The organism is Asaia sp. W19 (assembly GCF_003994335.1).
Lineage (GTDB): Bacteria > Pseudomonadota > Alphaproteobacteria > Acetobacterales > Acetobacteraceae > Asaia.
This window is the reverse complement of sequence record NZ_PNQZ01000019.1, coordinates 169,965-227,635: the sequence shown is the minus strand read 5'-3', so window position 1 is coordinate 227,635 and position 57,671 is coordinate 169,965. Positions and strand designations below refer to the sequence as shown.

The 57,671-nt window shown below is 60.8% G+C and carries 46 protein-coding genes and 1 tRNA gene (2 of these 47 cut by a window edge); 22 read left to right on the top strand and 25 right to left on the bottom strand.

What is annotated here, in order from left to right:
- The 3 genes in view from truA to def are tightly spaced (at most 4 nt apart) and all read right to left on the bottom strand, a layout consistent with a single transcriptional unit that may run on beyond the window.
- On the bottom strand, positions 1–262 hold the beginning of the coding sequence (truA, locus tag C0V97_RS05235; RefSeq protein WP_127101371.1) for a tRNA pseudouridine(38-40) synthase TruA. 530 nt of this gene lie to the left of the window's left edge; 262 of the gene's 792 nt are visible here — the first part of the coding sequence; the start codon lies at positions 260–262; its stop codon lies off the left edge, out of view.
- Positions 252–1,166, bottom strand: coding sequence for a methionyl-tRNA formyltransferase (gene fmt, locus C0V97_RS05230; RefSeq protein WP_127101369.1), 915 nt, complete (start codon positions 1,164–1,166; stop codon positions 252–254). The genes truA and fmt overlap by 11 nt, the downstream gene beginning before the upstream one ends.
- Before the next feature lie 4 nt (positions 1,167–1,170).
- Positions 1,171–1,716, bottom strand: a complete 546-nt coding sequence (def, locus tag C0V97_RS05225) for a peptide deformylase (protein WP_127101367.1) — start codon at positions 1,714–1,716, stop codon at positions 1,171–1,173.
- Positions 1,717–1,903: 187 nt separating this feature from the next.
- Between def and C0V97_RS05220 the strand changes: the two genes are divergently transcribed.
- The 3 genes from C0V97_RS05220 (at position 1,904) to C0V97_RS05210 (ending at position 3,104) form a co-directional block, all read left to right on the top strand.
- Positions 1,904–2,401, top strand: coding sequence for an Hsp20 family protein (locus tag C0V97_RS05220; RefSeq protein ID WP_127101365.1), 498 nt, complete (start codon positions 1,904–1,906; stop codon positions 2,399–2,401).
- Between the two features lie 84 nt (positions 2,402–2,485).
- A complete protein-coding gene (locus C0V97_RS05215) occupies positions 2,486–2,740 on the top strand; it encodes a DUF1150 family protein (RefSeq protein ID WP_233581979.1) in 255 nt (84 codons plus the stop codon).
- A 1-nt stretch (position 2,741) separates the two neighbouring features.
- Complete coding sequence (locus C0V97_RS05210; protein ID WP_127101363.1) at positions 2,742–3,104, top strand: RidA family protein; 363 nt, start codon at positions 2,742–2,744, stop codon at positions 3,102–3,104.
- A gap of 27 nt (positions 3,105–3,131) precedes the next feature.
- Here C0V97_RS05210 and rpoN read toward each other — a convergent pair whose 3' ends face one another.
- The 7 genes from rpoN to C0V97_RS05175 all read right to left on the bottom strand — a co-directional run bounded on the left by rpoN (position 3,132) and on the right by C0V97_RS05175 (position 9,255).
- A complete protein-coding gene (rpoN, locus tag C0V97_RS05205) occupies positions 3,132–4,595 on the bottom strand; it encodes an RNA polymerase factor sigma-54 (protein ID WP_127101361.1) in 1,464 nt (487 codons plus the stop codon).
- A gap of 6 nt (positions 4,596–4,601) precedes the next feature.
- Complete coding sequence (gene lptB / locus C0V97_RS05200; RefSeq protein WP_127101531.1) at positions 4,602–5,330, bottom strand: LPS export ABC transporter ATP-binding protein; 729 nt, start codon at positions 5,328–5,330, stop codon at positions 4,602–4,604.
- A 175-nt stretch (positions 5,331–5,505) separates the two neighbouring features.
- Positions 5,506–6,483, bottom strand: coding sequence for an LptA/OstA family protein (locus C0V97_RS05195; RefSeq protein ID WP_127101529.1), 978 nt, complete (start codon positions 6,481–6,483; stop codon positions 5,506–5,508).
- The gene (gene lptC / locus C0V97_RS05190; RefSeq protein ID WP_127101359.1) at positions 6,483–7,250 is read right to left on the bottom strand and encodes an LPS export ABC transporter periplasmic protein LptC; all 768 of its coding nucleotides are present in this window, start codon (positions 7,248–7,250) and stop codon (positions 6,483–6,485) included. Before lptC ends, C0V97_RS05195 begins: the two co-directional genes overlap by 1 nt.
- Positions 7,247–8,326, bottom strand: coding sequence for an SIS domain-containing protein (locus C0V97_RS05185; protein WP_127101357.1), 1,080 nt, complete (start codon positions 8,324–8,326; stop codon positions 7,247–7,249). The genes lptC and C0V97_RS05185 overlap by 4 nt, the downstream gene beginning before the upstream one ends.
- A gap of 126 nt (positions 8,327–8,452) precedes the next feature.
- Positions 8,453–9,100 carry a ribonuclease D gene (locus tag C0V97_RS05180; protein WP_127101355.1) on the bottom strand — a complete coding sequence of 216 codons (648 nt, stop codon included), beginning with the start codon at positions 9,098–9,100 and terminating at the stop codon, positions 8,453–8,455.
- A 68-nt stretch (positions 9,101–9,168) separates the two neighbouring features.
- Positions 9,169–9,255 (bottom strand) — tRNA-Leu (locus C0V97_RS05175).
- A 114-nt stretch (positions 9,256–9,369) separates the two neighbouring features.
- Here C0V97_RS05175 and C0V97_RS05170 point away from each other — a divergent pair.
- From C0V97_RS05170 to C0V97_RS05140, 7 genes are all read left to right on the top strand, one after another.
- A complete protein-coding gene (locus C0V97_RS05170; RefSeq protein ID WP_158625346.1) occupies positions 9,370–10,299 on the top strand; it encodes a complex I NDUFA9 subunit family protein in 930 nt (309 codons plus the stop codon).
- 178 nt (positions 10,300–10,477) lie between these two features.
- Positions 10,478–11,938, top strand: coding sequence for an NAD(P)-dependent oxidoreductase (locus tag C0V97_RS05165; protein ID WP_127101351.1), 1,461 nt, complete (start codon positions 10,478–10,480; stop codon positions 11,936–11,938).
- Between the two features lie 5 nt (positions 11,939–11,943).
- A complete protein-coding gene (gene gltB / locus C0V97_RS05160; RefSeq protein ID WP_127101349.1) occupies positions 11,944–16,464 on the top strand; it encodes a glutamate synthase large subunit in 4,521 nt (1,506 codons plus the stop codon).
- A gap of 305 nt (positions 16,465–16,769) precedes the next feature.
- On the top strand, positions 16,770–18,071 hold the full coding sequence (locus C0V97_RS05155; RefSeq protein WP_127101347.1) for a sugar MFS transporter: 1,302 nt from the start codon (positions 16,770–16,772) through the stop codon (positions 18,069–18,071).
- Complete coding sequence (locus tag C0V97_RS05150; RefSeq protein ID WP_127101345.1) at positions 18,068–18,982, top strand: Gfo/Idh/MocA family protein; 915 nt, start codon at positions 18,068–18,070, stop codon at positions 18,980–18,982. The genes C0V97_RS05155 and C0V97_RS05150 overlap by 4 nt, the downstream gene beginning before the upstream one ends.
- Before the next feature lie 176 nt (positions 18,983–19,158).
- Entirely contained in the window at positions 19,159–24,159 is a 5,001-nt protein-coding gene (locus tag C0V97_RS05145; RefSeq protein WP_127101343.1) for an alpha-2-macroglobulin, read from the top strand.
- 63 nt (positions 24,160–24,222) lie between these two features.
- On the top strand, positions 24,223–26,256 hold the full coding sequence (locus C0V97_RS05140) for a transglycosylase domain-containing protein (RefSeq protein ID WP_158625345.1): 2,034 nt from the start codon (positions 24,223–24,225) through the stop codon (positions 26,254–26,256).
- Positions 26,257–26,298: 42 nt separating this feature from the next.
- Here C0V97_RS05140 and C0V97_RS05135 read toward each other — a convergent pair whose 3' ends face one another.
- From C0V97_RS05135 to C0V97_RS05120, 4 genes are all read right to left on the bottom strand, one after another.
- Complete coding sequence (locus C0V97_RS05135; protein ID WP_127101339.1) at positions 26,299–27,729, bottom strand: efflux transporter outer membrane subunit; 1,431 nt, start codon at positions 27,727–27,729, stop codon at positions 26,299–26,301.
- Complete coding sequence (locus C0V97_RS05130; protein ID WP_127101337.1) at positions 27,726–28,892, bottom strand: HlyD family secretion protein; 1,167 nt, start codon at positions 28,890–28,892, stop codon at positions 27,726–27,728. Before C0V97_RS05130 ends, C0V97_RS05135 begins: the two co-directional genes overlap by 4 nt.
- Positions 28,889–30,370, bottom strand: a complete 1,482-nt coding sequence (locus C0V97_RS05125) for a hypothetical protein (protein WP_127101335.1) — start codon at positions 30,368–30,370, stop codon at positions 28,889–28,891. The genes C0V97_RS05130 and C0V97_RS05125 overlap by 4 nt, the downstream gene beginning before the upstream one ends.
- 463 nt (positions 30,371–30,833) lie before the next feature.
- A complete protein-coding gene (locus C0V97_RS05120; RefSeq protein WP_127101333.1) occupies positions 30,834–31,181 on the bottom strand; it encodes a DUF6525 family protein in 348 nt (115 codons plus the stop codon).
- 91 nt (positions 31,182–31,272) lie between these two features.
- On the opposite strand from C0V97_RS05120, the gene C0V97_RS05115 reads away from it, so the two are divergent.
- From C0V97_RS05115 to C0V97_RS05100, 4 genes are all read left to right on the top strand, one after another.
- Positions 31,273–32,721 (top strand): AMP nucleosidase, encoded by a 1,449-nt coding sequence (locus tag C0V97_RS05115; protein WP_127101331.1) that lies wholly within the window; start codon positions 31,273–31,275, stop codon positions 32,719–32,721.
- A 123-nt stretch (positions 32,722–32,844) separates the two neighbouring features.
- Positions 32,845–34,656, top strand: a complete 1,812-nt coding sequence (locus C0V97_RS05110; protein WP_127101329.1) for a M3 family oligoendopeptidase — start codon at positions 32,845–32,847, stop codon at positions 34,654–34,656.
- Between the two features lie 3 nt (positions 34,657–34,659).
- Positions 34,660–36,027: an AarF/ABC1/UbiB kinase family protein gene (locus tag C0V97_RS05105; RefSeq protein WP_127101327.1), complete on the top strand. Its 1,368-nt coding sequence runs from the start codon at positions 34,660–34,662 to the stop codon at positions 36,025–36,027.
- A 371-nt stretch (positions 36,028–36,398) separates the two neighbouring features.
- Complete coding sequence (locus C0V97_RS05100) at positions 36,399–37,361, top strand: FkbM family methyltransferase (protein ID WP_199751643.1); 963 nt, start codon at positions 36,399–36,401, stop codon at positions 37,359–37,361.
- A 274-nt stretch (positions 37,362–37,635) separates the two neighbouring features.
- Here the strand turns inward: C0V97_RS05100 and C0V97_RS05095 are convergent, their stop codons facing one another.
- Positions 37,636–39,018 (bottom strand): cytochrome P450, encoded by a 1,383-nt coding sequence (locus C0V97_RS05095; RefSeq protein ID WP_127101325.1) that lies wholly within the window; start codon positions 39,016–39,018, stop codon positions 37,636–37,638.
- Between the two features lie 69 nt (positions 39,019–39,087).
- Between C0V97_RS05095 and C0V97_RS05090 the strand changes: the two genes are divergently transcribed.
- On the top strand, positions 39,088–39,762 hold the full coding sequence (locus tag C0V97_RS05090; protein ID WP_127101323.1) for a TetR/AcrR family transcriptional regulator: 675 nt from the start codon (positions 39,088–39,090) through the stop codon (positions 39,760–39,762).
- Positions 39,763–39,875: 113 nt separating this feature from the next.
- Here the strand turns inward: C0V97_RS05090 and C0V97_RS05085 are convergent, their stop codons facing one another.
- Positions 39,876–41,045 carry a hypothetical protein gene (locus C0V97_RS05085; protein WP_127101321.1) on the bottom strand — a complete coding sequence of 390 codons (1,170 nt, stop codon included), beginning with the start codon at positions 41,043–41,045 and terminating at the stop codon, positions 39,876–39,878.
- Positions 41,046–41,535: 490 nt separating this feature from the next.
- Here C0V97_RS05085 and C0V97_RS18300 point away from each other — a divergent pair, with 490 nt between their 5' ends.
- Both C0V97_RS18300 and C0V97_RS05080 read left to right on the top strand, forming a co-directional pair.
- On the top strand, positions 41,536–41,703 hold the full coding sequence (locus C0V97_RS18300; protein WP_158625344.1) for a hypothetical protein: 168 nt from the start codon (positions 41,536–41,538) through the stop codon (positions 41,701–41,703).
- A gap of 158 nt (positions 41,704–41,861) precedes the next feature.
- Positions 41,862–42,416, top strand: a complete 555-nt coding sequence (locus tag C0V97_RS05080; protein WP_127101319.1) for a 2'-5' RNA ligase family protein — start codon at positions 41,862–41,864, stop codon at positions 42,414–42,416.
- Positions 42,417–42,606: 190 nt separating this feature from the next.
- Here the strand turns inward: C0V97_RS05080 and C0V97_RS05075 are convergent, their stop codons facing one another.
- Positions 42,607–44,229, bottom strand: coding sequence for an ABC-F family ATP-binding cassette domain-containing protein (locus tag C0V97_RS05075; protein WP_127101317.1), 1,623 nt, complete (start codon positions 44,227–44,229; stop codon positions 42,607–42,609).
- Between the two features lie 164 nt (positions 44,230–44,393).
- Here C0V97_RS05075 and C0V97_RS05070 point away from each other — a divergent pair, with 164 nt between their 5' ends.
- Together C0V97_RS05070 and C0V97_RS05065 are read left to right on the top strand one after the other, a co-directional pair.
- Positions 44,394–45,467, top strand: coding sequence for a zinc ribbon domain-containing protein (locus tag C0V97_RS05070; protein WP_127101315.1), 1,074 nt, complete (start codon positions 44,394–44,396; stop codon positions 45,465–45,467).
- 12 nt (positions 45,468–45,479) lie between these two features.
- Complete coding sequence (locus C0V97_RS05065) at positions 45,480–45,899, top strand: GNAT family N-acetyltransferase (protein WP_127101313.1); 420 nt, start codon at positions 45,480–45,482, stop codon at positions 45,897–45,899.
- A gap of 353 nt (positions 45,900–46,252) precedes the next feature.
- Here the strand turns inward: C0V97_RS05065 and C0V97_RS05060 are convergent, their stop codons facing one another.
- A complete protein-coding gene (locus tag C0V97_RS05060; protein WP_127101311.1) occupies positions 46,253–46,558 on the bottom strand; it encodes a hypothetical protein in 306 nt (101 codons plus the stop codon).
- A gap of 270 nt (positions 46,559–46,828) precedes the next feature.
- Between C0V97_RS05060 and purU the strand changes: the two genes are divergently transcribed.
- Positions 46,829–47,707 carry a formyltetrahydrofolate deformylase gene (gene purU / locus C0V97_RS05055; protein ID WP_127101309.1) on the top strand — a complete coding sequence of 293 codons (879 nt, stop codon included), beginning with the start codon at positions 46,829–46,831 and terminating at the stop codon, positions 47,705–47,707.
- A gap of 130 nt (positions 47,708–47,837) precedes the next feature.
- On the opposite strand, the gene C0V97_RS05050 is transcribed toward purU, so the two are convergent.
- From C0V97_RS05050 to C0V97_RS05040, 3 genes are read right to left on the bottom strand one after another with little or no spacing between them, the layout of a single operon-like run.
- Positions 47,838–48,398, bottom strand: coding sequence for a DUF1440 domain-containing protein (locus C0V97_RS05050; RefSeq protein WP_127101307.1), 561 nt, complete (start codon positions 48,396–48,398; stop codon positions 47,838–47,840).
- Positions 48,395–49,558, bottom strand: a complete 1,164-nt coding sequence (locus C0V97_RS05045) for an L-dopachrome tautomerase-related protein (protein WP_127101305.1) — start codon at positions 49,556–49,558, stop codon at positions 48,395–48,397. The genes C0V97_RS05050 and C0V97_RS05045 overlap by 4 nt, the downstream gene beginning before the upstream one ends.
- Positions 49,555–50,808, bottom strand: coding sequence for an SMP-30/gluconolactonase/LRE family protein (locus C0V97_RS05040; RefSeq protein WP_233581978.1), 1,254 nt, complete (start codon positions 50,806–50,808; stop codon positions 49,555–49,557). Before C0V97_RS05040 ends, C0V97_RS05045 begins: the two co-directional genes overlap by 4 nt.
- Before the next feature lie 537 nt (positions 50,809–51,345).
- Between C0V97_RS05040 and C0V97_RS05035 the strand changes: the two genes are divergently transcribed.
- Entirely contained in the window at positions 51,346–51,861 is a 516-nt protein-coding gene (locus tag C0V97_RS05035) for a DUF2938 family protein (protein ID WP_127101303.1), read from the top strand.
- A gap of 42 nt (positions 51,862–51,903) precedes the next feature.
- Here C0V97_RS05035 and glpK read toward each other — a convergent pair whose 3' ends face one another.
- The 4 genes from glpK to C0V97_RS05015 form a co-directional block, all read right to left on the bottom strand.
- Positions 51,904–53,439, bottom strand: coding sequence for a glycerol kinase GlpK (gene glpK / locus C0V97_RS05030; protein WP_127101301.1), 1,536 nt, complete (start codon positions 53,437–53,439; stop codon positions 51,904–51,906).
- An 80-nt stretch (positions 53,440–53,519) separates the two neighbouring features.
- Complete coding sequence (locus C0V97_RS05025; RefSeq protein WP_127101299.1) at positions 53,520–54,416, bottom strand: MIP/aquaporin family protein; 897 nt, start codon at positions 54,414–54,416, stop codon at positions 53,520–53,522.
- A 43-nt stretch (positions 54,417–54,459) separates the two neighbouring features.
- Positions 54,460–56,082: a glycerol-3-phosphate dehydrogenase gene (glpD, locus tag C0V97_RS05020; RefSeq protein ID WP_127101297.1), complete on the bottom strand. Its 1,623-nt coding sequence runs from the start codon at positions 56,080–56,082 to the stop codon at positions 54,460–54,462.
- A gap of 118 nt (positions 56,083–56,200) precedes the next feature.
- Positions 56,201–56,971: a DeoR/GlpR family DNA-binding transcription regulator gene (locus C0V97_RS05015; protein WP_127101295.1), complete on the bottom strand. Its 771-nt coding sequence runs from the start codon at positions 56,969–56,971 to the stop codon at positions 56,201–56,203.
- Between the two features lie 79 nt (positions 56,972–57,050).
- On the opposite strand from C0V97_RS05015, the gene uvrB reads away from it, so the two are divergent.
- Positions 57,051–57,671, top strand: partial view of an excinuclease ABC subunit UvrB gene (gene uvrB / locus C0V97_RS05010; RefSeq protein WP_127101523.1) — the 5' portion only. 1,596 nt of this gene lie beyond the right edge of the window; 621 of the gene's 2,217 nt are visible here — the first part of the coding sequence; the start codon lies at positions 57,051–57,053; its stop codon lies beyond the right edge, outside the window.

The following is a 57,671-nucleotide window of genomic DNA, read 5'->3' as shown; positions in this document are numbered from 1 at the left end:
GGATCTGTCGGGCGTCGAGCCTGTCCTGTTCGGGCAGGTCGAGCTGAACCACCATGGCCGAGGCATGAACCCCCGCATCGGTGCGCCCCGCAGTGGCGCTCATGACAGGCGCATCGCCAACCAGTTTGGAGGCAGCTTCTTCCAGCAATTGCTGAACGGAGAGGCCGTTCTCCTGCCTCTGCCAGCCGACCAGACCGGTCCCGTCATATTCGATCTTCAGCGCCCAGCGGCGATAGCCCGGGGCGGGGCCGTCATGAACCAAGGATCGATCCTCTGGTCACGGGCGTGCCACGCAGATAATCCGTGGCCTTCATCATTGCCTTGCCCGGACGCTGCAGAGTCAGGATCTGCAATGCCCCTTCGCCGCAGGCAATTGTCAGGGCGTCATCGAGCACCGTTCCGGGCGGGAACGGGGACGTGGCAGAAACGAGGCGTGCCTGGCCGATCTTGAGCACCACGCCATCCTGCGTGGTGAAGGCCCCGGGCCAGGGCGTGAGCCCCCGTATCTGACGGTCGATGACCACTGCTGGTTTGGACCAGTCGATGCGCCCGCTTTCGCGCGTCAGGCGCTCGGCATAGGTTACGCCGTCACCCGGCTGGGGCGTGGGGATGAACGGTCGGCGCAGGGTCTCGATCAGTAACTCTGCACCGAGATAGGAGAGACGATCATGGAGAGTGGCAGCGGTTTCATCGGGACCGAGATCGACGGCGGCTTCGGCCAACACGTCGCCCGTATCGAGCCCGGCATCCATCTGCATGATCGCGACACCGCTACGCGCGTCGCCTGCGAGCAGGGCGGACTGAATGGGGGAGGCCCCCCGCCAGCGCGGCAGCAGGCTGGCATGAATGTTCAGGCAGCCTTTTTTGGGGGCGTCGAGCATGCGTTGAGGCAGGATAAGCCCATAGGCGACCACGATGGCGATATCGGCCTCGATCGCCTCGAAAAAGGCCAGCTCTTCCTCATTATTTCTCACGCGCATGGGCGTGCGCACGACGATGTTTGCGCGCTCTGCGGCATTCTGGACCGGAGAGGCACGCAGAGCCTTGCCCCGCCCAGCCGGGCGGGGCGGCTGGGTATAGACTGCCACGATCTCGTGCCCATCGGCCCGAAGCGCCTCGAAGACCGGCACGGAGAAGTCCGGCGTCCCCATGAAGACCACGCGCATGATATCAGCGCCCTTTCTGTTCCTTGGCGAGGCGGCGCATGATCATGTTGCGCTTGAGCTTGGACAGGTGATCGACGAAGAGAATGCCGTCCAGATGATCGATCTCGTGCTGCAGGCAGGTCGCGAGGAGATCGTCCGCTTCCATCTCTTCGATAGCCCCTTCTAGCGTACGATAACGCATCCGCACGCTGACCGGGCGAATCACCTCGGCATATTGATTGGGCAGAGAGAGGCAGCCCTCCTCGCGCGCGGCAAGCTGCTCGGATTCCTCGATGATCTCAGGGTTGATCAGTACCATCGGATTGCGCTCACCCTCATCGGACACGTCGACCAGCGCAAAACGCAGTCCGAGTCCGATTTGCGGGGCGGCAAGCCCGATGCCCGGCGCCTTGTACATGGCAGAAAACATGCCGGGCAGATGGGACTTCACCAGCGCCATGTCATCCGCCGTGACCTCGCGCGCGACCGCACGCAGAACAGGCTGGGGGGCGACCAGGATCGGTGTCGGGGCGATGGACTCGACGTCCGTGAGGAAGGAGAGGGCTGTCATGATGCTGCGGATGTAACGAGTCGGTCCTGAGAAAACCAGTTCTAAAGGCGCTAACCCAGCGAAACTTCATGGGATTGCGGGTGCTCACGCGCTTGCAGCGCGCGCCAAACATGCCCATATCGGGAAAGTGATCCTGCGCCGCATTCGGGCAAGATCTCCCTTATGTCTCGCTCCTAGAGGAGGCTGCATGTCAGGCCGTCTGTTTACGTCACCCATGTTTCTCGGTTTCGACCACCTCGAGCAGATGCTCGAGCGCGCGTCCAAAACTGCTTCCGACGGCTATCCGCCCTATAACATCGAGCAGCTGAACCAGACGACGCTACGCATCACCCTTGCCGTTGCAGGGTTTGTGATGGACGATCTGCATATCACCCAAGAAGACAACCAGCTCGTGATACGCGGCCGTCAGACTGATGACAGCCAGGGTCGGGTTTTCCTTCATCGAGGTATTGCGGCACGTCAATTTCAGAAGGCCTTCGTTCTGGCCGAGAATATCGAGGTCGGGGAAGCCTGGCTGGATAACGGGCTGCTCCATATCGATCTCTTCCGACCTCAGCCGGAGGTGCGCGTCAAACGCATCGAGATCAGTGCCGGACGGCGCGAGCACCCTGTGGCACGAGCGACCCATATCGAGATGCCCAAGCCACGGCGCAGCCGCGCCATTCGCGATCTTGACGATGAATAAACCTGGATCAGGGCCTATAAGTGTTTCGGGCTGTATGGCCCTTTCGGGCGGGTTACCTGTCCGATCTGAAAGAAAGTATGCAGTATGACCAAAACCCTGCGCGATGAAGAGATGGGTGCCAAGCAGGCTCCCTTGTCCGACCTGCGGCGCATGACTCATCAGGATCTCAAGGAATTCGGGATGAGCCGCATGGCCTATGTCAAGCCGGTTGTCTATGAGGGAGAAGCCGCGTTTGCCATTCACGCGGCTGACGGAACGCCCATGGCGCTTGCAGAAGACCGGTCGAGCGCTTTTGAGGCGATCGTCGACCATGAGATGATTCCGGCCTGGGTCCACTGAGATGAGCCATCATTCCGTCGATATCCAGCGCTTTGCAGAAGAGAATCGTCTGAGCGGCGCAGTCCGTCACGGCAACACGCTTTATCTGGCCGGGCAGGTGGCCGATGACGCTTCGCTTGATACGGAGGGTCAGACGGCCGATATCCTGCGCCAGATCGACGCGCTTCTGGCTGAGGCTGGAACGGACAAGACACGCCTGCTTTCGGTTCAGATTTTCCTGACCGACATCACTGACATCGACGGTATGAATCGGGCCTGGGATGCCTGGCTGGACCATAATCACAAGCCAGCCCGCGCCACAGTCGAGGCGCGTCTCGTCAACTCGGCCTGGCTGGTCGAAATCACGGCCATCGCCGCTCTCTGAAGCGGAGTCCTCGCGCGAGGAGGTCCGTCACCCACGGAGTGCGAGAGTAGCCTTGAGTTTCTGATCCCGTCTGCGCTGGGCCGATCCAGCGATGCCAAGGGCTTCGCGATATTTCGCGACCGTGCGCCTCTGGATGGCAATTCCTTCTGACTGAAGGCTCGCCGTTACGGCGTCGTCCGACAATATCGCGTCCGGGCTTTCGGCATTCAGGATCTGGCGAATGCGCACCTTGATGGCATCGGCGCTCGTCTGTTCCGTCTCCTCCCCCAAGGCGGTCGAGAAGAAGCGTCGTAACGGAAGAACGCCCTGAGGCGTCTCGACCAGGCGCGTCGCGGTAACCCGGCTTACTGTGCTTTCATGGAGGCCCGTGGCACTGGCGATCTGTGCAAGGGTGAGGGGGCGCAAGGCGCTTATACCGTCGCCGAGGAATAGGTATTGATGCTGGGCCACGGCCTGACAGATCAGGAGGAGGGATCGGGCTCTCTGCTCCACAGCGCGTAGCAGGGTTCTGGCCTCGCCTTGTTTTTCCTGAGCGTAGGAACGGTCTGAGTCTCTGCCTTCCAGCAGCCGCCTGTAAAGCGCTTCGTCGATGTCCAGGCGGGGCCATGTCGCTGGGTTGAGCGTTACCACCGGTGTATTCCGCACCAGTGTGATCAGAACATCAGGCGCGACCTGCCCGGACGGGTCGAGGGATGTGTCGTCTCCGCCATTGCGGATTTCTGCCAGTCCGGCGCCGGGACGTGGGTCCAGGCCACGCAGTTCGCGAAGCAGATCTGCATAATCGCTTTCGTCCAACCCGCAGGTTTTGCGCAGCCGATCATGCTCGCCCCGCGCCAGCCAGTCGAGATGATCGAGCAGGCGTGCCACTGCCGGGTCATAGCGGTTCTGCGCGCGAAACTGTGCGGCCAGACATTCGGCAAGGGTGAGGGCAAAACAGCCCGCCGGGTCGAATTGCAGCATCTGCCCCCGTACCGCCTCAAGTTCTGCCAAAGTGCAGCCCAGCGTTGCGACGAGGCTCTGCAGCGAACATTCCAGTCGCCCGTTTTCGTCGATCTCTTCCAGAAGAGCCAGGGCGATGGCGCGCTCGGCCGAATTGGGAAAGGCCCGCCTGATCTGTTCGAGTATCAGGGTAAGAGCAGAGGGACCCGAGGCTCTGGGTTCGAGGCCGGTCTGGTCCTCGCTGTCAAATGTGCCATGGCGCGGGAGAGGCTCGTCATCCCACTGGGACAGTTCTGCGGGAGACATCTCCGGGTCCCAGTCGGGAGGGAGATCTCCTGCGCGCGCCTCTTCCGCGTGGGCGAGGGGCGCTTCCCGCATCGGAGCATCGGGTGCGGGAGGAGAGACAATGAGCAGCGGGTTGGATTCGGCCGCCAGAGTGAGCTCTGACAGAAGCTCCTGATTGGAGAGCTGAAGGAGGCCGATCGCCTGCTGCAACTCGGCCGTCATGACGAGCCCGGTCGTTTGGCGCGGCTGGAGAGTAAGCCGCGACATCAACGATCAGAGGGAGAAGTTTTCTCCCAGATAGACGCGACGCACGTCCTCATTCGCAACGATCTCCTCCGGGATGCCTTCCATCAGCACCTGACCGGAATGCATGATATAGGCCCGGTCGATGACCTCAAGGGTTTCGCGAACGTTATGATCGGTAATCAGCACGCCAATCCCGCGATCCTTGAGATGCGAGACGAGGTCACGAATTTCACCCACAGCAATCGGATCAATACCGGCCAGAGGTTCGTCGAGCAGGATGTAGTTGGGCTGGCTTGCAAGCGCGCGGGCAATTTCGAGACGGCGGCGTTCACCACCCGAAAGTGCGAGCGAGGGCGAGTGACGCAGATGCGAGATACCAAACTCTGCCAGAAGCCCGTCCAGCATGGTCTGGCGCCGGTCGTAATCGGGTTCCACCACCTCGAGCGCGGCGAGGATGTTCTGCTCGACATTCAGCCCGCGAAAGATACTGGCCTCCTGCGGCAGGTAGCCAATGCCAAGACGCGCGCGACGATACATGGGTAACTGGGTGATATCAGCACCATCGAGGGTGATGGTGCCCGTATCTGGCTGAACCAGCCCGACGATCATATAGAAGCTGGTGGTTTTGCCGGCTCCGTTGGGACCAAGGAGCCCCACAGCCTCGCCGCGTTGCACCTGAATCGATACATCGCGCACGACCTGACGCTTTTTGTAGCTCTTCCCAATACCATGGGCGATCAGTCCCGTGCGGGTCATCGGATCGTCCCGTACCGTACGCAGCACGACGGTTTCGCTGTTGCTCGTCACGGTATCGCTCATCCCAAATTTCTCACAACCGAATCAGTCAGTGCCCTGTTCATCAGGCACGCGCTTCCCAAGGTCAAGTCACGTGTGGGGGCCGGGATGCGCGCCCGGAGGCATCTGCCTCCCGTCACCGCATATCCCCCGGCTTGCTGCTGGAGGCCTCGTTGGGGATCACAAGCCCCTCGACACGCTGGCCGGGCGCCGGGTTCATGATCGCAACACCGGTCTTCATGTTCACGATGGCCGAGGCGCCGTTATTCTGATTCTGCCCGCTCGTGACATGCACATGGCCGATCAACCGGGCCATCTCCGTGTCGAAGACATAGACGCCGCGATCGCCTGTCGCCGTCTCATTGGGGGTGCGGAGCATTACGTGACCCCATGCGTAGGCGCGATCGAGCTTCGAGGAGCGCGCCGTACCATCCCCGCCGGGAGCTGGAGATTTCGGCGCGTTTGCAGGGGCCGAATCGGGCTTGCTGAAGGCCACGAGCACGTCCGCCTTGATGCGCTTGCCATCATTGGTGGTCACGGTGGCATCGCCACGCCCGACCGACATGCGGGTATTGGCGTGATATTCCATCACGTCACGCGCGGTCATGACATCCTGAGGTGTGGTCAGCTTCAAAGCCTTGCCCGTCATGACGAGCACGGCCTGGTCGATGTCATACAGGGCCTTGTCGCCCCAGGCCTGATCGGTCGTCGTGTAGATATGTACATGGCCGATCGCCTCCATGCGATAAAGCTCCATGGAACCGCCCATGGCACCGTCATCGCCCGGCTTTTTCTCCCCATCCTGGGGTTGGTCATCGGCCGGTTTGGGGGCGTTCGGGTCTGGTGCCTTCTTGCGAAGGAACCCGATGAGCTGGTCGGCATCGATGGTCACGTCGCCACGAATGGCCCGCGCCTGATCCACGAAGGTCACCGTCTGGGCATCATGATCATAGGTCTGCGGTCCGGCTGAGCTGATATGCACCTGCTCGCCATGAGACATGTCCAGCGCCTGGGCAAAGGCATGCTGGGCCGAGAGCCCAAGGATAGAAGCGCCGGGGACCGGCAGTCCCATGAGCAGCGAGCTCAGGGTCAGGGCAGGAAGGAGGCGGCGCATCATGGGGCCTTATGTGCGGGTGAAGTAAGAGACGGCATGGCATCCTGGCGGTCGTCATTGCGGATGACACGCTGGGGCCCGACAAATTGCAGCAGATTGGCGTGCTGGTCGATAAAATAGCCTTGCGCGTCGAGGATGCCAAATGGTCCCTCGGCGTGGACCCAGTCATTCGAGGCAATCACACTGCGATGCAGGTCCATATCGGCCGTGAGCCCGTTGAGGAGCGTGCCGTCATCACGGTACAGAACGACATGACCTGTCAGATTGAGTGTCTGCTCGTGCTGCATGTACACGCCTTTATCCGCCCGGATCTCGGCCCAGCCGCCGCCTGCCATATGCGTATCGGCAACCGGGTCAACCAGATCGATCCGTTCCGGCCCGTTCTGATGGGCAACGCGTGCGGTGATCATATAGGGCCGGTCATGGGCATCAAGGCCGCGATAGATCGCGCCCTCCAGATTGCCGCTTTCGACGCGCATCTGGGCCATTTCCTGCATCACCGCGCGGTTGGCGCTCAGCCAGCGGGCGATTTCAGGCCAGACCGCAATGGAGCCCAGCAACACCGCAGCAAGCAACGGAAGCGCCCATTTGGCGGTGTCGAGCAGGCGACGACGCGATGCGAGATCCGAGGTCGTCGGGATCGCGCGCTGCCGTGACTGGCCCTGTTCACGCATGGCTTCGCGCAGCGCCGCGAGTTTGGCAGCGTCACGCGAGAAATCGTCGCGTTGCGGCTTCTTGCGTTCTTCGGGGGGCGGCGTGTCTGTCATGCGATCCCCGTACGCAGGAGGTCATGGAGGCGGACGATCCCGACAGGACGGCGGTCCTCATCGAGAATGAACAGGCTGTTGATCGCCTTGCGTCGGGCGGTCATGAGATGAATGACCTCCTGAGCGAGCATGTCGCCACGCGTCGTAATGGGATCGCGGTTCATGATCTCGCCTGCCGTCGTGGTGTCGAGGTTGCGCGTCAGGGCCGGGCGTAGATCTCCATCGCTGACCAGCCCGATCAGAGCCCCTGTCTCATCGATGATGCCGATACACCCAAACGCCTTACGCGTCATTTCCATGATGACGTTCGAAAGTGTCATGCTGGCTGTGCCCAGGGGCAGGGCATCACCCTCATGCATCAGCTTGTGCACCGGGCGCAGCAGCGAGCCCAGTTTGCCACCAGGATGAAAGGCGCCGAAATCATTGGCCGTAAAGCCGCGTCTTTCCAGAAGGGCGATGGCGAGCGCATCGCCCAGTGCGAGCTGCATGATCGTGCTGGTGGTGGGGGCGAGCCCCATCGGACAGGCCTCACGCGCAGGAGGTAGGCAGAGCACGACGCTGCTCGCGCGGGCGAGTGTCGAACTCGGCGATGAGGTAACGCCTATGACCGGCAGGGCGTGGCGCGCCGCATGTTCAAGCAATGCCGCAAGTTCGCTCGTCTCGCCCGACTGTGAGAACAGCAGCAGGATATCGTGGCTGTCGATCATGCCCAGATCGCCATGGGCAGCTTCGGCCGGATGGACGAAAAAAGCCGGTGTGCCGGTCGAGGCGAAAGTTGCCTGGATCTTGCGGCCGATATGGCCCGATTTACCTATCCCGGAAACGACGACCCGGCCTGTCATGGCCGAAATGGCCGCTACAGCCCGCTCAAATCCTCGCGCCAGAGTCCCTGGACCAGCGCCCTCGACGGCAGAAGGGGCGCAATCTCGGGATGGGGAAATGCCAAGAGCCGCCTGAAGAGCGGAGAGTCCGGCGATCTCGGCCTGCAGCGTGGCCTGGGCGCTCTCAAGCGCCTGATGCTCTGCCTGCGCGCTATCGGTCACGGTCCGGGAGCCGGAAGGGGAAAGCTCGGTCATGCGTTCTCTTCCCGCTTTGCTGCGCTGAGGTCAATCATCCTGCAGCCCCGCGAGAGGCCATTTTGTGGCACGGCGCACCACGTTGCGGGCGAGAAAAGCCGGCCAAGTACGGTGCCGGCGCGAGATTCAGGCGCGGTGCGAGAAGATATCGGGCTCTTCATAGCCGAGAATGTCCAGCCGGCCCCGCGCGGGCAGGAAGTCGTAACAGGCCTGCGCGAGTTCGCGACGACCTTCACGGATCAGCAATGCCTCGAGCTTGGCCCAGAGCGCATGCAAATGCAGGACGTCCGAGGCAGCGTAGCTCAACTGTTCAGGGGTCAGGATCTGGGAGCCCCAGTCAGACGTCTGCTGCTGCTTTGCCAGATCGACACCCAGAAGCTCCCGGCACAGATGGGCCAGACCATGACGGTCGGTGAAGGTGCGGACCAGACGCGCGGCGATCTTGGTGCAGATGACGGGAGCGACCGTGATGCCGAGCGCATGCTGAAGCAGGGCGACATCGAAACGGGCGAAATGCATGAGCTTGGTCACGCTGTCATCAGCCAGAAGGGACTTGAGGTTCGGGCAGTCCTCATAGCGTCCGCCAAGCGATTTGGGGCGGATCTGGACAAGATGGGCTTCACCGTCGCCTGCAGAGAGCTGCACGAGGCACAGGCGGTCACGATGGGGATTGAGACCCATGGCTTCTGTATCGACTGCGACCACCGGACCCAGATCGAAATCATCGGGGAGATCACCATCATGGAGATGGATCGAAGCGCTCGGTGCGGCCATGTCTGGAAACCCTGGGGCTAGAAAAAACGGAAGCCGACGATTTCTCGTCGGCTTTTCCGTTTTTCGTATGGTGCCCAGAAGAAGACTCGAACTTCCACGTCCTTGCGGACACAGGTACCTGAAACCTGCGCGTCTACCAATTCCGCCATCTGGGCTCAGAGGCTGTCCGGGTCGCCGTTTTTTTTCGGCATCCCGTTCGGTGAGGTGGCGTTTACCGGTGGATGCGGGGAGCGTCAACACCCCCTCTGAAAAAAAGAGGAATTTTTTCCATGGACCGTTCGATCATCACCGTTTTCGGGGGCAACGGATTTATCGGTCGGGCGCTCGTGCGCCAGCTTGCCGATGTCGGATATGACGTGCGCGTGGCCTCCCGCGCACCGGAGAAAGCCGCGGCGCTGGCGGCGAAACCGGGGCAGGGCAGTATCATGCCGGTTTACGCCTCCGTGACGGACAAGGAGTCCGTGCGCGCCGCGCTGCGGGGCGCCGATGCGGCCATCAATCTGGTGTCGATCCTGACCGAAAAAGGGCACACGACATTCGAGCGCATGAATGTCGAAGCCGCTGAAAATGTCGCGCGGCGGGCAAGCGAGGCAAAACTGTCCCGTTTCGTCCATGTCTCGGCGATTGGTGCTGCGCCTGATGCGCCATCGCGCTATGGGCGCAGCAAGGCGGAGGGGGAGCGTCGTGTCATGGCGGCTTTTCCCGGTGCAGCGCTTTTGCGGCCAAGTGTGGTGTTCGGCCCCGGTGACAGTTTCCTGACGCTGTTTGCCCTCATGGCGAAATGCCTCCCGGCACTGCCGGTCTATTATCCGCAAACGAAGCTGCAACCCGTCTTTGTGGAGGACGTAGCGCGCGCTGCCTTCCTATGCCTTACGGGAGAACACACAGGTGTCTTTGAACTGGGTGGGCCGCATCAGGTCACTATGGAAGAGATCATGCGTTTTGTGGCGCAGACCGTTGGACGCACGCCCCGCCTGCTGTCGGTACCGAACGGGCTGGCCGAAATCCAGGCGATGCTTTTGGAGCGTCTTCCCGGGAAATTGCTGACGCGTGACCAGCTCGCCATGCTCTCTCAAGACAATATTGTGACATCAGCGACAGGGTCGTTTGAAACGCTGGGAGTCGTGCCGCGAAGCCTGTATGATCGCGCACCGGAATATCTGAGAAAAATCAGCGTGTTGCGAACTATTCTCAAATGAAAGGACCGTATCGGTCCTTTATTCTGACACGAAACGCATATTTTATCAGATAAATGCGGATTAAGCGGGTTATAGGTAAGCAATTCTGACTTATGCCCGTGTGCCGCCTGCCTTACCTGTCCGTCATGTTTTGAAAGCGGCGCTCATGGCGTCTGCTTGCCCATGGGGAGAACGTGTCGTGGCCGAACGGATGCTGCAATTTGTGTCATTGCCGCAGGAGATGCCTGAAAAGCGTGCGGCCTCGGAGCGCCGCGAAGATTTCGGCGAGATCTACCGCGCTTTTGCCGTGGATCATGCTGAGCGTCAGGCCAGCCGTTGTTCGCAATGCGGCGTGCCCTTCTGTTCGGTTCATTGCCCGCTGGGCAACAACATTCCCGACTGGCTGAAGCTGACGGCGGAAAACCGTCTCGAGGAGGCCTATCGCCTTTCTTCAGCCACCAACACCTTTCCCGAGATCTGCGGGCGCATCTGTCCGCAGGACCGCCTGTGTGAGGGTAATTGCGTCATCCAGAAGGATTTCGAGAGCGTTACCATCGGTGCGGTCGAGAAATTCATCACCGAGACAGCGTTCGATCAAGGCTGGGTCAAGCCACGCATGCCGTCCCGCGAGCGCGCGCAGAGCGTGGGCGTGGTCGGCGCAGGGCCTGCCGGTCTGGCCGCTGCGGAATGGCTGCGCGCACTGGGCTATCAGGTGCATGTCTATGATCGCCACGACCGTATTGGCGGTCTGATGGTTTATGGCATCCCGAGCTTCAAGCTCGAGAAGCACGTGCTGGCGCGTCGGCATGAACTGCTCGAAGCTCAGGGTATCGTCTTCCATCTCTCGACCCCCATCGGGGAAGGCGAGGGTGGTCTTTCTTTCGAGGCGCTGCGTGAAAAGCATGACGCGGTCTTCCTCGGGACTGGCGTTTATCGCTCGCGCGAGGTTTCCGTGCCGGGCAGTGGGCTGGGCGGTGTGGTCCAGGCGCTCGATTTCCTCACGGCGTCCAATCGCCGTGGCTATCATGAAACGCCGGGCGATGACGCCGTGCTCCATGCCAAGGGCAAGCATGTGGTTGTGATCGGTGGCGGCGACACGGCCATGGACTGCGTACGCACCTCCATCCGTCAGGGCGCCGAGAAAGTGACGTGCCTGTACCGCCGTGACCGCGCCAACATGCCGGGATCGGTTCAGGAAGTGAAAAACGCCGAGGAAGAAGGCGTCAACTTCGCCTGGCTTGCTGGCCCGGAAGCTTTTCTGGGCGATGGCAGCGTCAGTGGCGTGCGCGCCCACAAGATGCGTCTGAGCCTGCCCGATGCCTCCGGCCGTCAGTCGGTCGAAGCCGTGCCCGAGAGCAGCTTTGTGATCGAGGCCGATCTCGTGATCAAAGCGCTGGGTTTCGACCCCGAAGATCTGCCGGGCGACTGGAATGCGCCTGAGCTGGCGGTAACCAAATGGGGCACGCTCAAGGTCACGCCGGGGCGCTTCGAGACCAGCGTGCCGGGCGTCTTTGCGGGCGGCGATATCGTGCGCGGGGCCTCGCTCGTGGTCTGGGCCATTCGCGACGGTCGCGAGGCTGCAGCCGAAATGCACCAATTCCTCTCTGGCGCAGAGAGGATGACATCAGACCATGCCGCACAGGCAGTGGCGGCGGAGTAAGGGCCATGACCGAGAAGAGCTTCATCCAGTCCTATCAGGACAATGTCCGCGCCCTCGAAGGCCTTTATGACCCGACCATGGAGCGTGATGCCTGCGGCGTCGGGCTGGTGGCCGCGCTTGACGGCAAGCGCCGTCGTGACGTGGTTCTGGCTGGTATTGCGGCGCTCAAGGCGCTCTGGCATCGCGGTGCGGTCGATGCCGATGGCAAGACGGGCGATGGCGCGGGCATCCATGTCGAGATCCCGCAGGATTTCTTCGCCGAGGCCATCCACAGCGCGGGTGACGACCAAATCGAGGGTCGTATTGCCGTTGGCATGATCTTCCTGCCCAAGACCGATCTGGCTGCGCAGGAAGCAGGGCGCGCGATCATCGAGAGCGAGATCCTTGATTTCGGCTATGGCATCTATGGCTGGCGTCAGGTGCCGATCGACACCGCCTGTATTGGTGAAAAGGCCAATGCGACACGCCCCGAGATCGAGCAGATCATGGTGCGCAACCGCCTGAACCGCTCAGAGGCCGAATTCGAGCGCGATCTGTACGTGATCCGCCGCCGTATCGAGAAATCCGCCGCCGCCGCGCAGGTCGATCTCTACGTATGTTCGCTGTCGTGTCGTTCGCTCATCTACAAGGGCATGTTCCTCGCCGAGAACCTGACGGATTTCTATCCCGATCTGCTGGATGAGCGTTTCGTCTCACGCTTTGCGATCTATCATCAGCGCTACTCGACCAACACCTTCCCGACCTGGAAGCTGGCTCAGCCTTTCCGCCGTCTGGCGCATAATGGCGAGATCAACACGCTTTCGGGCAATGTGAACTGGATGCGCAGCCACGAGACGCGTCTCGCGAATGCCGAGCTCGACCCCTATATGGGCGATCTCAAGCCTGTCGTGCAGGCGGCGGGCTCCGATACCGCGATGTTCGACAACGTGTTCGAACTGCTCACCCATGCCGGGCGCGATGCACCCATGGCCAAGACGTTGATGGTGCCCGCAAGCGCTGGTGGCAATGCGGCCATGACCGACAAGCATCGGGCGCTGTTCTCCTATTGCAATGCCGTGATGGAGCCCTGGGACGGCCCGGCCGCCATTTGTGCGACCGATGGACGCTGGGTTGTGGCCGGGCTCGACCGCGCCGGTCTGCGCCCGCTGCGCTACACCATCACGCAGGACGATCTGCTTATCGTGGGGTCCGAAGCCGGTATGGTGCGCGTGCAGGACGCCAATACCCGCATGAAGGGGCGCCTCGGGCCGGGTGAGACGCTGGGTCTCGACCTGCAGGAGGCCAAGCTCTACGCGCCGCAGGAACTGCTCGATCTCCTGGCCGAGCGTCAGGATTTTGCCTCCTGGACCAAGAATATCCGCAATATCAGCTCGGTCGTGCGCTCGGATGTCGCGGAGCCCGTGCTGTTCACCCCCGACCAGCTGCGTCGTCGCCAGTTGGCCATGAGCCTGACCCATGAGGAGATGGAGACCATTCTCCACCCCATGGTCGAGACCTCGGCAGAGGCCATTGGTTCGATGGGCGACGACACGCCGCTTCAGGTTCTGTCGAGCACCTATCGCGGGCTTGCCCATTACTTCCGCCAGGGATTTAGCCAGGTCACCAACCCGCCTATCGACTCCCTGCGCGAAATGAACGTGATGAGCCTCGTCACGCGTCTGGGTAATCTGGGCAATATTCTCGACCAGTCGCCTGAGCAATGCGACCTGCTTCAGCTTCCGAGCCCGGTTCTGACCACGGGTGAGTTCGAGGCGCTGCGCAATTTCTGCGGCAAGGATGGCGCGACGGTGGATTGCACCTTCCGCGCCGCCGATGGCGAGGCCGGGCTGCGCGATGCCATCGCGCGTATCCGCCACGAGGCCGAGGATTACGTGCGGGGCGGTTGTACCCATCTCTTCCTCTCTGATGAGGGACAGAGCGAAGAGCGCGTCGCGATCCCGATGATCCTCGCGACTGCCGCTGTGCATATCCATCTCGTGCGTCAGTCCCTGCGTACCTTCACCTCACTCAATGTCCGTTCCTCCGATGTGATGGATGTGCACGGCATGGCGGTGACGGTGGGTGTGGGGGCCACCACGGTCAATCCCTATCTGGCGCAGGAATGCATCGCGGATCGCTTGCAGCGTGGCCTGTTCGGCGAGCTGTCACTGCGTGAGGCGGTGGAACGTTATCGCAAGGCCCTCGACAAGGGTCTGCTCAAGATCATGTCGAAATCAGGCATCTCCATCGTTTCCGCCTATCGTGGGGGCTATAATTTCGAGGCCATCGGCCTGTCGCGCGCGCTCGTGGCCGAGTTCTTCCCCGGCATGCCGTCGCGCATCTCCGGCATTGGTCTGCCCGGTCTGGCCCGCAATGCGCTCAAGGCGCATGAAACGGCCTATGCGGGCGGTGTAGATGCGCTGCCGATTGGCGGCCTCTACAAGCTGCGTCGCAAGGGCGAGGTCCACGCCTTCAGCGGCCAGCTCATCCATATGCTCCAGACGGCCGTCTCGACTGACAGCTTCTCGCTGTTCAAGCGTTACGCCGATGCCGTGCGTCGTCAGCCGCCGACCGCTCTTCGCGATCTGCTCGATTTCCGCCGGGTGCGCGAGCCGATTCCTGTGGAAGACGTCGAGAGCATCACCGCCATTCGCCGTCGTCTCGTGGCGCCAGGCATCTCACTTGGCGCCCTGAGCCCCGAGGCGCACGAGACACTAGCCATCGCCATGAACCGTATCGGTGCAAAGTCGGATTCGGGTGAGGGCGGTGAGGACGCATCGCGCTTCACGCCGCGCGAGAATGGCGACAATGCCAGCTCGAAAATCAAGCAGGTGGCCTCGGGGCGCTTTGGTGTCACGGCGGAATATCTGAATAATTGCAGCGAGATCGAGATCAAGGTCGCTCAGGGTGCCAAGCCGGGTGAGGGCGGGCAGTTGCCCGGTTTCAAGGTAACGGAACTCATCGGCAAGCTACGCCATGCCACACCCGGCGTGACGCTCATTTCGCCGCCGCCGCATCATGACATCTACTCCATCGAGGATCTGGCTCAGCTCATCTACGACCTGAAGCAGATCAATCCGGAGGCGACCGTCACGGTCAAGCTCGTGGCCCGTACCGGCATCGGCACCATTGCCGCTGGCGTGGCCAAGGCGAAGGCGGATGCGATCATGATCTCGGGCCATTGCGGTGGCACGGGGGCGAGCCCGCAATCTTCCATCAAATATGCGGGTCTCCCCTGGGAGATGGGGCTCACCGAGGCCAATCAGGTGCTGACACTCAACCGTCTGCGCCATCGCGTGACCCTGCGTACCGATGGCGGTCTCAAGACCGGGCGCGACGTGGTGATGGCGGCCATGCTGGGCGCCGAGGAGTTCGGCATCGGCACAGCGGCCCTCGTGGCCATGGGCTGCATCATGGTGCGCCAGTGCCATTCCAATACCTGCCCGGTGGGCGTGTGCGTTCAGGATGAGGCGCTGCGCGCCAAGTTCGAGGGCACACCCGAGAAGGTGATCAACCTCTTCTCCTTCATCGCCGAGGACGTGCGCAACATTCTGGCCGAGCTTGGCTTCAAGAGCGTCGAGGAAATCATCGGCCGTACGGATCTGCTGCGTCAGGTCTCGCGCGGTGCGGATTATCTGGACGATCTGGATCTGAACTCGCTGCTGGTTCAGGCCGATCCGGGACCGGATGCGCGTTATTGCACCCGCGAGGGCCGGAACGAGGTGCCGGAAACGCTTGATGCCCAGGTTATCGCCGATGCGACGCCGCTTTTTGATCATCGCGAGAAGCTGCATCTGCACTACACGGTGCAGAACACGCATCGCGCTATCGGCACGCGCGTTTCATCGCTGATCACACGCAAATTCGGCATGAAGACCCTGCCCGAGGGACATCTGACCCTGCGTCTGCGTGGCTCGGCGGGTCAGTCGCTTGGGGCTTTCGCCGTTCAGGGCCTCAAGCTCGACGTGGTTGGCGATGCCAATGACTATGTGGGCAAGGGTCTGTCGGGTGGTACGATTGTCGTTCGACCGTCCCCCACTGCGCCATGGCGGTCTGAGGACAATGCGATCATCGGGAATACCGTTCTGTATGGCGCGACCGCCGGGTCGCTTTTCGCAGCCGGGCAGGCAGGTGAGCGCTTTGCCGTGCGTAACTCGGGTGCAACCGCCGTGGTCGAGGGCTGTGGCTCGAATGGCTGCGAGTACATGACCGGCGGTACGGTCGTGATCCTTGGGCATATCGGCGATAATTTCGGAGCCGGGTTCACGGGGGGCATGGCCTTCGTGCTCGATCGTGAAGGGGCTTTCGAGCGTCGTGTAAATCCCGATACTGTCCTGTGGGGACGTGTCGAAGCGGGAAGCGAATGGGAGGAAACCCTGCGCGGGCTCGTTCAGCGTCATGCGGATGAGACGGGCAGCGCCCATGCTGCCGAGCTGCTGCATCGCTGGGACCGTGTCCTGTCGCAATTCTGGCAGGTTGTGCCACGGGATTACGCCCGTATCATTGGGTACGAGCTGCCAGGCACGAACCAGGCCCTATCGGCCTGACCGACGCTGCTCTGTGGTCAAGGCCAGCAGGGGAGCCGCTTCAGGGCGGCTCCCCTGTTGTCGTTTTGCGCCCGATCTGTTCGTCGGGGCGCCCTGGACCCGTCGACCGGGACTTGTCATCTTCGCGCTGCCGACTTGCCCGTGACCATGGAGGCAAATAACGCGGATCATCGTCGCGCATGTTACATAATCAAATTGGAATATATGACGCCGCATTAACTATTTTATTGCATAAAATTCATCCGCTAGCATCGACGCCATGCCTTCGGCCATTTGGCCGGAATTCCCGTATCCCAGGGGTGTCCATGCTTTCTTCCGTCCGAAAACCCGGAGCGGCGACGTCTTCCGTCGGGGCTCTTGCCCTGCTTGCCAGCGTGTTCTTCATGTGGGGCTTTGCGACCGTCCTCAATGATATTCTGGTGCCCCATCTCAAGGCGGCCTTCTCGCTGAATTACACCGCCTCGCTGTTGGTGCAGTTCTGTTTCTACCTTGGCTATCTGGTCATTTCCCTCCCGGCCTCGCGTCTCGTTTCGGCGCTGGGCTACAAGGGAGCCGTCATCCTCGGTCTTGTCGGCATGGCGGTGTCCTGTCTGCTTTTCATCCCTGCCAGTGCCTTCTTCTCTTACGGGTTTTTCCTCGTCGCGCTGTTTCTTCTAGCAGCGGCGATCACCCTGTTGCAGGTCGCGGCCAACCCCTATGTCGTGGTCATTGGTGACGAGGCTTCCGCTTCCAGCCGCCTCACCATGGTTCAGGCGTTCAATTCGCTCGGAACCACACTGGCCCCCCTTTTCGGTGGCGTGCTGATCTTCGCGCGCTCCCATGAGGACAATGCCGCGGGCGATGCCGCCGCCTCCCTGACCCAACGGGTGCAGGATGCCCAGATGGTCCAGCTTCCCTACGGGCTGATCGCGATTGTCCTGCTTATCATGGCCGTTATCGTCTGGCGTTTTCCCCTGCCGGCTATCGACCCGGGACGCCGCGCGGCTTCGGAACACGCCGATGCAGACAAAACCGTACCGGGAAGCGTATGGCGGCACCGCAACCTGTTCTGGGGCGTACCCGCCATCTTCCTCTACATGATCTGTGAGATCGGGATTGGCAGCACATTGGTCAATTTCATCTCCCAGAAGCAGATCGGTAATATGAGCCATGCCGACGCCGCGCATTACGTGGCTTTCTTCTGGGGCGGGGCGATGGCAGGGCGTTTTCTTGGCGCCGCGCTGATGCGTCGGGTCAGCCCGCACCTGCTGCTCGGGCTGGTCAGCCTCGCCGGGGCGCTGCTTATTCTCGTGGTGATCGCCTCATCCGGCCCGGTGGCCATGTGGGCGCTCATCCTGACCGGACTGTGCCATTCCATCATGTTCCCCACGATCTTCTCCCTTGGCATCGCCGAACTTGGTCCCCAGACGGAGCAGGGGGCAGGCTGGCTGATCATGGCGATTGCAGGTGGGGCGGCAGCGATTTTCCAGGGAGTCCTGGCTGATCGCATCGGGCTTTCCCTGTCCTATCTTCTGCCTTTTGCGTGCTATCTCTATCTTGTCTTTTATGCGCGCTGGGGCTCCGTGCCCGGCACCCGGTCCCCCGTTCAGCAGGAGCCGCGTCCATGATCCGTATTGCAGTTATCGGTGTCGGGCATATTGCCCGTCATGAGCATCTTCCCGCCCTGAAACAGAGCCCGTCTTTTGACCTTGTCGCTGCGGTCTCACCCGTGCCGGTCGACCTGCCGGTTCCCGTGTTCGAAAGCATTGCGGCACTTATGGAGAGCGGAATTGCGGTTGATGCCGTGGCGATCTGCACCCCGCCAGACAGGCGCTATGCGCTCGCTCGAGAAGCGATCGAGGCGGGTTGGCATGTGCTGCTTGAAAAGCCGCCGACATTGACCCGCTCCCAGGCCCAGGCGCTGCGCGATCTGGCCCGTTCCGAAGGTGTGACGATTTTCGCGGCGTGGCACTCGATCTATGCCTCGGCCATCCCCCGTATACGGTCCCTGCTGAGCGATATCGACCCCGTTTCGATTGCGATCACATGGAAGGAAAATGCCGATAAATGGCATCCTGGTGCGGACTGGCTGTGGCGTCCCGGCGCTCTGGGTGTTTTCGATGCCGGGATCAATGCCCTGTCGATCCTGACCGCAACCAATGCGGAGCCGGTGGTTTTTCAGGAGGCGCGCCTGGATTTCTATGCTGACCAGCAAGCCCCCGCGCGCGCGGAACTGAGCCTGACCGGGGGCAGAACGGCCTGTCCGATCACTGCAAGTTTCGACTGGCGGCACGACCCTGACAGCGAGATCTGGGAGATCCGCTGGAGTCTGCCTGAGGGCGATACGCTTTGCCTGGCCAAGGGGGGCGCGCATCTGAGCCGGGGAGAGCACGTAATTCCTCTGGAGGAGAGCCGCGAATATGCAGGGGTTTATCGCCATTTCGCGCAGTTGATCGACACGGGAGAGATGTCGCTGGATCTTCGACCGCTCGATCTGGTGAGCGAGGCACTGGCTTATGGAGCGCGCTGCCGACATTGACACAATATGGCATAGACATCCGCAATTACCCAAAACACCAGGCAGAACGCTGATGTGGGACGCTTCAGAACGATACCTTCAAATATCGATCTATGAAGATTAAGTGATCGATACTTGTTTTCCGCTTCCCCTCGGCTCATCACGGAGTCTCTTTTTCAACCGGCGGGGCAGAAAACATGGCGCGGCGAGTTCACAGTATCTGGTGGGGCGAGAGCCTTCTGGCCTTTTCCGCGGCCTCGGTTGTTCTTCTTGCCGGGGCAGCCCAGGCCGGAACGATGCAGTTCCAGCGTAGTTTGCTGAATACTGGCGGCAAGACCCCGGAATTCTGCCTGCGTTTTGCAACGCCGCTCGATAGTCAGGCTGGACCGCATTACGCCGATCATGTCCAGATCGCTCCGGCCATTCGCCCCGATATCGCCATACGCAATCGAGATCTCTGCCTCGGTGGGCTGGCCTGGGCGACGCGCTACAAGGTCACACTCACGACCGGTGTCCATGATGCGCGTGGCAATACGCTCGACGCGCCTATTTCTGTCGGCATGTCTACCGGGGACCGGACACCCAGCCTGAGCCTCGCCGGTGAAGGCTTCATTCTGCCACGCCGGAGTGTAGCCGGTCTGGATGTTCAGACGGTCAATATGGGACAGGTGCGGGTCAGCGTCTGGCGCGTATCGCCCAATGCTAGCCAGAGCATGAGCGGCGACGGCAGCTATCCGCGTATCGATACGGGCGCGACCGCGCTGGACGGCTACGAGTTCAATGCGTTGCGCGAGAAGCGTTTGAGTCAGGTCTGGTCCGGTACGCTCGATACGCCGGGCGGGCGCAACGCTACCGCGGTAACGGCCTTCCCCATCGCGCGCGTGATCCAGGGCCAGAAGCCCGGGCTTTACCTCGTCTCCGCCGAGAATGCGCGTACGCCCCGGGCAGAGAGCGCTATTGCCGCTCCTTTGCCCAGAGTGCGCACCGGCAATGAGGGGTATGACCCGCGTGAGGAGCAATCGATTGCGGCGCATTGGGTGAATGTGAGCGATATGGCGCTCACGACCTATCGTGGCGCTGACGGGCTGCATGTCTATGCCCGTGCCCTCTCCACGGCCCAGCCCATGAAGGGCGTCGCCATTCGCCTTGTCGCTCAGGGCGGGGATGATCTGGGGCAGGCGGTGAGCGATAGCGAGGGGCTGGTCACATTCGCGCCCGGACTGCTCAAGGGCAAGGGCGCCGATCAGGCGGTATCGCTCATCGCGACCGGGCCGGATGGCGATTATTCCATGACCTCGCTGAACCAGGCATGGTTCGATTTTTCCGATCGCGGTGCCGAGGGTCACCCTGCGCCGGGGCCGCAACAGGCCGTCATTGTCACCGATCGTGGCATCTACCGACCCGGTGAGACGGTCAATGCTACGCTCCTTCTGCGTGACTCGACGGGTAAGGCGCTGCCTGATCTGCCTCTGACGCTTGTCCTGCGCCGACCCGACGGGGTTCGCGCCAGAACGGACCTGCTCAAGCCGCAGGCCGATGGCGGCTTCGTGACGGCTCTGCCGCTGTCCCCTGGCGCGGCGGCAGGAAGCTGGACGATCGAAGCCCTGGTCGATCCGACCTCTGCCCCGATCGGACGGGCCACACTTCTTGTGCAGGATTTTGTGCCCCAGACGATTGCCGTGGATGCCACGCCCGAGCATCCGGCGATTACCGAGGGTGAGCCGCTGGATGTCACCCTGACAGGGCGTTATCTTTATGGCGCGCCCGCTGCGCATCTGAGGGGGGAGGCGTTCACGCGCATCATGCGCGATGAGGCTCCCGTACCCGGTGCGCAAGGATATGTTTTCGGGTTACAGACCCAGGAATTCAGCCCCGACCAGCAGAATGTCGAAGTACCCCAGACCGATGAGGCGGGTCACGCCCGTCTGACGATCGCCCCGGAATTGCCGCAGGGGCTCAGCCTGCCGCTCAAGGCAGAGCTTCGCGTGAGCCTGTTTGATCCGGCTGGCCGCGCTGTCAGCAAAACCCTGACCCTGCCGATCAGGCGCAACAGGCCTCTCATCGGGGTGCGCGTGACGCCCCCGCCGTCGAGTGGCGAGAGCGCACCTCAATCCGTGCCGGTCGATGCGCTCCTCGTCGGGCCGGATAATCGCCCTCTGGCCGTCCATACGCTCAAATGGACTCTCGTGCGCGAAAACGAGACCTATGACTGGATCATGAATGGCGGGGGCTGGCACTTCGTGCGCCATGTGATCGACGAACCGGTGAAATCGGGCGACTTTGTCACTGATGCCCAGGGGCGCGCGCATTTCGCGACGGATCTCGATAGCGGGCGCTATCGCATGGTGATTTCCGACCCCCAAAGCAACGCGGCCAGTTCACAGCGTTTCACTACGGGCTGGTGGTCCGACGCGGCTGAAAAGCCCAATGCCCCTGACCGCCTCAGCCTGTCGATCAGGGACAAGGTTCTGCCCATCGGCGGCAAGACCGTCGTTCACGTACAGGCACCTTTCGCCGGGAAAGCCCAGATTCTCATCGCGACCGATCGCATCGAGAGCGTGCAGACGGTCACCCTGCCCAGGAATGGACTGGATATCCCCGTCACCGCCAGTGCGAAATGGCCGGGTGGTGCCTATGTTCTGGTCACGGCCTTCAGGCCGCTCGATACCCCGTCGCGCCCTCACGAACCCTCTCGTGCGGTGGGGCTTGGCTATATCGGGATCGATCAGTCGGCGCATCGCCTGCAACTTGACGTGACTGCGCCGTCCGTCATCCGTCCCCGGGTCACGACAAATCTCCCGATAACGGTCAGGGGGGCCAAACACGTGCATCTGGTGGTCTCGGCCGTGGATCAGGGCATTCTGGCCCTGACGCGCTGGAAGCTGCCCGATGTGTTCGATCTGGTCTATGGCCGCCATGCCTTCGCGCTCGAGGTCAAGGACAGCTATGCGCATCTGATGACCCCGATTGGTCAGGGCGGAGAGATCCGCGAAGGGGGCGATGAGGGCGATGACGGTGGGGCAGGCCTTGCCGTCACCTCCACCCGCGTCGTTTCGCTCTTCTCGGGAGAGGTCAGTGTTGGCGATGACGGCAAGGCCGTCGTGCCTCTGGCTGTACCCGATTTCGAGGGCACGCTCCATGTGATGGTCACCGGATGGTCCGACGATGCGCTTGGCACATCGGAATCCGATATGCTCGTGCGTGACCCCGTCTTCGCCGATCTGACCCTGCCGCGCTTTCTCGCGCCGCATGACGTGACGGAGAGCCTCGTCTCGCTCGTGAATACGGAAGGGGCGGCTGGCCGTTACAGCGTCACGCTCTCAGCGAGCGGTCCCGTGCGTCTGACAGGTCAGACCCATGTCGAGGCTGAACTGGCGAAAGGTGCGCGTCAGTCGTTCCGTATCCCGCTCCAGGCACAGGAGACGGGTATCGCTCATCTGATGGCAAAGCTGCAGGATCCGAAGGGACGCGTGATGCTCGAGCGCAGCTGGGACATCCAGATACGCCCCGGCCACCTGCCCGTCACCCGCTCCAGCCTCCAGAGTCAGGCGCCGGGTGAGAGCTATCAGGCCTCGGCCAGCCTGCTCGACGCGTTTGAACCCGGAAGCTCCGCCGTCACGCTGGGCTATTCCGGAGTAAAGGGCATTGACACGATAGGCCTGCTTCAGACGCTTGAATCGGGCATGGGGGCCGATAGTCTGAGCCTTGCCGCTTCGGCGCGCGGTCTGCTGGCGCTCAAGGGGCATGAGCAGATTGCCCGTCTCGTCGTTCCTGAAGGGGCCGACAAGCGTATCCGGACCGCCATCGATATGCTGATCGACCGGGAAGACGCTGGCGGACGGTTCGGGTCATGGCGACTGAATGACGGCGCGCTCTTTCCATGGGAGCAGCTCTACGTCGTCGACTTCCTTATCCATGCGCGCGAGGCGGGCTACAAGGTTCCGGCTCATGCGCTCGACCATGCGCTGGACTGGCTTGAAACCTCCCAGGTTCAGTCACCGGGCGATGAAGATCGCTCTGCACGCGGGACCGAAGCAGCCGTCACGCCCGAGACACGCGCTTATGCGCTCTATCTCCTGGCCCGTGCAGGCAGGCTCGATATTCCAGCCCTGAGGGCCTTGGGCGATCGGGCGACCACACGGCTGTCGGACGGGGCAACCCGTATCTTCTGGGGAGATAATGCGGCCAGCGCGACCTTTGCCAATTCCCTGGCCCTGGGTCATCTGGCTGGCGGTCTGGCGCTCGGCAATGAGCGCCCGATGAGCAATATGCTGTTCGGCATGGCGGTCAATGCTCTTGGTCCGGTTCGCTCGGGGCGTCCGACCCTGTTCGATCTCGGCTACTGGACGTATCTGCGTGATCTTGGCGGCCTGGTCTCCCTGGCGGCTGAAAGCGGCAATAACGGGATGGCCCAGAAACTGGCTGACCGCTTCGCGATGCTCGACGTGCCTCTGGACTGGATGTCACAACAGACCATCACGGCTCTGCTGGAGGCCGCCCGCGCCATGGACCGCCCGGATCCGACGCGCGGTATTGCGGTCAATGGCAAGGAGCTTCCGCGTCCGATCGCGATGCCCGCTTCCTTCATGCCCGCTCCGGGAGAGCTGGACGGTTATCGCCTGACCAATAGCGGAACGACACCGCTCTGGCTGACGGTCACGCTCTCCGGCACCCCGAAAGAGGTGCCTGCTGCGGTGGTATCCGGCTTCACCATGCATGTCTCGACCCTGAACCTCGATGGCACGGTCTATGATCCCGCCAAAGGGCGACAGAATGATCGCTTCCTCGTGGTGATCCAGGGAGAGGCGCAAGATCGCAACGCGCATCATTGCATCCTCACCGATCTGCTTCCTGCCGGTTGGGAAATCGAATCGGCGGTGAAGGGACAGAGCCGTGACGATGAGGAGTCTGAAACGCGCCGATCCGATGCCGGGCCGGTATTCCTGGGCGAAACGACGAGAACGACCCATGTCGCGCTGCGCGATGATCGCTATGTGGCGGCGTTCGACCTCGCCGGGGGAAATTACCGCCCGAGCGGGCGCGATCAGCTTGGCTCCAGCGCGTTCCGGCTCGCTTATATCGTGCGTGCGGTGACGCCGGGGCAGTTTTTGCGGCCCGAAACATTGGTTCGGGATCGCTTCAATCCTGGCGTCATGGGAAGCTCGGCGGCCGGTCGGATCGTCATTGCGCCTCGCTGAGGCCGCGTGACGATGACCGCGCCGGAAAAGGGGATGCGCGCTGGGGAAAAAGCGGGAGCGAGAATGGGTCGGGTTCGTTCCGTACGCACGCTGTGGCGGCAATACAGGCCGCAAAAGCGGCGAACGGGGTTTCTGCTGGGCGCTCTGGCGTTTCCTCTGGTGGCCGGATGCGGGCTGTGGGGGGCGGATCGCCTTTTTCCGCCCGACATGCACCGCGCCCAGCAACAGGCCCTGCTTTTGCAGGATCGGCGGGGCGAGATTATCGATGGCCGCGTAAGCGTCGACGGTGCCTGGCGATTCGCCACCGAACGCGCGAACACGGACCCGCGCTATCTTGCCCTGCTCCTGCGTATTGAGGACCGCCGTTTCTGGCAGCATCCGGGGATTGACGCTCCCGCACTGGCGCGCGCCTTTTTCCAACTCGTGACGCGTGGCCATGTCGTCTCTGGGGGATCGACCCTTGCCATGCAGACCGCGCGTCTGCTGGAACCGCATCGTCACAGCTTGCGGGGCAAGATGCAGGACATGGCGCGCGCATTGCAGCTCGAGTGGCGCTATGGACGCAAAGGGGTTCTCGATCTCTATCTGACGCTCGCGCCCGAAAGCCGGAATATCGAGGGAATAAGGGCCGCTTCCCTGCTCTGGTTCGGTCATGAACCCCTGCATCTGAGTGAAGAGGAATCGGCGCTGCTGATCGCCATGGCGCGCCATCCCCACGCCTTGCGGCCCGACCGCCATCCTGAGGCTGCACGCGCGGCTGTGGCACGGCTCTTGGACGCTGTTTCCGATACCGGCTGGTCGCGACGGGGGGCCATGTCCTATGCTCTGCATGTCGAACGCATCGTTCATGAGGCGCCGGGAGCCCTGACATGGCAATGGCGTGAGGGCCAGCGCGGCGTTTACAGGTCATCGCTGGATCGTCGCCTGCAGACCGGGCTGGCCGAGATCCTGCGTGAAACGCCCCCGCCCGCGGGCGGCACCTGGGCTGCGCTGGTGGTGCGGCGCGATGGCAGCATCGCCGCGTGGCAGGGTCACGCAGGGAATGGATGTGCAGGCTGCGCGGGCGATATGATCACCTCCTGGCGCTCACCGGGCTCGGCGCTCAAACCGGCCATTTACGGGATGGCATTCCAGCTCGGTCTGCTCGCGCCCGATACGCTCATGCAGGATCGCGCCACGCGTTTTGGCTTTTATGCGCCCCGCAACTACGACCGCATCTTTCATGGGACCACGACGGTGCGTACGGCGCTCCAGCGCTCCTATAATCTGCCTGCCGTACGTGCACTGGACATGATCGGGGCAGGATATTTCGCCGGGACGCTGGACGCGGCGGGGATCGTGTTGAAACTCCCCGCGAACACCTCGCCCAGCCTGGCCCTGGCCCTCGGGGGTGTCGGTATCAGGCCGCTCGATCTCGCGCGGCTCTATACCGCCTTTGCCAATGGGGGGGTATCGCGCCCCCTCACGCTCGACTGGCCCGTGGAGCCGCGCCCCGGCATCCCCTTGATCGGAGCACGCGCGAACCGTCAGATCCTCTCGATCCTGAGTGGCACACCCTTGCCCAGAGGGCGCGCAGATACAGGAGGCCTGCGTGTGGCTTTCAAGACCGGCACCTCCTATGGCCAGCGCGATGCATGGGCAGCAGGGCTTCGAGGGGACTGGGTGGCTGTGGTCTGGGGGGGGCGGCCCGATGGCACGGCAGTACCGGGTATTACCGGCCTCACCACCAGTGCACCGGTCCTGATGCGCGTGTTCGATATCCTTCCCGAGGAGGGCGAAGCCACGGTGGAGGACGCCTTCGTGCCCGCGCGGCTGTCTCCCGCCTTGCAGAAGCTCGAGGGGCGCATGGGCCCCCAGATCGTGCAGCCTGCCAATGGGGGCATTGTCGAAAGTTTCGCCGATGACGGAAGCGCAACACCGGTCGGTCTGGTGGCGACGGGGGGCGTCGAGCCCTATCGATGGCTGATCAATGGCGTGCCGCTCGACACGCCGGTCGGCATCACCCCGTCATGGAAACCCGATGGACCAGGTTTTGTGCATATCGCGCTGGTCGATGCCACAGGAGCGGGAAGCGCGGTCGATATACGTGTTCGATAGGGCATTCCGCCCGCCTCCTTATGGCAGGCGGGCGTTTGACATTCAGCCCTTGCTGACCGGTGGGTGGGTGGCGGGCTTCTGGTTGTCCGGCGGGGTCCAGCCCCCGCCTACCGCCTGATATAACGTGGCCAGCTCGGCCAGACGCGAGGCTCGGATCTGCACCGTCTGCAATTCTGCCGAGAGCGACGCCGTCTCGGCATCGGCGACATCGAAATAATTGACATAGCCGGTACTGAGTTCCTTGCGGGCATCCTCGAGCGTATGGCGGCGTGAGGCGAAGCTGTTGCGCAGGCTGACCTCCTGCGCCGCCAGATGGGTCGTCCCCGAGAGAGCATCCTGCACTTCGCGAAAGGCTTGTATAGCGGTCTTGCGATAGGTCCATGCGGCCTGGTTGCGCTGCGAAACCGCGATTTTTTCCTTCGCACGCAGGGCACCGCCTTCGAAGATTGGCGCAAGCACACTGCCACCGAGCGCCCAGACCGTACCGGAAATGGGTGAGGCCCCCCCTGCGGTGCCGATTCCGGGATTGAGCGTGATATCAGGCAGGAAGGCCGCGCGTGCCGATCGGAGAGAGTGATCGGCTGCGATGACCTGATCGGCTGCCGAAACCAGATCTGGCCGGTTCGAGAGTATCCGCGCCGGTATGGGCGCCACGACAGGGGGCAGACGCAGCGCCTCGAGCGGCAGTCCTGCGGTCATGGTCTTGATCTGATCGCCCGGAATATCCCCCAGCAACACGCTCAGGGCGTCTTCCTGCTGGGCGATCTGCAGGCGGGTCGAGGCGATCTGGGCCTCCGCATCGCTGACCTGGGCATTGGCGAGATCGAGCGAGCTGGTTTTTTCATAACCCGCCTTGAGCTGATGGCTCACACGCGCCTGTTCGGCGGTGCGCACGCTGAGTGTGCGTTCCAGGATGGAGAGCGCGCTGCGCGAGGCCTGCAACGCCACATAAGCGCGCACCGTATCGCCTATCAACGCCAGCCTGACCGTTTCACGATCGGCTTCGCTCGCCAGCGTCTGGGCACGTGCCGCGCGCGTCTGTTCGCGTAGCTTGCCGAACAGATCCACATCGAAGGTGAGGCCGCCGCCCATGATATAGGTGTTGAAGTTCTGGCCGATGAGATGCCCGTTGCCGATACCAAGCCCCTGACCGTCAATATGCGGCAGCTGGGCGCTTAGGGCGAGACGCATCTGGGCACGTGCCTGAAGCACACGCTCCGATGCCAGAGCCAGGTCCGGGTTGGCGGCCAGAGCCTGTGTCACCAGCGTCACCAGAACCGGGTCGCCGAACTGAGCCCACCATTGCGGGTCGAGCCCCTCGACATTTTGCGACGTGCTGTCGGCGCGCCACGAGGCCGGTGCGGTGACACCGGAGCCTTGAGGCAGGATGAAATCCCCTTTCTGACACCCATCGAGCAGCAAGGGCAGGGCAGCCAGCCCCGCCATCAGACCGGTGCGGCGAAGGCGGCTCACGAGGCACCATCCTTTGCCACGGATCGCGCTTGCGGATTGGTTGCGGGAGGCGCAGCCGCAGTGCTTGTTCCAGGCGTCGCGACATAGGATTCCACCGACATGCCCGGAGCAAGTCTCTCGGCATTGGGCTGGTTGGGGTCGATCGCGATATAGATGCCGATACGCTGCGGGATCTTCACGAAGTTGCCCGTCGCGTTATCGGGCTTCACCACGGCGAACTCCGAGCCGGTCGCCGGGGCGATGCGAAACACATGGCCCGTGAATTTCTGGCCGTTCAGCCCGTCCACCGTGAACGACGCGGCCTGTCCCACGCGGATATTGCCCGTCTGGGCTTCCTTGTACTCCGCCACCACCCATCGCTCGTTCGGCACCAGCGAGAAGAGAGCCGTTCCCGCGCCTACATAGGCACCGATATGCGTGCCCCCCGTGCGGCCGATGACCCCGTCACTTGCGGCACGTATGTGGGTGCGGTTCAGATCGATACGCGCAGAGTCGAGTGCGGCCTGGGCCTGACGGACATCGGCACTCAGGACATCTTCCTGCACATCGGCTGATTTCACATCCGCCTCTGCCGCGCGCACATCGGCCTGGGCCTGGCGCAGCGAAGCCTCGTCAGAATGGAAGCTGTCCAGCCCCGCGTCATATTCCTTCTGCGAGACGCTCTGATCGCCCACGAGTGCGGCCTGGCGACGATGATCGGCGCTGCTATGCGTCAGATGGGCGCGCGCTGTCATGAGGGCTGCCTGGCGCTGGTCAAGCTTTGCGCGAGCCGATGCCTGGTTCTGCCTGTTATTGATCAGGGCTGCCTGACGGCTGCCGAGATCGGCCTCTGCCTGGGCCACGCGCGCCAGATAGGTGCTCTGATCGATCTGGACCAGAAGCTGACCCTTATGCACGGGTGCATAATCGGTGACATAGACCCCTTCGATATAGCCCGGAACTTCGGGGGCTACGATGGTCACGTGACCTTGCAGATAGGCATCATCCGTGCTGACGCCCTCCACACCGAAAGGGGCGAGATCGAACGCGGCAAGCACGCACGCGATCACGATCACGGCCAGCAGGGCAACCAGAGCCAGAATGGGCAGGGTGCGCTTTGGCGGATGCCATGCCGCTGGTTGCACGGGCTTCTGGTCAGAGGGGGAGGCGGATGTTTCTGTCATGAGAGGCGTCTGTTCGAAAGGGTCAGGAAGTGATTGCAGAGCATGATGAGGACGATGAGCGCCGCTGCGGCGAGAGCGAACACGCTGACGAAACCGAACACGTTCAGATAGCCCATGACCGCAGCCTGGTCTGACAGCGTGTTCGAGATCGAGGAGACGCCAATTGAGGAACTGACGAGCGATGACGAGGCGGTTTCCGAAAGCCGCGATGCAAATCCCACCATCGCATAACGCTCGTAATAATACTGAATGCTGCCAAGCAGGGCTGCGCCGGTCACGCTGCCAACGCTTTGTGTGATGGCGAAGACATAGATCGTCGAGATGAAGTGGCTCGTATCCGATTTCAGTACAAGGATGACGCCGTAGAGCAGGGCGGGACCGACGAAGAGCGTGGTGCCAAAGCCAAGCAGCATCTGCGAGACATACATGTTCGATGGACGGGTGAGGCCGTTACTGCCGGCATCCATCCACGAGGCGAGGGCAATGGCCAAAAGGGCGACGATGCATTGGAAGGGAATAGCTTTGGGAGACAAGGTCAGACCCATCGCCGTTGTGCCCGCGACCATGCCCAGGATCACGAAAAGATAGAGCGTATGATACTGGTCGTTGAGCAGACCGGCATGGGAAAGCAGCCCGGTCGCCCCCGAACTCTGCTCGGAGAGCAGCAGGCGCTCGACGATGGCCACGACGGCAAAGCGCAGGATCGTGCCGGTACTGAGCCAGTTGATCTGTAGCAGCGGTCGCGTACGGCAACTCTCGAATGCGAAAGCCGCTGCGGCGAACAGGATCGTGCCGATCAGCAGCCAGCCGATCCAGGGCGTATCGGTCCACCACATTGTCTTGCCGAGCGTCAGAAACGAGGCGAGGCAAACCGAGACGCCGCATAATAATATGGCCGATAACCCATCGAGCCCCTCGAAGACCCTGCCGGTATTGGTCCGGGGTAGAGGAAGCAGCAGGACGAGGCAGAGCTGAAAGGCGCCCATGGCTGTGGCGAGACAGGCAAAGCCATGATTGGACGAGCGGGTCAGCATCTCGACCGGCAGAAGGGCGGCGATTGGGTTGGCCATTTGCAAACTGGCTATGGCAATCGCAATGGCCATGACACGATGTGATTTCGGCAGGGCCTGGATCAGATAATAGACGCCGCCGGCCACATTGGTTGAGACCATCAGACCATTGCTGACGCGGTTGATGGCGAGTGTTGCAAAGCAGGGCCAGGCGATCAGGATGAGCCCTGTCACCACATTGATCCCGAGCAGCGTGGTGAGGAACACCATGACGCCAAATTGCTGGCGGCCCTTGATCACCACCAGATTGGCGAAGGCTGCCGCGCCCACGAAGGCCGCGATCAGCCATTCAGCCTCAGCCGAAGTCAGCCCGGCCTCGCCTGCGGCGCTGCCGAGATTGCCGGAAAGAAGTGAATTCTGCGCTGAGGCGACAATCGGCATGAAAACACCCATCATCGCGTAGAGCATGCGCCGCCAAACCGGGTGATGCGCGATATAGGGCGCGCCGAGCAGGGGGGGACGTTCAAGCCCCGCGCTTGGATCGGGACTAGACAGTGAAGACTACCGTGGTCATGCGGCCCTCTTGCAGTATCGCCATGTATCTGACGCTGAAGACAGGGTTCGCCGGAAGCGAAATGACTGTTCAGGCGATCCTTTTTATCAGGATATGACCTATGGCTTCTGCATAGTATGGCAGACGAAGCGGCTCTTAGGTGTGACAAAAGAGTGAGCACCGTCCGGGTCGCGTTATTTCAACGCTACAGACGGTCAATCGACTTGAAATCAGGTGCGATGGGTTCGGCGAGAAACAGGTTCTCGTGTTGTCTCTCTGGCCAAGGGCCAGCAAGTTCTTACGGCGATATCCGTGTCCCCGCTGCGGGAAGCAGGTCTGGTCTCGAGCGCGTGCAAGCTCCTGACCCGACCAGCGCTTTCATGGGCGGGCATCGTAGCGAAGCGGCGTCGCGCCAGCCTGCAGATGGGGCAGGGGGCCGTTCTGCGCCACGAACGCATTCTGCTCGAGGCGTTCGCAGTAATCGAGATACCGTATCATCGCGCGTTCGGCGCGCTCGGTCGCGCCATGCACCTTCTTGTAGTGCCGCCACAGAATGAGCGCGTTGACGGACCAAGCATCATAGACATGCTCGGCCAGACGCTGGCGTATGACTCTGGGCAGGGCATCGAAGGCGGCCCACGCATCGCCTTCATGGCGGCGCCACAGCGTTTTGCGGCAGGTGCCGTCATTATCGGCAGACGGGAAACCGGTCAGAGCGTCTCTCATGAGAGTGATGTTATAACATAACTTTTTCCGCGTCTATCGCTCTTGCGCGCAACAGGGTAGCCTGAAGGAAACACGAAGCCACAGGTGGAAGATGAGCGCAGCAGAACAGGATACGCTTTTCGATCGGGTCGGGAGCGGCTTTACCCCCTTTCATGATCCTGAGGCTGCACTGAACCGTATCGAGGCCCTGTATGACGAGGGGGTGACCCGTCTTCGGGATGCCTTTGCCGCCCGCCAACCCGCTGAGTCGTTTTATCCCTATCTCGCTTTTCCATTGGTGCGCGGCACTATTCCCGCCGATGTCAAACCGCGTTTTGGCGTGCTGCTTGAGCCGGGATTCTATGGCACCACGCTCACCCGTCCGGCATTGTTCCGCAGCTACTGGCGCGCGCAGATCGAGAACCTGATCGAGTGCTACAAGCAGCCAGTCTATGTTGGTGTATCGCGTCGGCCCATGCCGCTCCCCTATGTGATGGAAGAGGCGGTGACTGGTCTGACCGAGGCCGATCTAAGGCTCCTGCAGGATAATTATGCCCTGCCGGACCTGCATATGACCGATGACACCATTGCCAATTGCGAGATCATTCCCGACCCGAATGCCCCACGGGCGCTGGCGCTTTTCACAGCCGAGCGCACGGATTATTCGCTCGCACGGCTGCATCATTACACTGGTACGGCTCCGCGCCATTTTCAGCGCTTCATTCTGCTGACCAATTATCAGCGCTACGTGGACGGGTTTCGCGACTATGCGCGCGCCCAGGTCGATGCCGGGGGCGAATACAGCGCCTTCGTCGAGCCCGGGGATGCGATCTACACCAAGGACGGGCAATCAGGTCATCCAGCGGCCTCGCTGCCTCAGATGCCAGCCTATCATCTGTGTCGCCCCGATGGGGACGGGATCACCCTGATCAATATCGGGGTCGGGCCTTCCAATGCGAAGACGATTACCGATCATCTTGCTGTGCTCCGCCCGCATTGCTGGCTCATGGTTGGGCATTGCGCCGGGCTGCGCCGTACCCAGCTTCTGGGCGATTACGTGCTGGCTCATGGCTATGTGCGTGACGATCATGTACTCGATGACGACCTGCCGACCTGGGTGCCCGTGCCACCCATTGCCGAGGTCCAGGTGGCGCTGCAGGAAGCCATGGAGCGCGTGACCGGGCTGGATGAGCGCGACATCAAGACGCGGCTACGTACGGGGACGGTACTGACCACCGATAATCGCAACTGGGAGTTGCGGCTGCGCGCCTTGTTCACCCAGATCAACATGAGCCGGTCGATTGCCGTCGACATGGAATCCGCGACGATTGCGGCCAATGGTTTTCGCTTCCGTGTGCCCTATGGCACGCTGCTCTGCGTTTCAGACAAGCCGCTCCATGGCGAACTCAAGCTGCGCGGCATGGCCAATGCGTTCTATCGTGAGCGCGTAAGCCAGCATCTGATGGTCGGTATCGAAACCATGAGGCTTCTGCGTGAGCGCGGGGTGGACAGCCTGCATTCGCGCAAGCTGCGCGGTTTCGACGAGCCTGCTTTCCGCTGAGTTTCGCGCCTCAGGCGCGATTCAAGATGTGCTTTTCCCCATCAAGCCGGGGTGAGGCCCACTGGCCAATCGGTCGGGGAGGCCCCAGATCGAACGGCACGAGATTTTCAAGGACCCGAATTCATGGCCCAAGCCGATAGCGCCTCCTTGCCCCGCTGGGATCTGTCTGACCTCTATGCGGGGCTGGCCGATCCTGCCATTGCGCGCGATCTGGCCTCGTGCGAGGCCGAGGCGCGCGATTTCGCCGAGCGCTGGAAGAACCGTCTCGATCAGGCCGGGGCGTCGGAGCTGGCGGCAGCCATTGCCGATTACGAGAGTATCGATCAGCGCATGGGACGCCTCGGGGCCTTTGCCCAGCTGAGCTTTGCCGCTCATACGAGCGATCCTGAAACTGGGCGTTTCTCGCAGGGGATGACCGAGCGGCTGACGGCCATCTCGTCGCATCTGCTCTTCTTCGCGCTCGAGTTGAATCGTCTGGATGAGGCCCATCTTGCGGCGCTGCTCGAACAGCCCGATCTGGCCCGCTGGGCCCCGTTCCTTCGCGATCTGCGCGTGTGGCGGCCCTATCAGTTGTCTGATGCTGTCGAGCAGGTTCTGGTCGAGAAATCGGTGACGGGTCGCGCCTCCTGGAACAGGTTATTCGACGAGACCATGGCCTCGCTTACCGTCACGCTGGAGGGAGAAGAGCGCCCGCTGGGCGACGCGCTCAACCAGATGTCCAGCCCTGACAGGGAAAAGCGCCGCATTGCGGCGGCAGAGGTCAGCCGAGTTCTTGGCGCCAATCAGCGCCTTCTGGTTCTGATCACCAATACGCTCGCCAAGGACAAGGCGATCGAGGACGGGCTGAGGGGCTTCCCACGCCCGACATCGAGCCGTAACCGCGCGAACATGGTGGAAGACGAGGTGGTCGAGGCCCTCGTCTCGGCAGTCGACGCAGATTACGCCCGTCTGGCACATCGCTATTACAGCCTTAAGGCGGGCTGGCTCGGCCTGGAGAAGCTGCAGCACTGGGATCGCAACGCGCCTCTCCCCGGCGACGAGGACAGGTTGATTCCCTGGGATGAGGCCAAGACCATCGTGCGCGATGCCTATGAGCGTTTCGATCCGCGTCTGGGTGGGCTGGTCGGGCAGTTCATGGAAAATGCCTGGATCGATGTCCCGCCGGTGCCGGGAAAATCATCCGGGGCATTCGCGCATCCGGTCACTCCGGATACGCATCCCTATGTGCTGCTCAATTATCATGGGCGTACGCGCGACGTGATGACCCTCGCCCATGAGCTCGGGCATGGAGCGCATCAGCTTCTCGCGGCAAAGCAGGGGTATCTGCTCTCCTCCACGCCGCTCACACTGGCCGAGACGGCCTCGGTTTTTGGCGAGATGCTGACCTTCCGGGCCCTGCTCGATGCCGAGACCGATCCGAAGCGTCGTCGGCGCATGCTGGCGGGCAAGGTGGAGGACATGCTGAACACGGTGGTGCGTCAGATTGCCTTTTACCAGTTTGAGGTCCGGGTGCATGATGAGCGCAAGCAGGGTGAGCTTTCTCCGGAGCGCCTTGGGGAGATCTGGCGCGAGGTTCAGACCCGCAGTCTCGGCCCCGCCTTCGAGTTCACGTCCGATTACGATTGCTACTGGTCATACGTGCCGCATTTCGTGCACTCGCCGTTCTATGTCTATGCCTATGCCTTCGGCGATTGCCTCGTGAATGCCCTCTACGGCGTGTATCAGGGCGCGGTCGAGGGGCAGGGGGGAACAGGCGCCTTCCAGGATCGTTATGTCGCGATGCTGGAAGCTGGTGGAACCAAACGTCACGCCGAGCTGCTGGCGCCTTTCGGGCTCGATGCAACCGATCCCGGTTTCTGGCGCAAGGGGCTGGACGTGATCAGCGGTTTCATCGATGAGCTCGAGGCTCAGGAAAAACAGGACGAGAGCGCTTAACCGATGAGCACCCCCAAGGATCTGGATCAGACAGGCTTGTTCGGCGAGATCAAGCGTATGGCGCGCGCCTCCGGCACGGTGGGCGGTATCGCGACACGGGTGATCGGCAACAAGCTGGGATTCAAATCCAATCAGGCCATTCACGCGAATGACCTGCGCGCGGCACTGGGCGGGCTGAAGGGCCCGCTGATGAAGGGCGCGCAGATCCTCTCGACCATTCCGGGTGCCCTGCCTGAGGAATACGCCAATCAGCTGGCGGAGCTTCAGGCCAATGCCCCGCCCATGGCCTGGAGCTTTGTTCGCCGCCGCATGGTGACGGAGCTGGGCGTGAACTGGGAGCGACAGTTCCGCTCCTTCTCCCATCAGGCCATGGCGGCAGCAAGCCTCGGCCAGGTGCACCGCGCTGTCACGTCAGACGGTCAGGATGTGGCCTGCAAGCTGCAATATCCGGATATGAATGCGGCGGTGGAGTCCGATCTGCGCCAGTTTCGCGTCGTCGTCGGGCTGGTTCAGCAATTCCTGCCCGCCATCAAGCAGGATGAGGTGGTGCGCGAGCTCGAGGAGCGCCTGCGCGAGGAACTGGACTATGAGCGCGAGGCGTCGCATATGCGCCTCTATCGTGCGATGCTCGAGCATATCCCTGAGGTGACGGTGCCTTTGCCCGTCGAGGCGCTCTCGACGCGTCGCCTGCTGACCATGGAATGGGTATCGGGGCGCGGTATTCAGAAAATCCTCGACACGAATCCCACTCAGGAAGAGCGCAATGCGATTGCCACCGCGCTTTTCAAGGCATGGTACACACCCGTCTATCGTTACGGCATCATCCATGGTGATCCGCATATGGGCAATTTCACCATCCGCTCCGATTGGGGGCTGAACCTGCTCGACTTCGGGGCGATCCGTATTTTCCCTGCGCATTTCATCAAGGGGATCATCGACCTCTTCAATGCGCTGCGTGACAATAACGAGGAGATGGCCTTTGCGGCCTATGAAGCCTGGGGCTTCAAGGGAATTTCCCGGGATACGGCGGCCGTGCTCAACGAATGGGCGCGTTTCATTTACGGACCGCTAATGGATGATCGTGAACGCTTCATTCAGGAAAGCGACGATCCGAATTTCGGGCGCGACATCGCCGAGCGTGTATACGAGGGGCTCAAGCGTACCGGTGGGGTGCGCCCCTCGCGCGAATTCGTACTGGTCGATCGCTCCGCTATCGGGCTGGGGAGTGTCTTCCTGCGTCTCAAGGCGAAGCTTAACTGGCACAAGCTGTTTCAGGAGCTTATTGCCGATTTCGATGAGGTCGCTCTCGCCGAGCGTCAGAAACAGGCGCTGGAGGCGGCCCGTGTGCCGCCCCCACTCAACGGTCTCTGAAATTCCTCAAAGAAGAGCCCATTTGGCACTTAAAAAGGGAGTCCGCGATAATGCGGGCTCCCTTTTTTATTGTTCCTCTTGATCGGGCGCTTACGGATGGCACGTCCGATACTGCACGATGCCTATGTAAAGTAAGAAATGGAAATGAAATAAGAGGTAGTAACTATCCTGCTCTGAAGGTAATTTTTGGATCGATCTCAAATTACGATTTTGAAAGAGGGCAGTCTGGCTTCTTGTCGGTATTTTAACGATACGTGAATCTGTCATAAGACGACATGCAATTTCTCTGTAAGATCATGAGCATTTCCTCGTATATCGGCCTGAGGTGCAGTATGGGGGCCGTCATCTCGGCCGGGTAGGAGTAGGTGGCGATGAGTTCGATAGTGAACCCCTATGCGTTGATTGATGCACGATATGGGACCATGCTGGCCAATCGCTTCGATACCTATATCGGACAGGCGCTCATAGAGTACGGTGAGTACGGCGAGCATGAGCTCGATCTGCTGAGACGCTTTATCACCCAGCCGGGCACGATCGTCGAAGTCGGTGCCAATAATGGCAGCCAGACCGTTGCTTTGGCTCAGGCCGCTCGAACCGCCGGTGCCAGTCTCGTCGCGTTCGAGCCCCAGCCTTTTCTGTTTCAGAATCTCTGCGCCAATCTGGCTCTTAACGGGATTGATAACGCGATCGCCTGGCCGTTCGCAGCCTCGGATAAGGCGGGTTCGGTGGCATTCGGCCAGCCGGATTACAGACAGCCGGGCAATTTCGGGTCTGTTTCCATGCAGGAGCAGGCTTTTGTGGGGGATGTCATCGTGCCGAGCATTCGTCTCGATGATGTCCTGGCGGGGCGTCAGGTGCGCCTCATGAAAATCGATGTCGAGGGGTTCGAGATGCAGGTGCTCAAGGGCGCCGCCGGGCTGATCGAGACATGCAGACCAGTCATCTATATCGAGAATGATCGGCCTGCTCAGTCACAGTCGCTGATCGATTACCTCTGGCGGCGGGGCTACCGTCTGTGGTGGCACGTTACGACCCTGTTCAATGTTGGCAATTACCGTCGTAAAGCCGATAATCGCTATGCTGGTCTGCACTCCTTCAACATGATCTGCCTCCCTTCCGAATCAGAAATGACCATGGATGAATTACCAGAAGTCACGGATTCGAGTGCCCATCCGGGTATACCGGTTCCAGCGCACACGATGGCGGCACATGAAGAGACGCAGGGGCTGTCTGATACCCGGACCGATGGCGCTTCCGGGAACGAGGATCCCGTCTCGGACGGCGCAAGGGAGCCCGCAAAGCGGCGCCTCGAACTCGTCCCAGACAGTGTCTGATCCCGTAAGGCGGGAGGCGGCAAGAAGGCCGTATCTTTTCAAAAAAGGGCTCTATCAGCCTGGATCGCGTGTTGAGGGTTACGCTTCCGCAGCTGGTCAGACACCCGTTATAAGTTCGGATAGCCGATAAGACCGGCATGTGGTCCCATTAGCCGCTTTACGCTCCATAGGCGCATCGTAGATAGGGGGCCACACAGAATAACGTGGCCCCAGGAGAAGGCGTGGCCTTGCTCATGGACAGTTCACCCCTGACCGATGCGCCTTCATGATGGGCTCAGCTATCTGCCATTGTCGAGTGCCGGGATCTCACCGACATCAGGAGCGGCTTTGACGGACGCAACGTGATTTCCAGCTTGCCCGGTGGAATGGCGGGAAGTTCCGGGGTCAGATCGAGCCTGCGCAGTGTCAGGGCGAGGACCGTGAGAGCCTCCGTCTCGGCAAAGCGTGCGCCTATGCAGATACGTGGTCCTGCGCCGAAAGGCATGAATGCATAGCGGTCGTCCTGAGGCCGCTCGCCCTCGCGTGGGATGAAGCGCGATGGGTCGAAAATCTCGGGTGCTTCCCAGAGCTGCCTGTGGCGGTGCAGTGCGCAGATGGGCACGACGAGCCGCGTCCCTTTCTCGAGCGAGACGCCTTCCAGTTTGAAAGGAGCGCGCACTTCACGGATGATGATGGGGGCGGGCGGAGTCAGGCGCATGGACTCCCTCAGGACGCGTCGTGTCAGGTCCAGCCGCGCCAGCTTTTCGGTGTCAAGTTCCAGATTGGCATCCGGAAGAACCGTATCCAGCTCCCTTTGCACGGCTCTCATGATTTCGGGGTGACGAGCGAGGCGATCAAGCGTCCAGGCGAGCGCGAGAGCGGTGGTTTCGTGCCCTGCGGTCAGAAAGGTCAGCAGATTGTCGATGATTTCCTCATCGCTCATCATGCGCCCTGTCTCCGGATCACGGGCAATCAGGAGGCGGTTGAGCAGGTCATCCGGCGCCGCAGACGGGTCTATGCCTCGGCGGGTGCGTATCTGGGCCAGCGCCTGATCACGCAGGGCACGGGCTGCGGCGAGGCCTTTGGCCTTACCTGGATGCGGTAGCCACTCCGGGGTTCCGAGCAGATCGCCGAGCAGGCTCCAGCGGGTCTGTTTGAGAAATACGCCGAGCCCCTCTGCCATGGCGTCGGCATCCACGGCCTCGGGGGAGGAGAGCATCGTCTCGATGATGATCCGACCTGTCAGGCGCATCATCACCTGGTCGATGGCGACGATACCCCCCTGATTTTCGAGCGCGCTCACGCAACGATTGGTCGCGCCGATCATGGCAGGCAGAAATGCATCGGTCCCACTTGCGCGAAAAACCGGGGCGAGGGCCTGTCTTTGCCATTTCCAGTCTGTCCCCTCCGCGGTGAGCAGACCCTTTCCAAGTCCCGGGCCGATAGCGCGTCGCAATCCCTCGCCCTTGTCTAGTGACGAGGCATGGGTAACCAGAGCCTCCCTCACCAGATCGGGTGCGCAGACATAAACGATATGCTGGCGCCCGAGATGGCGCTCCACCAGACGCTCGTGGAACACGGATGGTGGAAGGGCCTCTATGGGATTACGAACCGTGGCGGTAACCGCCCGTATCTGAGCTGGCAAGGTGGTGAAAGCCTGGCGCAGGGATGACGACATGGCCTAACTCCGCTATCTAAGGTTTACACCTTAGAGCATATAAGGTGATCACCTTAGAAAGCGAGTGCCATGAAGCCGCCACTCCCCTCTACGAAATCACGAATTCTTGAGGAGGCCCGCCTTTTTGCGAATGAGGTCGGGTTCGACCGTCTCACGACGCGCGAGCTTGCAGAACGATGCGCGATCAATGAGGGCAATCTCTATTATCACTTCAGGACCAAGACGCAGCTGATCGAAGCCCTGTTCGCCGCATTCGACACAGAGGTACGTCGGCTTTTTGACTCGCTGCCGGTTGCGCCGGACCGGCCAAGCCGAGCCGAGCTCCTGAAGAGTATCGCGCGCGGCGTTGACCTGCTCCGCGCGTGGTGCGCGTTGAGTTGGCACTATCGGGCGTTGATGCGGGATGGAAATGCCCTGTTCCGACTGGCACCCGAGTTGCAGAAGCCTGCTGTATCACTCAATGCCGTGCTCGTCGAACGCGTGACAGAGGTGATCAAGGAGATGAGACGCATGAAGGCCCTGTCCATCGATGAAGCCGCTATCCCGGGGCTCGTTGCCAATATCTTCATTATTTCCACGCACTGGCTCGGATATGTGATCCATCAGATCGGGGTCAGCGACCCCGATGAGACGTATCTGGAATGGGGTTTCAGCCAGATCTTCGCGCTTATCGCTCCCTATCGCACCTGGATGACCCGGCTCGCGATGCGTCTGCATACCCGGAGCTTCGCGTTTCGCCCATAGATTCCAGTGGTGGGCTCCAATACTGCGGGTCAGAAAGAGCAGCAGAGCAGACCGTGACGTTGGGCTGCGACGAAACTGATCGGGGCTTCAACGCAGTCAGACGGAATCGGTGTCTATCGACAGTCATACCCCATATGCCGACCAACGTGCAGGTAGTGATCGAGGAGTGAGGAATACTTGCCCAGGGCGACCTCCAGCGACGCTTTTGGATACCGCATCGCGTAGTCGCGATCACTGAATTTGAAGGATCTCGAGCCAGACCAATAGCCGTGTGTCGTGAAGTGATTTAACAATCCGACACCCCCGAATTTGGCGTGATCATCGGCAAGATGGGTGTTCAGGCGTAGATAATCGTCCGGATCGAATAGTCCGAGCGATGCATCGAAAGATTCATGCCTGTTTTTCAAAGCCGGCGAGAGAAGACGAGGCTCTGTCCGCTCCCAACAATTCCGTACCGGGTCGAGGTAAGTGCGATAATGCTCAATATCCAACGCGTAATATATGGGAAATGAGTAGAATTCGTACCGTTCGTCATCGATTGGCAGGAGCATCGATGACGGGTGTTGGGTTGGCGAGAATATTCCTGCGACCGGCAGGTAGATATTCTTGGCTTTTGACATCCAGGCGGCGAGCCACGAAAAAGTACTCAGAGAAGGCACGATATGGGTCGATTTTCTCAGGTAGTCAAAATCCTCCGCGACGCCGCGTGAGGGAATAAATTTCGCAGTGGGAAAACGCTCTCGCAACTCTGCCATGTAGGGCGATTCGTCTAATTGTCCATAAAAGACTGGCCGTTTTCTGGTCTTTTGAATCAGAAACGCGTAAAATTCTGGCGGGAGCATGGCGTAATGCGGGTGTATGAGTTTTAGTATATCCCCGCCTCTTATACTGATGACGAGTTCCTCATCGCTGCCGCCCTCGCTCGAGTTCTCTATAAGCGGGAAATATTTCTCGTAATCGAACGAAGAGCGCGAGGGAAAATTATCAATATTTTGATAGAACCCTTCCAGCATGAATACTTTCGCATGCACCTTTTCGAGAGCAGAGGCGTAGGCGCGGGTGGGGAGCCTGCCCGAAAGTTTGGAATTCGTGTCCTCCTTGTCATGGACAGCGTGCTGCCCACTTTCGTAGAGGTCAGGGATATCTATGTCGAAGATCGGGATCTTGACGTTGCATATGGTACCACCGCCTAACGCCTCCCGCATTTTTATGGCGGCAAGATAGATCATCATGATGTTTCCAGGGTTGCCCTGTTTTGTCAGACGAATGATGGGATTCTTCACGAATTTTTTGTCCATCTATATTATGACTATCGTTCATGAAAGTTTGTTATTGGCATGAACTCTACTATTCTCTCTTTGAAGAGATATCATTTTATTAATATAGATACAATGTGCAGTGCAGCGTCGGTGTTGCATGCGAACGCAGGCCTGCTTCTCAGAAAGTGAGCGCGTATGAACGCTTGCGGCGGGGAAGGCTTCAACGAAGTCGCCTGCAAACCAGTCGGGATATCGTGTTATCGCTTCGTGAAGATAATATGCGCTTGTCGATCGTGACGTAGTGTGCTGGCTTCTTGGCAGATCTGACCAGACAGTATGTTGCTGGATCGCCGCTTCTTCGATGGTCATGCGGTAATTCGACGAGAAAACCCGCCACTTATGAAGCCCTATCCGCAGGCCGTGGTCAGAGGAAACCAGATCCACGGTTCTCCGACAGTGCAGGGCGTGACCTTCATAGCTCTCACTGATCTTCGATGAGCGTCTCTCACACAAGGTGATCCATTCTCACGAGACCCGCGGCTATCACTACAACCGGGATATCGATGACGGTGCGTTCCGCCCGCTTGATCTGCTGACCCATCCATATCTGCTTCCGGGCAGCTATGTGAAAAGCTTCTTCTGCAAGTGGGAAAATATCCGGACGATCCTCATAGCGCGCTGATCATGACGCAAAACCCTGCGGGGGAGGCCGGCTCAGCGGGAGGCGTGCGGTGCGTATGAGAAAATAACAACGCATCGCCCGTGGATCCTGTCATCATGTGCGAGGTTGAAGCCTCTGTCCGAAAAGCATTTCTGCCTCGGCCGTGAAGAGGAACCGCCATGGAAAAGCTGGACGAGGCACCGCTGATTGTAACGCTCGAACTCGCGAAGCCTGCCCAGGATTGGGCTCAGCAGATGCGATGCCAGTATTTTCCGCCAAAGCGTAATCGAGTGCCTGCCCACATCACTCTTTTCCACGCTCTGCCAAGAGCGACTCATCCCTTGCTTAAAGCTGCGCTCTCCGCACCCGGCGTCGCACCAAATGTCGTGATCGAGGCGCCCTATCTCCTTGGGCGCGGGGTAGCCTATCGTATTCGTAGCCCCGAGATGGCCGCGTTACGGGCGAGGCTGGTTGAGCAAATCGGGTCAGAGCAACTCACCCGTCAGGATGCGGCACCGTGGCGGCCTCATTTGACCATTCAAAACAAGGTCAGCCCGGACGAGGCACATGCGCTCTATGCCACGCTGAAGGTTTCTGCGAGACAGGGAAGCACCCAAGGTGCGGCTTTGCGGGTCTGGCGGTACGATAACGGTCCTTGGACGCTTCTTGACCGCTTCGCATTTCAACTGTCCGAGCGGCGTATGGAAGACGGTGACTGGATGTTGCCAACGTAGTGCCGCCGAAGCTCGTCGCTACGTTGGTGTGTGATAAAGAAACCTCTCGCGATGAGCGAAAGAGACTCTTCTATACAACGTGCGGAACAACGAACACTCGGCGGGTCGGACCCCTGACTTCTTCGGGATAGGCGCATCATAGAGTGACTGGAGCCGAGGCGTGCGACCAGAGGCCCGGTCGCGCCTGTATTCAGACGTGCAGCCCGGGAGCTTCCTGGCCTGTGGCCGCGACATATTCATGATATCCGCCCTCATAGCGATGCAGGCCTTCGGGCGTCACTTCCAGCACGCGGTTTGACAGGGCTCCGAGAAAATGGCGGTCATGCGAGACAAAGAGCATCGTGCCTTCGTAGTCGCTCAGCGCGCGGATGAGCATCTCCTTCGTGTCGATATCCAGATGGTTGGTCGGTTCGTCGAGCACAAGGAAATTGGGCGGATTATAGAGCATCAGCGCCATGACCAGACGCGCCTTCTCTCCACCCGAAAGCACGCTGACATATTTATCGACATCATCGCCCGAAAAACCGAACCCTCCCGCCAGAGCGCGCAGCGAGCCTTGGGCAGCGAGAGGGAATTCGTGCTCCAGCGTCTCGAAAATCGTGCGGCTGCCATCGAGCAGATCCATCGCATGCTGGGCGAAATAGCCCATCTTCACGCTGGCGCCGATGGTGACACTGCCTGAATCGGGTTCGCTCACGCCGGCAATGAGTTTGAGCAGGGTCGATTTCCCTGCGCCATTGATGCCCAGGATACAGCAACGTTCCTGACGGCGTATCTGGAGATCGAGCCCGTCATAGATGGTGCGCGTACCATAGCTCTTGCTCACCTGCTTGAGCAGCGCCACGGAATCACCCGAGCGCGGCGCCGGCGCGAAGTCGAATGAGAGGGTCTGGCGGCGGCGCGGCGGCTCCACACGATCAATCTTGTCGAGCTTCTTGACCCGGCTCTGTACCTGCGCGGCGTGAGAAGCGCGCGCCTTGAAGCGCTCGATGAACGCGATTTCCTTGGCCAGCATCGCCTGCTGGCGGTCGAACTGGGCCTGCTGCTGCTTTTCGTTGAGGGCGCGCTGTTGTTCGTAGAATTCGTAATCACCCGAAAAACTGGTCAGCGTACCGCCATCAATCTCTAGGATCTTGTTGACCACGCGGTTCATGAACGCGCGGTCATGCGACGTCATGAGCAAGGCGCCATCATAGGTTTTCAGGAACTGCTCCAGCCAGATCAGGCTTTCCAGATCCAGATGGTTGCTCGGCTCATCGAGCAGCATGACATCGGGTTGCATGAGCAGAATACGGGCGAGCGCCACACGCATTTTCCATCCGCCCGAAAGGAGGCCGACATCGCCCGACATCATTTCCTGCGAGAAGCCCAGACCGTGCAGCACTTCTCGTGCCTTGCTGTCGAGCCCGTAACCGCCAAGTTCCTCGAAACGTGCCTGCACATCGCCAAAACGTTCGAGAATGGTCTCCATTTGATCCATCTTGTCCGGATCGCATAAATCGGCCTCGAGCTGGGCCAGTTCGTTGGCGATTTCGGCCACTTCACCCGCGCCGTTCATGACCTCAGCCACGACGGAACGACCCTCCATCTCGCCGACATCCTGGCTGAAGAAGCCGATGGTGATACCGCGATCCTGAAAAACCTGACCTTCATCCGGGCTTTCCTGCTTGGTGATCAGCCGGAACAGCGTCGTCTTGCCGGCGCCATTCGGCCCGACGAGCCCGATTTTCTCGCCCTTCTGAATGGCGGCGCTCGTCTCGATGAAGATGACACGCTGGCCGTTCTGCTTGCTGATCGAGTCAAGGCGGATCATGGAACCTCTGGGTCGCTTTATGGGTCACGGGAGAGGGGGCGTTGATAGGACCTCGCTTCACGATAAGCAATTGCGATCACGCGGCTGCAATTTGACGTGCCGGTCAGATCGCGCTTCCCTCACGCCAGAAATCCCGCCCGAGCGCTGCGATGATTGGAAGAATAATGAAAAAAGGAAATCGTCTGCCTGAGCGGCTCTATGCTTTGGCAATGTGGGCGGTCTCGGCGGTCTTCGCCCTGTTCCTGGTGGGGCTGGGCGGCCTCGTTATCAACGATCTTCCGCGCAAGGCCGGTCATATTGCGTATGAGCCTGTCTATCCGGCTGAAATGATTCAGCGCCAGGCAACGCTCCGTGACGAGCGCGCCGCGATTGCAGCTGAGCGCCAGATCGATGACGTTGCTCTTGAGGCTGCGCAGAGCGCCACGCGCAACGCACGTGAGGGTTTTCAGACCTGGCTTGAAACACGCGAGGCGACGACCGACCCCCGTCAGGACACCGAGCTTCTGGCGCGCACGGCGGCACTTGAGCGTCTGCAGCAGGCGGAGCACGAGGTCACGCGCAAGATCGAGGCGCTCGATCAACGTCGCCGCGCCTATGACACATCCAAGGCGAAGCTCACCAGCGATAGGGAGGGCGTAGAGGAAGCGTATCGTCCTGTGTTCCAGCGTGCCGTTCTCAGGGCGCAGCTCAGGGTGTTCGTCATAAGACTCGCCTTCACCCTGCCGCTGCTCCTGCTGGCGACCTGGCTCGTCATGCGCAAGCGACAGAGCCAGTATTGGCCGCTCTATCGTGGTTTTGTGCTGGCCTCGCTCTATGCGTTCTTCGTCGAGCTGGTGCCCTACCTGCCGAGCTATGGCGGTTATATCCGTTACGGGGTTGGCGCACTCCTGACCGTGCTCGTCTGTGTCGTGCTCATACGGAACATGCAGTCCTATCTGGCCCGACGCCGCGCGGCGGAAGCGGAATCGGAGAAAGAACGGCGCCAGCGCGTCGATCGGGCGCAGGCCTACGCGAAGCTAGACCGCAAGACCTGTCCTGATTGCGATCGACCTCTGGTTCTTGTTGACGGGCAGGACACAAATTTTTGCGTTCACTGTGGTCTGACGCTCTATGAGCATTGCGGTGTCTGTCAGACGAGGAACATCGCGTTCAACCGTTTCTGCATGAGCTGTGGCAGTGAAGATATCGGCCATGCGGAAGACAGAACTTCCGGCCCATCAGCAGTTCCGGTGCTCTAGGAGGAAAAGATCATGGAAGACCCCATTCACATCACCCGGATCACAACCGAAGCCTGCCTCCCGTTGCGTCGCTCCGTGTTATGGCCCAGCCTGACCGAAGAGGAATGCCGCGTTCCGCAGGACCCCGAAGCGACGCATCTCGGTGCGTTCAGGGGAGAGCATCTGATCGGCTGTCTCTCACTCTGCCCGATCGGCCCCGATCTGATCCAGCTGCGCAAATTTGCGGTGGCGGCAGCGTATCAGGGGCAAGGGATCGGCACGCAGCTTATGGACCAGGCAATCAGGACCTGCCGGGAACTCGGCGCCAACCGCCTCGAACTCGACGCCCGCAGCAGCGCGCTCGGTTTCTACAGAAAATTCGGCATGAGCCCGATGGGCGCTGTCTTCTTCAAGGGGCCTATCGAGCACCAGCGTATGGCTCTCGAGCTATAACGCAGCTCTTCCGACCTACCGGAAATTCGGCAGGTAGACGATGAAACGCTACCTGGGAAATTCGATAATGAACTCTGTATCGGATTATTTTCGTTCCTGAATCGCAACGAAATAGTTCTGAAATCCTTTTGCGAGCGCAGTCGTGAACAAGTCCGAAGGCGCCTCTGGCAGAACGCTTTTGACGGGGGTTCGAGCGGAAATCCGTTGGGGGTTAACCTGTTTTGTCAGAAGTCCTTGAGGTCGATGAAATGGCGCCTCACCCAGCCAATGAAACCCTTTCGGGGTTCCGAATTGCTCTGAGCTGGGGTTTCAACATTCTTTGAGCGTCTAATAGGATCAAATTCCCACTCTTTTTAATCGACATAATGATGTTCTTCGTCGTCAACTACTCTTGCGTTCAGATCCCTCGCGATCCGGAACATCTTTCTGAAGAGGAAAGTGTCAGGCCATTTCGTGTATATTTCACCTGAACACCAGTCCAGCCATGGCTCATCATAGGCGGAATCGCCAGACCATAAGGCATGGTACTCTCCATTTCTGGGATCTAGTGTGAGCTCGGAATCCTGGTCGACATAAGCGAGCCATTCTTCTGCGGTGATCGGATTCTCTTCGCTGAAATACCATTGATCGGCCCTTGTTATGTGGAAATCCGCGCCCATTTCAGATCCCTTTCCGCAAAAGGGTAATATCTCTCTTTCCTTCATCTAGGGGCAGTCACGTCTGCTTCATCATGTCATGGCGTTATCGCATCAGATTCCGTCTGCGACCGGTGACAGATGGATTCCGGCGCCGTTTTTTGTCGCAAAGTAGAGACAGCGCGTGGGCCGATAGGAAAGAATATGGCGCGCTGGTATTGCCCGGGCTTGGCCGTCGAGCAATGTATGAGATGCTGAACGCAAGAGTTGTTGATCGATACGAGAGGAACTGGGATGAGCCGTTACTGCGTCACGGTAACCTGTGAGGCACGGCGCGGGGTCGTTGCCGTGATTTCCGGCTATCTCGCCGGTAAGGGCTGCAACATCAGCGATAGCGCCCAGTTTGACGATAGCGAGACCAATCGCTTTTTCATGCGCACAAGCTTTGTCGCCGAGACCGGGGCATCGCTTGAAGAACTTCGGCGTGATTTCGCGCCGCTGGCGGCAGAATACGGCATGGAAGCGACTTTTTACGACGAGGCAGAACGACTCAATGTCGTCGTCATGGTCTCACGCTTCGGGCACTGCCTGAATGATCTTCTCTATCGGGTCCGTCTCGGTGCGTTGCCGATCAATATCGTGGCCGTCATTTCAAACCATCTGGATTTCCAGAAGCTCGTCGTCAACCACGATATCCCGTTTCACTACATACGCGTGACCAAAGAGAACAAGGCAGAGGCAGAAGCGCAGCAACTTCGCATCATCCGAGAGACGGGCGCCGATCTCGTCGTGCTTGCCCGCTACATGCAGGTTCTTTCCGATGATCTGTGCCAGCAGCTTTCGGGTCGCACGATCAATATCCATCACTCCTTTCTTCCGAGCTTCAAGGGAGCACATCCCTATCATCAGGCGCATGCGAGGGGCGTGAAGCTCATCGGGGCGACCGCTCATTATGTTACGGCCGATCTGGATGAAGGGCCGATCATCGAGCAGGATATCATCCGGGTGTCGCATAATCAGTCACCGGAAGACTATGTGGCGCTGGGGCGCGATGTCGAAAGCCAGGTCCTGGCGCGCGCCATTCATGCCCATGCGCATCGGCGTGTTTTCCTGAGCGGCAGGAAGACGATTGTCTTTCCGGCCAGCCCCGGCTCCTACGCGTCTTCCTTGTGAGGCTGATCAGGCTTGACGCGTTCGGCGAATGGCAGGGCTGACCGGAGGTCACCACTGCCTGCCCGTTAAGTATCGATGGCGCGAATCTTCACGGACGCAGGCAGGTCGCGTGCCCAAAAGACGCCGCCATTCAGGCGGCTTGCTTATCCGAGACCGGCGCAACGGGTTCGCGCTTTGTGTCGCGCCTGACATCGGCAAAAGCGCTCGGCATCAATTCCCTGCGCATCAGTTCAATGACCCAGGCCCAGAGCATGTGGCCGATTGTTTCGGAAAAAATCTCGGCGCGCGGGAGGTTCCACAACGCTGGCGCCCAGTGTCCTGCGGGCAGCACCGTGCCGTGGAAGACGAGTGTCACGACCAGGCCAAATACCACGCCCTGTCCCATGGCGATGCGCGGAAAACGGAGCCAGAGCACGCAATAGAGAAGGGCAAAGAAAATCGAGAACAGGTGGTGCACCATCAGGACGCCGCCGGGCACGATATGCCCGGAATAGACATAGGTAAGATGGTCGACATCCACACCGAGATCGCGAAGCATTTCGGCGGGCGGGCTGGCGCGATCCGGCGTGCGGGGTGGCAGGGGGACTTCCGTGCCCCATTTCACGAAGCTGGAGAGATTTCCCCCGACAAATCCCGCCCATAGGGCGGGAAGCAGCAGGGCCTTGTCCGTCTTGTTTTTGTTGAAGGTCATTTTTTCTGAGTCGGGCAGGGTGGAAGAGACAGGCGATAGATCGTGGTTGTGCCGCCCAGGGGGCGACTGTTCTTGAAGGCGATCTCGTCGAGACGAGAGTCGGAGATGTAGAGCCAGTTATTGGCGATCGCGAAGCCGTCTGCCCAGTCGAGCACGTCAGGATCGTCGTAAACCTTCTGTGTCTGCGGTGTCTTTGCTCCTTCCGGGAACGTCAGGGCATAGAGCCCGTGATTTTCGATATCGCCCACCCAGAGCCGGTTGCAGGCATCCATTTCTATCCCGCCGCTCATGACGGACTGGCCGAGATATTGGGCTTTCTTGTCCAGATCGGCATTGCTCAGATGGGCGTTGCGCAGATCGGCCGTCGCGATGCGCCAGTAATGATGATCGGTGAGTGGGCGGTAATACAGCCAGGCACGATCGGGTGAGAGGGCAATCCCGTCATCCTGCGTGACGGGCAAGCTGCCATCCTTTTTGCGCGCCAGTTCGCCATAGATATGAAGGTGCTGTTTCGGGTCCGCGATGCCCGAGCGCGTATTGGCCAGAACCAGACGATAGGCCCCGGTGTCGAGATCCATCACTACCAGTCCGCCACGCCCCCATTCATTGGTGATGTAGGCCGTACGTGTGTGGGTATCCACGCGTACGTCGTTGAGGGAGTCTTCAGGGGTGATGTCAGGCCCGAAATGATAGATCTGGATCAGCCTTCCTGTCTCGGCATCGAACTCTGCCAGCTTGGGTGGCAGGATCTTCTGGTCCACCGAGGAGAGAGAGGAATCCAGTACCCAGAGATGGTTCGCGTCATCCACCCAGAGCGCGGGGACAGAAACCCAGAGTTCGCGATTGATCGGCTTCGGCTCGAACCGGTTCCAGTTGGCGTCCGGAAATGGTACGAGCGCGCCGGTTTTGGGATCGATGCGGACAACGCTGGCACTGTAGCGCTTCATGGTGGCGGGGGCAGAGGCATAGACGAGGCCTGAATGGGACACACCCACGCCGATCATGTTGAAATCGGACGGGAAACGTTTGACCATCTCGAGTGCGGGCTGTTCCGGGGAGGCCGAGGTCGCGGCGTAAGCGGCTGGGCTTGAGCAGAAAGGAGCGAGCCCTGCGCCAGCCATGCAGGCTGAAAGCATAAGGGTCTTGAGAAAAGATGTCATGACAATCCGGCTCCCTGCGTGGCGACGTCGAGTGTGAAGATCGTATTCTCCGCACACATGAACAGGCGATCGCGCTGCGTACCCCCAAACGTAAGATTGGACACACTGCGCGGCAGACGCAGTCGCCCGATCATCTTGCCCGCGGGGTTATAGATGAACACGCCGCACAGCCCGAGCGGGCCATTGGCCGCCACCCAGAGATTGCCCATGCGGTCGGCCTTGATGCCATCGGGCATCAGTTTCTGACCTGCAAGGGTCATGTCAGCAAAGACACGCTGGTTTGAGAGGGTGGTATTTTGCACATCAAAGGCATAGATATTGCGATAGCCGCCCCCCTTGGGGCCGCGCGCGCCCTTCTCACTCGAGACGATATAGAGCGTTTTCTGGTCGGGTGAGAAACAGAGCCCGTTTGGCCCGGAAAGCTCAGCACCTGTGAGTACACTGGTGAGCTTGCGGGTTTCCGGATCAAGATGAAACACATGGGTTTCCTGACCTGCCTGACCGCCAATCTGCTCGGTCGCCTCCAGATCGAGATTCCAGGTCAGATTGCCCTTGGCCGACTTGCCGTCCTGGGGTGCATCGGGATGCCCTTCCCAGAGTCTGTCGCCATAGGGCGGATCGGTAAACCAGATGCCGCCCTGAGCATCCACCACAATATCATTGGGCGAATTCAACCGCTTGCCCTCGAAGCTCTCGGCCAGGATCGTGCAGCGTCCGTCATGCTCCCAGCGAATGACGCGACGCATGCCGTGCTCGCAGGTGATCAGACGCCCCTCACGGTCATAGGTATTGCCGTTGGAGTGATAGCTCTCCTTGCGGAACACCGTCATGCAGCGCTCTTCAGGCAGGTAGCGATACTGGGTGCTGCCCATTACGTCGCTCGTGATGAGAAACCGCCCGTCGCTGGACCATGCCGGCCCTTCAAGCCAGAGCGCCTTGCCCTTCCAGGCCTGAACGAGCGGCGCGTTATCGAGAATGACCGTCGAAAATGAGGGATCGTAAAACAGGATATCCGGGTCGGGCGTGAACGCCACCGGAGCCTCGGGCCCCCAGATACGGGGTGGGGAACTCACGACGCTGGGTGGCGCGATCACGGAATCTGCCGATGGTGCGGCGCGTGCGCGCTCGATCGGCGCGAGGATCGGGGCAAGAGCCGCGCCGCCCAGGGCTGCCCCGCCCAATCTCAGGAGGTGACGTCTCGAACAGGGGGCGGGAGCTGGCAGCGTCGGGGTCATGGGCGGGGCTTTCATGGTGAGGACGCGCTCCAGAGAAACATCGACCCAGCAAGGGCTCGGGCTCCAGGGGACGCGCTGTCATAGGGAAGGAGCGCTGGAGATGAAGAACGGTTTGTTATTATCGTGTTATTGATCACGTTATAATGAAAGACGCGTCACCACTATGAACAACGTTGAATGGGTCGATCAGTAAATCCGATCAGTACGCGCGCGACTGTTTCAGTAAAGGCATGTCGCAATACCGTTCTGCGGGCCTGCCTGACGTAGATGGCAAGGTCCGCGGTCCTGTTTGCCGGCAAACCGGGCGATGTGTTGTCGCGCGCAGGGGAGGCGCGGTCCAGGGAAGGTGTCTTGTTTCGAAACCGGGAAGCTGTGTGACTGCCCGCGGGATCGGTATCACCAGGACGGCCCTGCGCTTGCGCGATGCTGCGCGTGATCACTATTGCGCGCGTCCCTCCTGGCATGGGGGAGGAAGATCTGGCTGCTCGGTCAGGGATCTGTCATTCAGTGCGCCCGGATCGCGCAGGGGCGATCCTCTGAGGAACATCGCTCATGAACGCTCTCATGTCTCAGCCTGTCGAGGCGATACTCGTCTTCACGCTTGTTGTCGGTGTCGTTTCGACGCTGGTTCTGGATCTCTACGCCGTGGCACTGGAGCGCGCTACCGGTATCGGTCGCACCAATTGGGGCGCCGTCGGGCACTGGCTGGTAGGGATGGGGAGGGGACGGATGGTGTTTTCGCCCAATGCGGATGGTCTCTATACACCGGGCGAGCATGGGCTGGGATGGATCTTCCACTATGCCGTGGGCTGCGCCTACGCCCTGATGCTGCCGCTCTTCTGGGGAGTGGGCTACGTGGCCGCCCCGAGCCTGACGCCGGTCATTCTGATCGGGTTTGTGCTGACCACCATCGCAGGTCTGACGCTCATGGTGCCGGGCATGGGAGGCGGGTTTCTGGGGCTGAAAACGCCCAATCCGAGGAAACTCTACGGACTTGTTCTTCTGGCCCATGCGGTATTTACCGTGGGGCAATACGCGGCAGCGCTCGCTCTGGCTTCCCTCATCTGAGGTGCCGGTCCCGGCAGGGCACGCCCCGCCGGGGAATGTTACTCAGGCGGCGCGATCATGACGGTTGACGCTGCTGCCTGAGGGAGTGGGGGCAGGCGTCAGGGTGCGCCTCACCGCATCTTCCCAACCACGCAGCAACTCGAGACGCAGTCCGGGCTCGATCCGCGGTGCGAAGCGGCGCTCTTCCTCCCAGGTGGTGGCAACCTCATCGAGGGATTGCCACACGCCTGTTGCGAGACCGGCCAGAAAGGCCGCCCCAAGTGCTGTCGTTTCCAGATCGACCGGGCGCTGCACCTCGGTATCGAGAATATTGGCCAGGAACTGAGAGAACCAGTCATTGGCCGACATGCCCCCGTCGATCCGCAAGGTCTGGGCCTGCATCGCGCCATCCTCGCGCATGGCATGCGCCAGATCATAGGTCTGATAGGCTACGGATTCCAGCGCGGCCCGGGCAATATGGGCTTCGGTCGAGCCCAGAGTGAGGCCGCAGATCAGTCCGCGTGCCTCAGGGTCCCAATGCGGAGCGCCAAGCCCCACGAAGCCGGGCACCATATAAACGCCATGGCTGTCAGGTACACGGGTGGCCATGTCATCGGTCTGCGAGGCATGGGTGATCAGATGCAGCCCGTCACGCAGCCATTTGATGGCGGCCCCGGCCACGAAGATCGAACCCTCGAGCGCATAGGTGGTCTTGCCGTTAATGCGGTAGCCGATCGTGGTGAGCAGCCTGTGATGCGATGTGACCGGTTTCTCCCCCGTATTGAGCAGCATGAAGCAGCCCGTGCCGTAGGTCGCCTTGGCCATGCCTGGCTTGAAGCAGGCCTGACCGACCAGCGCGGCATGCTGGTCGCCCGCCATGCCGCCGATGGGAATGGCCTGACCGAAGAGCTCCGGATCGGTCAGGCCCAGCGCACCACTATTGTCGCACAGTGCAGGCAGCAGCGCCTCGGGGACGCGGAACAGTTTCAGAAGCTCCTTGTCCCATTCCTGGGTGTGGATATTGAACAAGGCGGTGCGGCTCGCATTGGTGACATCCGTCGCATGCGTCTTTCCACCCGTCAGGCGCCACAGAAGGAAGCAATCGATCGTGCCCATCGCGAGTTCGCCGGCTTCTGCCCGCTCGCGCAGTCCCTCAACGTTATCGAGCAGCCAGGTGATCTTGCTGGCCGAGAAATACGGGTCAAGCAGGAGACCCGTTCTGGAGCGTACCAGCTCCTCGGCGCCATCGCGCTTGAGTTCGGCACAGAACGACGCGGTGCGACGATCCTGCCAGACAATGGCTTTATGCACGGGCTTGCCGGTCGCCCGCTCCCAGATCACCACGGTCTCGCGCTGGCTTGTAATCCCCAGACCCGCGATTTTCTCGACGCCGCCCGATTCCGCGATGGCCTCGCGCGCTGTGGTGAGCGCGTCGCTCCAGATATCCTCGACATCGTGCTCTACCCAGCCGGGATTGGGGTAATGCTGTTTGAACTCGCGGCGCGACAGGGAGAGCGTGCGGGCCCTGTTGTCGAACACGATGCTGCGGGTGGAGGTCGTGCCCTGATCGATGGCGAGAATATGGGTCTTCTGGGTCATGATGTTGCTCCGACGGGCGCGCCTCGGGCACGCCCTGCTATAGGGAGGAGTGTCAGGCAGAACGGCGTCGGTCAGTGCTTTCAGGGAACGGGCGTTGCCTGAGGCCCAGCGGCCGGATAACTGCCGGTCGCGGTGCGGGACGCGACAGGCTCGGTCAGAACTGGCGTCAGGGGTTTGGCCTGTTCAGGATTGTAGTTCGGCATGAAGGGGCGCAGCGTGAACTGGTAGATTCCTGCTCCGATCACGCCGCCCACGAGGGGGCCTGCAATCGGCACCCACCAGTAATGCTGGGGTGCCGGAAAGGCCGAGGCTCCCCATCCGGCGAAAAATGCGAAGGTGCGCGGACCGAAATCACGTGCCGGATTGATGGCCCAGGCATCCAGATATCCGGATGAGGCGCCAATGGCTGCAACCAGTAACCCGATGATGAGCGCTCCGGAATTCGCCTGCGGGGCCTGCGTGTTATACTGGCAGGTGATGGCGAAGATGCCGAAGACGAGCACCCCGGTCAGCACGATCTGCACCACGAAGGAGTGCATGGCCGTGACCGCAAGGCCAGGATGAGTAAAGAAGACGCCCGCAGCCCCTCCATCCCCTGCACGGGTAAAGTGATGGGTCATGTTGTAATGATCGATCACCGGATGGAAGTTCAGATAGACGATGGCCGCGCCTGCAATGCCGCCAAGGACCTGAGCGGTGCAATAAGGCAGGACCTTCTTCCAGGAGAAACCGCGATAGAGCGCGAGCGCAAGCGTGACGGCGGGGTTGGCATGTGTGCCGCTGACGGCCCCCGTGGCGTAGATGGCGATAGTGACCCCCAGCCCCCAGACAATGGCGACGCCCCAATAGGCGTTCTGATAAGGGTTCGGGTCATAAAGCACGATCATTGCGGCGACGCTGTCGCCGAAGATGATGATGATCGTGACGGCGATGAACTCTGAGATCAGTTCGCCGAGATAGCGTTTTCTTTCTGACATGAGAATATGTCCGCTAGCCAGAGGATGGGGGGAGGGAAGAAGGTCAGGCGGCCACGCCGCCTTCGGTTGTTTCCGGTGCTGGATCGGTGATGGGAGGTGCAACAGCGTCCGCGCTGTTACGGTGCAGGCGTCTGTCGATATAGTCCTGCAGGGCCCTGGTCTCGCCGGGTTGCAGGCGAAGCCCAAGCTTGGAGCGACGCCACAAAATATCGTCTGCGCTGCGTGCCCATTCATGGTCGATCAGATAATCGACCTCGCATCCGTAGAGATCCGCGCCCAGATGCGGGCCAAGTTCGGCGTTCTGTCCGGGTAGGATCAGGGTGTCGACCAGCGTGCCGTAATTACGCACGAGCCGTGTAGCGGTCTGATGCGACAGGCCCGTGATGCGACGCGTGAGCGCATCGACGCGTCGTGTGAAGCTGCCGCGGGCGAAATCGCCGCCGGGCAGGGGCTTGTCTGCGGTCCATGACGTGACGGGAAGGCCCCTGAGATGAGGGGAGAGCTTTTCGAGCGCATGTTCGGCGAGCTTGCGATAGGTCGTGATCTTGCCGCCGAAAACCGAGAGCACGGGGGCACCGTCATGATCGATATCGAGCCTGTAGTCCCGCGTGACCGCCGAGGCATTGCCTGAATGATCGTCGTAAAGGGGGCGCACGCCCGAATAGCTCCAGACGACATCATCAGGCGTGATGGTCTTGCGGAAATAGCGGTTCACGCTTTCGCAGAGATAGGTGATTTCGTCCGGGCTGATCGAGACCTTGTTCGCGTCCTGCTCCCAGGGGATATCGGTTGTGCCGATCAGGGTAAAATCGGTCTCGTAGGGGATGGCAAACACGATGCGACGGTCGGGATTTTGCAGGATATAGGCCTGGTCGGTTTCGAACTGACGCGGCACAACAATATGGCTTCCCTTGACCAGGCGCACATTGTTGCGGCTCTCGATCGACAGACGATCCTGGAGCAGTTCAGCCACCCAGGGACCGGCTGCATTGACCAGAGCACGTGCATGGACGCGTCGGCGTTCGCCGGTCAGTACCTCTTCCAGCGTGGCTGCCCAGTACTCCCTGTGACGCTCCGCAGAGACGAGCCTCGTGCGCGTGCAGATCTCGGCGCCGCGATCAGCGGCATCCCGGGCGTTGAGAACGACCAGCCGACTGTCCTGCACCCAGCCATCCGAATACTCGAACCCGCGCACGTAATCCTGACGCAAGATCTGACCGGCCTTTTCCTTCTGCAAGGCGAGACTGCGCGTCTTGGGCAGGGTCATTGTGCGGCAGAGATTATCATACAGGAACAGGCCGGTGCGCAGCAGCCAGGCCGGACGCAGTATTGCGGAGTGGGGCAGGATGAAACGCAGGGGCCAGATGATGTGCGGGGCGATTTTCAGGAGGCGCTCACGCTCGTAAAGCGCCTCGCGCACCAGCCGGAACTCGTAATATTCGAGATAGCGCAGCCCGCCATGGATGAGCTTGGTGCTCGCCGAGGAGGTGTGGCTCGCGAGATCATCCTTTTCGACCAGAAGCACTTTCTGCCCACGCCCTGCGGCGTCTCGAGCTATGCCCGCACCATTGATACCGCCGCCTATCACGAGGAGATCATAGAGCGTCGTGGGCGGGTTTCCTTCCTGATCGTGTCGGGTTCGATCCGGTCGGCTCTGGTCGGTCATGGGAGAGCATCCTTCGCTTCAGACGAGTGCGAAGGCTTCAATAGAACGAAAACGAAAAAAAACGAACAACAAACGTTATGAATAACGTGTTCGTGTTATATGTTGCCCATTAATCGGGTCATGTAACATGCAATGTCACATTGGCGACCGACAGGCTGGTTCGAAATTCTGCGCTGGGCATCCTGTCTGTGACGAAATCATCGATATCGCGCAGATCGCCAACCCGCCCGACGGGCTTGCGGGTGAACTTGGTGTGGTCCGCAAGCAGGATCACCCGTCTTGCATGGCGCATGATGGCCCGAGCGCACTGAATCTCGTCCAGATCGAAATCGAGCAAGGTGCCATCCTCCTCAACGCCCGAGATGCCGATCACGCCAAAATCGGCCCGAAATCCCGAGAGGGACTCCGTGGCCCCGGCACCAATGATTCCACCGTCCTGCGGGCGTACGAGCCCACCCGCAATCACGGTCCGGAAATCCGCTCTGGGTGAGAGCGCGACCGCGACATGCAAGTTGTTGGTGATGACGTGCAGATCCCGGTGCCCGGTCAGCGCCCGCGCGAAAGCTTCGGTCGTTGTGCCGATATTGATGAACAGGGAGCTGCCATCCGGGATGAGTGCTGCCGCCAGGGCGCCGATCGCGTCCTTGGCGCGGGAATGCAGGGTCTGGCGTTCGCCATAGGCGATATTCTCGGTTGATGAGGCCGGACTCGCGCCCCCGTGATAGCGGGCCACATGCCCGGTCTCCGACAGAAGATTGAGATCGCGCCGGATGGTCTGGACCGTGACTCCCAGCTTCTGGGCGAGATCCTCGTTGGACATGAAGCCATGCGCCTGAACGAGGGCCACGATCTGTCGGTGTCTGGGGGAGGTGAGGATTTCCTGCGTCATGAACCCCTGTCTGTCATGGGGCGTTGACGCCTTCAATCCCGCTCTTGTGACAGCCCGACCGAAAGCCCATTTCCCAGCCATGGCGACAGCAACACGATCCACGATGGAAGCGATCCCCGAGCACCGTCTCATGGGGTTCAGACCCGAACGTCAGCCGGCAAAGGAGAAGCTGCGGCGTCTCGTGGTCAAATCCGAATACGAGCCCGCTGGCGACCAGCCGACAGCCATTGCGGAGCTGACGCAGGGCGTCAATGACGGGGAGGTCGATCAGGTTCTGCTGGGCGTCACAGGCTCGGGCAAGACCTTCACTATGGCCAAGGTCATCGAAGCGACGCAAAAGCCGACGCTCATTCTGGCGCCCAACAAGACGCTGGCTGCGCAGCTCTATGGGGAGATGAAGCAGTTCTTCCCTGACAACGCGGTCGAATATTTTGTCTCGTATTACGACTACTATCAGCCCGAAGCCTATGTGCCACGCTCGGATACGTATATCGAGAAAGACAGCCAGATCAACGAGCAGATCGACCGGATGCGCCATGCCGCCACACAGGCACTGCTTGAGCGTAACGATGTCATCATCGTGGCCTCGGTGTCGTGCATCTATGGCATAGGTTCGGTCGAAACCTATTCACGCATGGTGGTCAAGCTCGAGGCGGGGGGCAGTATTGATCGCGATCGTCTGATCAAGGCGCTGGTTGAA

Excerpts from the sequence above, each read along its gene's own strand:
- fmt (WP_127101369.1), bottom strand. The coding sequence starts at position 1,166 with ATGCGCGTGGTCTTCATGGGGACGCCGGACTTCTCCGTGCCGGTCTTC.
- def (WP_127101367.1), bottom strand. The coding sequence starts at position 1,716 with ATGACAGCCCTCTCCTTCCTCACGGACGTCGAGTCCATCGCCCCGACA.
- C0V97_RS05220 (WP_127101365.1), top strand. The coding sequence starts at position 1,904 with ATGTCAGGCCGTCTGTTTACGTCACCCATGTTTCTCGGTTTCGACCAC.
- C0V97_RS05215 (WP_233581979.1), top strand. The coding sequence starts at position 2,486 with ATGACCAAAACCCTGCGCGATGAAGAGATGGGTGCCAAGCAGGCTCCC.
- C0V97_RS05210 (WP_127101363.1), top strand. The coding sequence starts at position 2,742 with ATGAGCCATCATTCCGTCGATATCCAGCGCTTTGCAGAAGAGAATCGT.
- rpoN (WP_127101361.1), bottom strand. The coding sequence starts at position 4,595 with ATGTCGCGGCTTACTCTCCAGCCGCGCCAAACGACCGGGCTCGTCATG.
- lptB (WP_127101531.1), bottom strand. The coding sequence starts at position 5,330 with ATGACCCGCACGGGACTGATCGCCCATGGTATTGGGAAGAGCTACAAA.
- C0V97_RS05195 (WP_127101529.1), bottom strand. The coding sequence starts at position 6,483 with ATGCGCCGCCTCCTTCCTGCCCTGACCCTGAGCTCGCTGCTCATGGGA.
- lptC (WP_127101359.1), bottom strand. The coding sequence starts at position 7,250 with ATGACAGACACGCCGCCCCCCGAAGAACGCAAGAAGCCGCAACGCGAC.
- C0V97_RS05185 (WP_127101357.1), bottom strand. The coding sequence starts at position 8,326 with ATGACCGAGCTTTCCCCTTCCGGCTCCCGGACCGTGACCGATAGCGCG.
- C0V97_RS05180 (WP_127101355.1), bottom strand. The coding sequence starts at position 9,100 with ATGGCCGCACCGAGCGCTTCGATCCATCTCCATGATGGTGATCTCCCC.
- C0V97_RS05170 (WP_158625346.1), top strand. The coding sequence starts at position 9,370 with ATGGACCGTTCGATCATCACCGTTTTCGGGGGCAACGGATTTATCGGT.
- gltB (WP_127101349.1), top strand. The coding sequence starts at position 11,944 with ATGACCGAGAAGAGCTTCATCCAGTCCTATCAGGACAATGTCCGCGCC.
- C0V97_RS05155 (WP_127101347.1), top strand. The coding sequence starts at position 16,770 with ATGCTTTCTTCCGTCCGAAAACCCGGAGCGGCGACGTCTTCCGTCGGG.
- C0V97_RS05150 (WP_127101345.1), top strand. The coding sequence starts at position 18,068 with ATGATCCGTATTGCAGTTATCGGTGTCGGGCATATTGCCCGTCATGAG.
- C0V97_RS05145 (WP_127101343.1), top strand. The coding sequence starts at position 19,159 with ATGGCGCGGCGAGTTCACAGTATCTGGTGGGGCGAGAGCCTTCTGGCC.
- C0V97_RS05140 (WP_158625345.1), top strand. The coding sequence starts at position 24,223 with ATGGGTCGGGTTCGTTCCGTACGCACGCTGTGGCGGCAATACAGGCCG.
- C0V97_RS05130 (WP_127101337.1), bottom strand. The coding sequence starts at position 28,892 with ATGACAGAAACATCCGCCTCCCCCTCTGACCAGAAGCCCGTGCAACCA.
- C0V97_RS05125 (WP_127101335.1), bottom strand. The coding sequence starts at position 30,370 with ATGCTCTACGCGATGATGGGTGTTTTCATGCCGATTGTCGCCTCAGCG.
- C0V97_RS05120 (WP_127101333.1), bottom strand. The coding sequence starts at position 31,181 with ATGAGAGACGCTCTGACCGGTTTCCCGTCTGCCGATAATGACGGCACC.
- C0V97_RS05115 (WP_127101331.1), top strand. The coding sequence starts at position 31,273 with ATGAGCGCAGCAGAACAGGATACGCTTTTCGATCGGGTCGGGAGCGGC.
- C0V97_RS05110 (WP_127101329.1), top strand. The coding sequence starts at position 32,845 with ATGGCCCAAGCCGATAGCGCCTCCTTGCCCCGCTGGGATCTGTCTGAC.
- C0V97_RS05105 (WP_127101327.1), top strand. The coding sequence starts at position 34,660 with ATGAGCACCCCCAAGGATCTGGATCAGACAGGCTTGTTCGGCGAGATC.
- C0V97_RS05100 (WP_199751643.1), top strand. The coding sequence starts at position 36,399 with ATGAGTTCGATAGTGAACCCCTATGCGTTGATTGATGCACGATATGGG.
- C0V97_RS05095 (WP_127101325.1), bottom strand. The coding sequence starts at position 39,018 with ATGTCGTCATCCCTGCGCCAGGCTTTCACCACCTTGCCAGCTCAGATA.
- C0V97_RS05090 (WP_127101323.1), top strand. The coding sequence starts at position 39,088 with ATGAAGCCGCCACTCCCCTCTACGAAATCACGAATTCTTGAGGAGGCC.
- C0V97_RS05080 (WP_127101319.1), top strand. The coding sequence starts at position 41,862 with ATGGAAAAGCTGGACGAGGCACCGCTGATTGTAACGCTCGAACTCGCG.
- C0V97_RS05075 (WP_127101317.1), bottom strand. The coding sequence starts at position 44,229 with ATGATCCGCCTTGACTCGATCAGCAAGCAGAACGGCCAGCGTGTCATC.
- C0V97_RS05070 (WP_127101315.1), top strand. The coding sequence starts at position 44,394 with ATGAAAAAAGGAAATCGTCTGCCTGAGCGGCTCTATGCTTTGGCAATG.
- C0V97_RS05065 (WP_127101313.1), top strand. The coding sequence starts at position 45,480 with ATGGAAGACCCCATTCACATCACCCGGATCACAACCGAAGCCTGCCTC.
- C0V97_RS05060 (WP_127101311.1), bottom strand. The coding sequence starts at position 46,558 with ATGGGCGCGGATTTCCACATAACAAGGGCCGATCAATGGTATTTCAGC.
- purU (WP_127101309.1), top strand. The coding sequence starts at position 46,829 with ATGAGCCGTTACTGCGTCACGGTAACCTGTGAGGCACGGCGCGGGGTC.
- C0V97_RS05050 (WP_127101307.1), bottom strand. The coding sequence starts at position 48,398 with ATGACCTTCAACAAAAACAAGACGGACAAGGCCCTGCTGCTTCCCGCC.
- C0V97_RS05045 (WP_127101305.1), bottom strand. The coding sequence starts at position 49,558 with ATGACATCTTTTCTCAAGACCCTTATGCTTTCAGCCTGCATGGCTGGC.
- C0V97_RS05040 (WP_233581978.1), bottom strand. The coding sequence starts at position 50,808 with ATGAAAGCCCCGCCCATGACCCCGACGCTGCCAGCTCCCGCCCCCTGT.
- C0V97_RS05035 (WP_127101303.1), top strand. The coding sequence starts at position 51,346 with ATGAACGCTCTCATGTCTCAGCCTGTCGAGGCGATACTCGTCTTCACG.
- glpK (WP_127101301.1), bottom strand. The coding sequence starts at position 53,439 with ATGACCCAGAAGACCCATATTCTCGCCATCGATCAGGGCACGACCTCC.
- C0V97_RS05025 (WP_127101299.1), bottom strand. The coding sequence starts at position 54,416 with ATGTCAGAAAGAAAACGCTATCTCGGCGAACTGATCTCAGAGTTCATC.
- glpD (WP_127101297.1), bottom strand. The coding sequence starts at position 56,082 with ATGACCGACCAGAGCCGACCGGATCGAACCCGACACGATCAGGAAGGA.
- C0V97_RS05015 (WP_127101295.1), bottom strand. The coding sequence starts at position 56,971 with ATGACGCAGGAAATCCTCACCTCCCCCAGACACCGACAGATCGTGGCC.